This window comes from Maribacter arcticus, assembly GCF_900167935.1.
GTDB lineage: Bacteria > Bacteroidota > Bacteroidia > Flavobacteriales > Flavobacteriaceae > Maribacter > Maribacter arcticus.
Map to the genome: position 1 here is coordinate 115,344 of NZ_FUYL01000011.1, position 57,671 is coordinate 173,014.

61 protein-coding genes and 1 riboswitch (2 of these 62 cut by a window edge) are annotated in these 57,671 nt (G+C 34.1%); of the genes, 32 read left to right on the forward strand and 29 right to left on the reverse strand.

Annotated elements, in window-relative coordinates; translation table 11 throughout:
• On the reverse strand, positions 1–810 hold the 5' portion of the coding sequence (locus tag B5X55_RS16280; protein WP_079513829.1) for a FecCD family ABC transporter permease. The gene continues 222 nt to the left of window position 1, outside the view; 810 of the gene's 1,032 nt are visible here — the first part of the coding sequence; the start codon lies at positions 808–810; its stop codon lies beyond the left edge, outside the window.
• On the reverse strand, positions 811–1,959 hold the full coding sequence (locus tag B5X55_RS16285; RefSeq protein ID WP_079513831.1) for an ABC transporter substrate-binding protein: 1,149 nt from the start codon (positions 1,957–1,959) through the stop codon (positions 811–813).
• A gap of 70 nt (positions 1,960–2,029) precedes the next feature.
• Positions 2,030–2,285, forward strand: a riboswitch (cobalamin riboswitch).
• A gap of 70 nt (positions 2,286–2,355) precedes the next feature.
• On the opposite strand from B5X55_RS16285, the gene B5X55_RS16290 reads away from it, so the two are divergent.
• Positions 2,356–4,227: a TonB-dependent receptor plug domain-containing protein gene (locus B5X55_RS16290; RefSeq protein WP_079513833.1), complete on the forward strand. Its 1,872-nt coding sequence runs from the start codon at positions 2,356–2,358 to the stop codon at positions 4,225–4,227.
• Between the two features lie 49 nt (positions 4,228–4,276).
• On the opposite strand, the gene B5X55_RS16295 is transcribed toward B5X55_RS16290, so the two are convergent.
• Positions 4,277–5,746 carry a GFO_1087 family putative carboxy terminal peptidase gene (locus B5X55_RS16295; protein ID WP_079513835.1) on the reverse strand — a complete coding sequence of 490 codons (1,470 nt, stop codon included), beginning with the start codon at positions 5,744–5,746 and terminating at the stop codon, positions 4,277–4,279.
• Positions 5,747–5,773: 27 nt separating this feature from the next.
• The gene (locus tag B5X55_RS16300) at positions 5,774–7,297 is read right to left on the reverse strand and encodes a GFO_1087 family putative carboxy terminal peptidase (RefSeq protein WP_079513837.1); all 1,524 of its coding nucleotides are present in this window, start codon (positions 7,295–7,297) and stop codon (positions 5,774–5,776) included.
• 219 nt (positions 7,298–7,516) lie between these two features.
• Between B5X55_RS16300 and B5X55_RS16305 the strand changes: the two genes are divergently transcribed.
• The 6 genes from B5X55_RS16305 (at position 7,517) to B5X55_RS16330 (ending at position 11,262) form a co-directional block, all read left to right on the forward strand.
• Positions 7,517–8,026, forward strand: coding sequence for a GFO_1088 family ECF-type sigma factor (locus tag B5X55_RS16305; RefSeq protein WP_079513839.1), 510 nt, complete (start codon positions 7,517–7,519; stop codon positions 8,024–8,026).
• Positions 8,013–8,447 (forward strand): PG0215 family putative anti-sigma factor, encoded by a 435-nt coding sequence (locus B5X55_RS16310; protein ID WP_079513841.1) that lies wholly within the window; start codon positions 8,013–8,015, stop codon positions 8,445–8,447. Before B5X55_RS16305 ends, B5X55_RS16310 begins: the two co-directional genes overlap by 14 nt.
• 5 nt (positions 8,448–8,452) lie before the next feature.
• A complete protein-coding gene (locus B5X55_RS16315; protein WP_079513843.1) occupies positions 8,453–9,007 on the forward strand; it encodes a GFO_1090 family protein in 555 nt (184 codons plus the stop codon).
• Between the two features lie 117 nt (positions 9,008–9,124).
• On the forward strand, positions 9,125–9,667 hold the full coding sequence (locus tag B5X55_RS16320; protein WP_079513845.1) for a GFO_1090 family protein: 543 nt from the start codon (positions 9,125–9,127) through the stop codon (positions 9,665–9,667).
• A gap of 66 nt (positions 9,668–9,733) precedes the next feature.
• A complete protein-coding gene (locus B5X55_RS16325) occupies positions 9,734–10,273 on the forward strand; it encodes a GFO_1091 family lipoprotein (protein ID WP_079513847.1) in 540 nt (179 codons plus the stop codon).
• Positions 10,274–10,452: 179 nt separating this feature from the next.
• Positions 10,453–11,262 (forward strand): mechanosensitive ion channel family protein, encoded by an 810-nt coding sequence (locus B5X55_RS16330; protein WP_079513849.1) that lies wholly within the window; start codon positions 10,453–10,455, stop codon positions 11,260–11,262.
• Between the two features lie 81 nt (positions 11,263–11,343).
• On the opposite strand, the gene purB is transcribed toward B5X55_RS16330, so the two are convergent.
• Positions 11,344–12,687 (reverse strand): adenylosuccinate lyase, encoded by a 1,344-nt coding sequence (purB, locus tag B5X55_RS16335; protein WP_079513851.1) that lies wholly within the window; start codon positions 12,685–12,687, stop codon positions 11,344–11,346.
• Positions 12,688–12,815: 128 nt separating this feature from the next.
• Complete coding sequence (locus B5X55_RS16340; RefSeq protein WP_079513853.1) at positions 12,816–13,382, reverse strand: adenylosuccinate lyase; 567 nt, start codon at positions 13,380–13,382, stop codon at positions 12,816–12,818.
• Positions 13,383–13,416: 34 nt separating this feature from the next.
• On the opposite strand from B5X55_RS16340, the gene B5X55_RS16345 reads away from it, so the two are divergent.
• Entirely contained in the window at positions 13,417–13,890 is a 474-nt protein-coding gene (locus B5X55_RS16345) for a heme-binding domain-containing protein (RefSeq protein ID WP_079513855.1), read from the forward strand.
• On the opposite strand, the gene B5X55_RS16350 is transcribed toward B5X55_RS16345, so the two are convergent.
• Positions 13,859–14,545 carry an SIR2 family NAD-dependent protein deacylase gene (locus B5X55_RS16350; protein ID WP_079513857.1) on the reverse strand — a complete coding sequence of 229 codons (687 nt, stop codon included), beginning with the start codon at positions 14,543–14,545 and terminating at the stop codon, positions 13,859–13,861. The two genes, B5X55_RS16345 and B5X55_RS16350, sit on opposite strands and share 32 nt — an antisense overlap.
• Before the next feature lie 49 nt (positions 14,546–14,594).
• Between B5X55_RS16350 and B5X55_RS16355 the strand changes: the two genes are divergently transcribed.
• The 3 genes from B5X55_RS16355 to B5X55_RS16365 are packed head-to-tail and all read left to right on the forward strand — an operon-like array spanning position 14,595 to position 16,188.
• A complete protein-coding gene (locus B5X55_RS16355) occupies positions 14,595–15,251 on the forward strand; it encodes a TrmH family RNA methyltransferase (protein ID WP_079514001.1) in 657 nt (218 codons plus the stop codon).
• Positions 15,252–15,292: 41 nt separating this feature from the next.
• Positions 15,293–15,826 (forward strand): SRPBCC family protein, encoded by a 534-nt coding sequence (locus B5X55_RS16360; protein WP_079513859.1) that lies wholly within the window; start codon positions 15,293–15,295, stop codon positions 15,824–15,826.
• Positions 15,823–16,188 carry a VOC family protein gene (locus tag B5X55_RS16365; RefSeq protein WP_079513861.1) on the forward strand — a complete coding sequence of 122 codons (366 nt, stop codon included), beginning with the start codon at positions 15,823–15,825 and terminating at the stop codon, positions 16,186–16,188. Before B5X55_RS16360 ends, B5X55_RS16365 begins: the two co-directional genes overlap by 4 nt.
• A 12-nt stretch (positions 16,189–16,200) precedes the next feature.
• Here the strand turns inward: B5X55_RS16365 and B5X55_RS16370 are convergent, their stop codons facing one another.
• The 5 genes from B5X55_RS16370 to B5X55_RS16390 all read right to left on the reverse strand — a co-directional run bounded on the left by B5X55_RS16370 (position 16,201) and on the right by B5X55_RS16390 (position 22,021).
• A complete protein-coding gene (locus B5X55_RS16370; RefSeq protein ID WP_079513863.1) occupies positions 16,201–17,889 on the reverse strand; it encodes an alpha-amylase family glycosyl hydrolase in 1,689 nt (562 codons plus the stop codon).
• Between the two features lie 51 nt (positions 17,890–17,940).
• On the reverse strand, positions 17,941–18,711 hold the full coding sequence (locus tag B5X55_RS16375) for a carboxypeptidase-like regulatory domain-containing protein (protein ID WP_079513865.1): 771 nt from the start codon (positions 18,709–18,711) through the stop codon (positions 17,941–17,943).
• Between the two features lie 75 nt (positions 18,712–18,786).
• Positions 18,787–20,643, reverse strand: coding sequence for a DEAD/DEAH box helicase (locus B5X55_RS16380; RefSeq protein ID WP_079513867.1), 1,857 nt, complete (start codon positions 20,641–20,643; stop codon positions 18,787–18,789).
• Between the two features lie 159 nt (positions 20,644–20,802).
• On the reverse strand, positions 20,803–21,447 hold the full coding sequence (locus B5X55_RS16385; protein WP_079513868.1) for a DUF4337 domain-containing protein: 645 nt from the start codon (positions 21,445–21,447) through the stop codon (positions 20,803–20,805).
• The gene (locus B5X55_RS16390; protein ID WP_079513870.1) at positions 21,434–22,021 is read right to left on the reverse strand and encodes a non-canonical purine NTP diphosphatase; all 588 of its coding nucleotides are present in this window, start codon (positions 22,019–22,021) and stop codon (positions 21,434–21,436) included. Before B5X55_RS16390 ends, B5X55_RS16385 begins: the two co-directional genes overlap by 14 nt.
• A gap of 60 nt (positions 22,022–22,081) precedes the next feature.
• Between B5X55_RS16390 and B5X55_RS16395 the strand changes: the two genes are divergently transcribed.
• From B5X55_RS16395 to B5X55_RS16420, 6 genes are all read left to right on the forward strand, one after another.
• Positions 22,082–22,534, forward strand: a complete 453-nt coding sequence (locus B5X55_RS16395; protein WP_079513872.1) for a methyltransferase family protein — start codon at positions 22,082–22,084, stop codon at positions 22,532–22,534.
• 100 nt (positions 22,535–22,634) lie between these two features.
• Positions 22,635–23,240 carry a SatD family protein gene (locus tag B5X55_RS16400; RefSeq protein WP_079513874.1) on the forward strand — a complete coding sequence of 202 codons (606 nt, stop codon included), beginning with the start codon at positions 22,635–22,637 and terminating at the stop codon, positions 23,238–23,240.
• 7 nt (positions 23,241–23,247) lie between these two features.
• Positions 23,248–23,937: a DUF3307 domain-containing protein gene (locus tag B5X55_RS16405; protein WP_317042734.1), complete on the forward strand. Its 690-nt coding sequence runs from the start codon at positions 23,248–23,250 to the stop codon at positions 23,935–23,937.
• Positions 23,938–24,085: 148 nt separating this feature from the next.
• The gene (locus tag B5X55_RS16410) at positions 24,086–24,736 is read left to right on the forward strand and encodes an alpha/beta fold hydrolase (protein ID WP_234999769.1); all 651 of its coding nucleotides are present in this window, start codon (positions 24,086–24,088) and stop codon (positions 24,734–24,736) included.
• 141 nt (positions 24,737–24,877) lie between these two features.
• Complete coding sequence (serA, locus tag B5X55_RS16415; RefSeq protein ID WP_079513880.1) at positions 24,878–26,770, forward strand: phosphoglycerate dehydrogenase; 1,893 nt, start codon at positions 24,878–24,880, stop codon at positions 26,768–26,770.
• A 188-nt stretch (positions 26,771–26,958) separates the two neighbouring features.
• Positions 26,959–27,753 (forward strand): type IV pili methyl-accepting chemotaxis transducer N-terminal domain-containing protein, encoded by a 795-nt coding sequence (locus B5X55_RS16420; protein ID WP_159447560.1) that lies wholly within the window; start codon positions 26,959–26,961, stop codon positions 27,751–27,753.
• Positions 27,754–27,781: 28 nt separating this feature from the next.
• On the opposite strand, the gene rlmH is transcribed toward B5X55_RS16420, so the two are convergent.
• Entirely contained in the window at positions 27,782–28,255 is a 474-nt protein-coding gene (rlmH, locus tag B5X55_RS16425) for a 23S rRNA (pseudouridine(1915)-N(3))-methyltransferase RlmH (protein WP_079513884.1), read from the reverse strand.
• A gap of 66 nt (positions 28,256–28,321) precedes the next feature.
• Between rlmH and nadC the strand changes: the two genes are divergently transcribed.
• The 4 genes from nadC to priA are packed head-to-tail and all read left to right on the forward strand — an operon-like array spanning position 28,322 to position 33,044.
• Positions 28,322–29,179: a carboxylating nicotinate-nucleotide diphosphorylase gene (nadC, locus tag B5X55_RS16430; protein WP_079513893.1), complete on the forward strand. Its 858-nt coding sequence runs from the start codon at positions 28,322–28,324 to the stop codon at positions 29,177–29,179.
• A complete protein-coding gene (locus B5X55_RS16435; RefSeq protein WP_079513895.1) occupies positions 29,180–30,148 on the forward strand; it encodes a YihY/virulence factor BrkB family protein in 969 nt (322 codons plus the stop codon).
• Positions 30,145–30,585 carry a DUF2147 domain-containing protein gene (locus B5X55_RS16440; RefSeq protein WP_079513897.1) on the forward strand — a complete coding sequence of 147 codons (441 nt, stop codon included), beginning with the start codon at positions 30,145–30,147 and terminating at the stop codon, positions 30,583–30,585. Before B5X55_RS16435 ends, B5X55_RS16440 begins: the two co-directional genes overlap by 4 nt.
• Positions 30,586–30,587: 2 nt before the next feature.
• Positions 30,588–33,044: a replication restart helicase PriA gene (priA, locus tag B5X55_RS16445; protein ID WP_079513899.1), complete on the forward strand. Its 2,457-nt coding sequence runs from the start codon at positions 30,588–30,590 to the stop codon at positions 33,042–33,044.
• 53 nt (positions 33,045–33,097) lie between these two features.
• On the opposite strand, the gene B5X55_RS16450 is transcribed toward priA, so the two are convergent.
• Positions 33,098–33,790: a LytR/AlgR family response regulator transcription factor gene (locus B5X55_RS16450; protein ID WP_027067302.1), complete on the reverse strand. Its 693-nt coding sequence runs from the start codon at positions 33,788–33,790 to the stop codon at positions 33,098–33,100.
• A 228-nt stretch (positions 33,791–34,018) separates the two neighbouring features.
• On the opposite strand from B5X55_RS16450, the gene rpsF reads away from it, so the two are divergent.
• The 5 genes from rpsF to hisS all read left to right on the forward strand — a co-directional run bounded on the left by rpsF (position 34,019) and on the right by hisS (position 37,205).
• Positions 34,019–34,363, forward strand: coding sequence for a 30S ribosomal protein S6 (rpsF, locus tag B5X55_RS16455; protein WP_079513901.1), 345 nt, complete (start codon positions 34,019–34,021; stop codon positions 34,361–34,363).
• Positions 34,364–34,368: 5 nt separating this feature from the next.
• Complete coding sequence (rpsR, locus tag B5X55_RS16460) at positions 34,369–34,665, forward strand: 30S ribosomal protein S18 (RefSeq protein WP_027067300.1); 297 nt, start codon at positions 34,369–34,371, stop codon at positions 34,663–34,665.
• 13 nt (positions 34,666–34,678) lie between these two features.
• Positions 34,679–35,131, forward strand: coding sequence for a 50S ribosomal protein L9 (gene rplI / locus B5X55_RS16465; RefSeq protein WP_079513903.1), 453 nt, complete (start codon positions 34,679–34,681; stop codon positions 35,129–35,131).
• A gap of 136 nt (positions 35,132–35,267) precedes the next feature.
• Positions 35,268–35,744, forward strand: coding sequence for a DUF6495 family protein (locus tag B5X55_RS16470; RefSeq protein WP_079513905.1), 477 nt, complete (start codon positions 35,268–35,270; stop codon positions 35,742–35,744).
• An 81-nt stretch (positions 35,745–35,825) separates the two neighbouring features.
• Entirely contained in the window at positions 35,826–37,205 is a 1,380-nt protein-coding gene (gene hisS, locus B5X55_RS16475) for a histidine--tRNA ligase (protein ID WP_079513907.1), read from the forward strand.
• Here the strand turns inward: hisS and B5X55_RS16480 are convergent.
• Together B5X55_RS16480 and B5X55_RS16485 are read right to left on the reverse strand one after the other, a co-directional pair.
• Positions 37,197–37,745: an NUDIX hydrolase gene (locus B5X55_RS16480; protein WP_079513909.1), complete on the reverse strand. Its 549-nt coding sequence runs from the start codon at positions 37,743–37,745 to the stop codon at positions 37,197–37,199. The genes hisS and B5X55_RS16480 overlap by 9 nt on opposite strands.
• A 47-nt stretch (positions 37,746–37,792) precedes the next feature.
• The gene (locus tag B5X55_RS16485; RefSeq protein WP_079513911.1) at positions 37,793–38,884 is read right to left on the reverse strand and encodes a M42 family metallopeptidase; all 1,092 of its coding nucleotides are present in this window, start codon (positions 38,882–38,884) and stop codon (positions 37,793–37,795) included.
• Between the two features lie 104 nt (positions 38,885–38,988).
• On the opposite strand from B5X55_RS16485, the gene B5X55_RS16490 reads away from it, so the two are divergent.
• Positions 38,989–39,678 (forward strand): DUF4294 domain-containing protein, encoded by a 690-nt coding sequence (locus B5X55_RS16490; RefSeq protein WP_079513913.1) that lies wholly within the window; start codon positions 38,989–38,991, stop codon positions 39,676–39,678.
• On the opposite strand, the gene B5X55_RS16495 is transcribed toward B5X55_RS16490, so the two are convergent.
• The 10 genes from B5X55_RS16495 to B5X55_RS16540 all read right to left on the reverse strand — a co-directional run bounded on the left by B5X55_RS16495 (position 39,675) and on the right by B5X55_RS16540 (position 51,550).
• Complete coding sequence (locus tag B5X55_RS16495; RefSeq protein ID WP_079513915.1) at positions 39,675–39,914, reverse strand: DUF6095 family protein; 240 nt, start codon at positions 39,912–39,914, stop codon at positions 39,675–39,677. The genes B5X55_RS16490 and B5X55_RS16495 overlap by 4 nt on opposite strands.
• The gene (locus tag B5X55_RS16500) at positions 39,901–40,818 is read right to left on the reverse strand and encodes a DUF4249 domain-containing protein (RefSeq protein WP_079513917.1); all 918 of its coding nucleotides are present in this window, start codon (positions 40,816–40,818) and stop codon (positions 39,901–39,903) included. The genes B5X55_RS16495 and B5X55_RS16500 overlap by 14 nt, the downstream gene beginning before the upstream one ends.
• A 3-nt stretch (positions 40,819–40,821) precedes the next feature.
• Positions 40,822–43,221, reverse strand: a complete 2,400-nt coding sequence (locus B5X55_RS16505) for a TonB-dependent receptor (RefSeq protein ID WP_079513919.1) — start codon at positions 43,219–43,221, stop codon at positions 40,822–40,824.
• Positions 43,222–43,333: 112 nt separating this feature from the next.
• Positions 43,334–45,550 carry an NADP-dependent isocitrate dehydrogenase gene (locus tag B5X55_RS16510; RefSeq protein WP_079513921.1) on the reverse strand — a complete coding sequence of 739 codons (2,217 nt, stop codon included), beginning with the start codon at positions 45,548–45,550 and terminating at the stop codon, positions 43,334–43,336.
• Positions 45,551–46,171: 621 nt separating this feature from the next.
• Positions 46,172–46,522, reverse strand: coding sequence for a 50S ribosomal protein L19 (gene rplS, locus B5X55_RS16515; protein ID WP_079513923.1), 351 nt, complete (start codon positions 46,520–46,522; stop codon positions 46,172–46,174).
• Positions 46,523–46,657: 135 nt separating this feature from the next.
• The gene (trmD, locus tag B5X55_RS16520) at positions 46,658–47,332 is read right to left on the reverse strand and encodes a tRNA (guanosine(37)-N1)-methyltransferase TrmD (protein ID WP_079514003.1); all 675 of its coding nucleotides are present in this window, start codon (positions 47,330–47,332) and stop codon (positions 46,658–46,660) included.
• Positions 47,333–47,346: 14 nt separating this feature from the next.
• A complete protein-coding gene (locus tag B5X55_RS16525; protein ID WP_234999771.1) occupies positions 47,347–47,811 on the reverse strand; it encodes a GNAT family N-acetyltransferase in 465 nt (154 codons plus the stop codon).
• 14 nt (positions 47,812–47,825) lie between these two features.
• Positions 47,826–48,449 (reverse strand): tRNA (guanine-N1)-methyltransferase, encoded by a 624-nt coding sequence (locus B5X55_RS16530; RefSeq protein WP_079513927.1) that lies wholly within the window; start codon positions 48,447–48,449, stop codon positions 47,826–47,828.
• 145 nt (positions 48,450–48,594) lie between these two features.
• Positions 48,595–50,043, reverse strand: coding sequence for a glyceraldehyde-3-phosphate dehydrogenase (locus B5X55_RS16535; RefSeq protein WP_079513929.1), 1,449 nt, complete (start codon positions 50,041–50,043; stop codon positions 48,595–48,597).
• Between the two features lie 115 nt (positions 50,044–50,158).
• Positions 50,159–51,550 (reverse strand): S1C family serine protease, encoded by a 1,392-nt coding sequence (locus B5X55_RS16540; RefSeq protein ID WP_079513931.1) that lies wholly within the window; start codon positions 51,548–51,550, stop codon positions 50,159–50,161.
• Positions 51,551–51,677: 127 nt separating this feature from the next.
• On the opposite strand from B5X55_RS16540, the gene dapF reads away from it, so the two are divergent.
• The 4 genes from dapF to B5X55_RS16560 all read left to right on the forward strand — a co-directional run bounded on the left by dapF (position 51,678) and on the right by B5X55_RS16560 (position 54,793).
• On the forward strand, positions 51,678–52,454 hold the full coding sequence (dapF, locus tag B5X55_RS16545; protein ID WP_079513933.1) for a diaminopimelate epimerase: 777 nt from the start codon (positions 51,678–51,680) through the stop codon (positions 52,452–52,454).
• Positions 52,448–52,975, forward strand: a complete 528-nt coding sequence (locus B5X55_RS16550) for a GNAT family N-acetyltransferase (protein ID WP_079513935.1) — start codon at positions 52,448–52,450, stop codon at positions 52,973–52,975. The genes dapF and B5X55_RS16550 overlap by 7 nt, the downstream gene beginning before the upstream one ends.
• Positions 52,972–54,015, forward strand: coding sequence for an endolytic transglycosylase MltG (mltG, locus tag B5X55_RS16555; RefSeq protein ID WP_079513937.1), 1,044 nt, complete (start codon positions 52,972–52,974; stop codon positions 54,013–54,015). The genes B5X55_RS16550 and mltG overlap by 4 nt, the downstream gene beginning before the upstream one ends.
• Positions 54,016–54,199: 184 nt before the next feature.
• A complete protein-coding gene (locus B5X55_RS16560) occupies positions 54,200–54,793 on the forward strand; it encodes a hypothetical protein (RefSeq protein WP_234999773.1) in 594 nt (197 codons plus the stop codon).
• A gap of 55 nt (positions 54,794–54,848) precedes the next feature.
• Here the strand turns inward: B5X55_RS16560 and B5X55_RS16565 are convergent, their stop codons facing one another.
• From B5X55_RS16565 to dnaA, 3 genes are read right to left on the reverse strand one after another with little or no spacing between them, the layout of a single operon-like run.
• On the reverse strand, positions 54,849–55,571 hold the full coding sequence (locus B5X55_RS16565) for an SAM-dependent methyltransferase (RefSeq protein WP_079513941.1): 723 nt from the start codon (positions 55,569–55,571) through the stop codon (positions 54,849–54,851).
• Positions 55,572–56,024, reverse strand: a complete 453-nt coding sequence (locus B5X55_RS16570; protein WP_234999774.1) for a low molecular weight protein-tyrosine-phosphatase — start codon at positions 56,022–56,024, stop codon at positions 55,572–55,574.
• Positions 56,025–56,036: 12 nt separating this feature from the next.
• Positions 56,037–57,461 carry a chromosomal replication initiator protein DnaA gene (dnaA, locus tag B5X55_RS16575; protein ID WP_068484623.1) on the reverse strand — a complete coding sequence of 475 codons (1,425 nt, stop codon included), beginning with the start codon at positions 57,459–57,461 and terminating at the stop codon, positions 56,037–56,039.
• Positions 57,462–57,661: 200 nt separating this feature from the next.
• Between dnaA and B5X55_RS16580 the strand changes: the two genes are divergently transcribed.
• Positions 57,662–57,671, forward strand: partial view of an acyl-CoA thioesterase gene (locus B5X55_RS16580; RefSeq protein ID WP_079513943.1) — the 5' portion only. The gene runs 389 nt beyond the window's last position; only the first 10 of its 399 coding nucleotides appear in the window; its start codon is at positions 57,662–57,664; its stop codon lies off the right edge, out of view.

Genomic DNA, 57,671 nt, shown 5'->3' on the forward strand with positions numbered 1-57,671 from the left:
GCCTATAAAAGCTATGGGGCCTGCAAAAGCAGTAATACATCCTGCTAAAAGTCCAGTTGCTATGATAATAATATACCGTGATTTTTTTAAATGGATTCCTAAGCTCTTTGCGTAATTCTCACCCAGTAAAAAAGCATTAAGCGATTTAATAGAGCGTATACTTAATAGTATGCCAATACATGTACAAAGGCACAGAATTGACAATTGCATCCAGGTAAGATTACCTAAACTACCAAATTCCCAAAAGATAAATTGTTGCAATTTTTCGGCTTTGGTAAAATAGGAGAGTACACTTACAATAGCGCCCGTTATACTACCGAACATTAAACCAATAATAAGTAATGCCATGGTATCTTTTATTTTGACGGCGACTGTTAGAACTACTAAAAGCACAAGAAAACTACCCATACTTGAAGCGATAGCCAAAGCAATATCGTTAAAGGCTGAAAACGTTATAAACCCTGAAAATAGGGAAGAGCCCATAATTAATAAAGCAGCGCCTAAACTTGCCCCAGAACTTATACCCAATACATAAGGGCCTGCAAGCGGATTTCTGAACAAAGTTTGCATCAATAGACCACTTAAGGCTAAGCCACTGCCAACCAAAATAGCGGTTAAGGCTTTCGGTATACGATAATTCCATATGATATAGGAATTTGATGATTCACCAATATCAGAACTGAAAATAACTTTTATAGTGTCAATAACCGATATGCTCACAGAGCCAAGACTGATATTTAAACTTAGGCAAACAAGCAGCACTAGGAGTAGAGCCAGAAAATGAATAGTGTATGTAGGTTGTTTAGACAATTAATTTAAAGGTTTAAAGAAGAAAGGTTTATGTTTAGGTAAAAGACCTGGGTGTAAAATATGAATTAAATCTTTTAATACAAGATCCGGTCGTTGTGGTGCTAATTCATAATATAAATTGCCGCCAGTTTCGCCAACAGTATTGGCAAAGGTGTAAACTTTTTTGTTTTTAAATGCATTAAACTGCAGATAGTGCGCACTTGAAGATTCCATTTCTGTGTATGACTTGAATTGCGCAGGTCCGATCCAATATTCAGCATTTTTAGCAACTACTAAAACACTTTCCCAACTTAAAGAAAGACTACCGCTTTCAGGTGTTTCTTTCCATATATAATTGGCATTGGCATCTTTTAGAAAATTAGCGGCCCAACTTTTTCCGCCGGGTAAATACCAAACATCTTTATAAAGGGCTCCGCTAAGTACGGTTGGTACGGTATGTGCAGTTTCAGCTATTTTTTTAGCATCTACATAAGACTTTTCAATTTCAGCGAAAATAGTATTTGCTTCGGTTTCTTTTTTAAAGAATGGTGCGAAAAATTTAATCCATTCCGCTTTTCCCAGTGGCGTTTCTTCTACCCAGTCACCATTGTAAATAACAGGTATTTGAGAGCGTTGTAGAGTCTCATAAGCGCTGTTACTACCACTAACGCCAAAACCTACCACTAAGTCTGGCTGTAAGGCTAAAACGGCTTCTGTGTTTAAGCTTTCGTTTATCCCAAGTTCTTTAATTTGTCCGGTATCGATTCGTTTTCTAGCAGCTTTAGAAGATACGTATTTGGTGTCTGAAAATCCGATAAGTTTATCTAATTCACCTAAAGCTTCAAGTGCTGGTATATGGGTAGTTGAGGTTACAACTATGTTTTCTATTGGTACGGAGATTATGGCGTCATACTCATTTTTATCCAAAGTTATGAATGCTTGTTTTTCTCTAGGGATTAAAGCATAGGTAAAAGAAGCTTCTGCATTTGGCCAAGGCGTCAGTATTTTAAGAATAGTAATGCCTGAGGCTTTTTTTTCGATTGAAAACCCCTTTGCATAAGCAATATCTACATTTTTAGGGGTAGATTCTAATGGTAGTGATTCCTTCTTTAGTTGTTTGCAACCGCATAAAAAGAGTAAGTAACTTAGAAAGAGAAGTTGTTTAAGCATTTATATTTTACATCTATTTTTCAAAAGTAGTATTATAAAAGTTTACCTAGAAAGATTAAACAAAATGTTTATTTTCGCCGTGAATTTTGGTTTTCGCTGCTTATGGTAGTGAAATTAAAAGGGAATCCGGTGTAAATCCGTAACTGTTCCCGCAACTGTAAGTTTATGTCAACTATATCTATTGGCGAATAGATTTCAATTGGCACTTCTGTAAAGAAGATGTTATTTTCTTCATAGCCACTTTGATTTCTGAACAGGTTCAGTAACATGGGAAGGCGAAATAACATAAAACGAGTCAGGAGACCTGCCTTATTCAAACAACAATGTTAAACTTTCGGGATAAAGGTTTGCGTATGGGTACAGACATACTACGCTCCCGTTTATGAATTTAAACGAATGAAAAATTATTTTTTGTGGCCAACGGTCACAGTATTACTATGCGCAAAAGTAGGAGCGCAACAAGAACAAGACTCCATTAATACATTACAGTTAGACGAGGTTGTTGTCAGCGATTCACGGTTTCAACTAAAGCGTGAAAACTCTGGTAAGACAGTCGTTTCCATTTCTCAAAAAGAATTGGAACAAAACCAAGGTCGGTCTATTGCCGAAATTATCAATACTAAAAGCGGCATTGAAATAAACGGAACTAGAAGTTATGCTGGTCAAAACTTATCTACGTACGTTAGGGGAGGTAATAACCGCCAAGTTTTGGTGATTATTGATGGTATTCAGGTTTCAGACCCATCTGGTACCAGCGCAGAGTATGACCTACGTCTTTTAAATACATCGCAAATAGAAAGTATTGAAATTTTAAAAGGTGCTGCGAGTACACTTTATGGAAATTCTGCAGCAACAGCGGTTATAAATATTACAACCAAACAAGCAAAGAAAGAAGGACTTTCAATGGATGTGATTTCGAGTATGGGTACCAACCAATCTCAGGATGACCAGAATTATAATATTTCTGATTTTTCAAACACGGTGAACCTTAGTGCTAAAAATGGTAAGTTGACTTTTTTGGCTTCTGGAGGTCATCAATTCACGGACGAATTATCAGCAGCCATTGGCACTGAAGCGGATGCACTGTCACGAATAGATGGAAATGTGAAAATTGGTTATCAATTTTCTAGACGTTTCAATATTACGGCGTCTGCATTTTATAATAAATTGAATAGCGATTATGATAACGGGTTCCCAATTGAAGATGCCGATTTTTCATTTACCAGTGAACAATCTCGTTTTGGTTTAGCTTCAACTTATGGTTACGAAAAGGGTAGTGTGCATGTAAATGTGGCATATAATCAAATAGATAGGTCTTTTATTTCTAGTTTTCCGGCTGCTTACGATTCTCGTTCTATTGTAGTAGATGTTTTTAACAAGTATACATTTGCAGAAAAAATATATACTATAGTTGGTTTAAATTATATTGACAATCAGACATTGTTTTCAGAGGAGCAAAATTCGAACACAGTCGACCCATATGTGAACATGGTATATATTGGTGATGACGGTATTAACTTAAATGCAGGAGTACGCTTAAATAATCATAGTAACTATGGTTCTAATTTTATTTATAATATTAATCCGTCTTACAGAATTAATATAAACTCTGGGTATTTAAAATTCATGGGCTCATATGCTACCTCGTACATAGCACCAAATTTATCGCAATTATATGGTCCGTTTGGAGCCAATAAAGATTTGAATCCTGAAGAGGATACTACTTTAGAGGGCGGTTTAGAATTTAAATTGTCAGATAAGTTTACAATGAACGCGGTTTATTTTAATAGGTCTGAAGATGATAGAATCGAATACGTAACTATTGACCCAAATACATTTGAAAGTCAATATCGTAATTCAGCAAATACAGTTCATTTTAATGGAGTGGAGGTAGGCTTTAGTTCAAAACCTGTTAAAGACTTTACATTGGATGCGAACTATACGCTTACAAGTTCTAAAAAAGGCTTGGCATTAAGAGTACCAAAAAATAAAGCTAATGTAAGTTTAGGATACAGTATTGGAGTAAAAACCTATGTAGGACTTACGTATCAATACGTTTCTAACCGAACAGATACTGATTTTGCGACTTTTTCAGAAGTTACTTTAGGTAGTTTTAGTTTAGCTAACCTACAATTGAAACATGATTTCTCGAATAGATTTGGAGCCTTTATAGCCGTTGATAATATTTTGAATGAGGAATATACAGAGCTAGTGGATTATACGACTAAAGGAAGGAATTTACGACTAGGATTTAAAATGAGTTTATAATAAAAAGGACAGCTTTAAAGCTGTCCTTTTTTCTATCTTTTTTGTCGATTTAAAATTCTAAATTGTAAACTGTATCATCAATCATTTTATCATTGATAGGATTGCCAACTTTAGAACTTATAAAAACTTCTATCGGATTTAAAACAGTAAAATCACGTTTGCCAGTTTGTCCGGTAATGGCTTCTATAGCCCTAGCTAATAGAGGTTCGTTCTGTTCCCCTAAAATACCGAGGTTGCCATAATCTTCTTTCAAAAAAATATCTGGCTGTAAACCGCTTATAAAGTCTGAAAACCCTTCTGCATTCTCATTTCTACCAATTAAAGGTTGAATGGCCCATTGATTATTTGGGTTAATTTTATTTACTCTAGATGGTGTGTATAAGTAAGAGTTATCTCGATCATCGACCAATGTTGTTGAAAATTCATTTTTACCTCTCGTTACATCTCCAATTTGAATAACATCAATATACGGTTCTAAGCTATTGATAAGTAATTCGCTAGCTGACGCAGAACTAGAAGATGTTAGTACGTACAATTTAGAAAAGCCTAATGAATTGATTGTTTTTCCATTAACCTTATCAGCAAAATATACTTCTAATTGGCTATCGTTAAATTGGTTTTGAAGTTTATCATTGTATCTTTTTCTTAAAAATACCTCTGATGTATTTGTGCCATAAATCATACTTGCTAATAGACGTGTAGTATTTACCGAACCACCAGGATTATAACGCAAGTCCATTACCAAATTAGTTATACCAGCAGATTTTAAAGCTTCAACGGCGGCATAAAGTTCATCGTCATATTCATTGGTAAATTGGTTATACATGATATAACCAATATTTTCCCCTCCAATTTCGAAAGACTTGGAAATGTAAACAGGGTTTTCGGCAAGAGCTTCCGCTTTGGTAAGTGTTACCTCTTCTTCATTGGGAACAATATTACCGGTAACAAAATCTGCCATATTTAAAGTATATGAATCGCTACCTGTAAAAAGGAGCTCCTCGTAATTCGACAATGTTAAAGTTTGCCCATCAACACCAGTAAACAAATCTCCTCTTAGAATATCAGCAGTAGCGGCATTTGAATTTGGTATGATGTATCGAACGATACCAAATAATTCTTCACTATCCTGAAAACGAACGAGTCCGAATTCAAGACCATTACTTTTAGAGATACCTGCTAATGAATTAGTAAGTTCGCGATAATCTTCATTATAAAAACTAAAACGATCTTCAATATATTGCAATTTATTTTCAAAAAAAGCAGCAGGGTTTTCTTCTGAATCTAAGAAAGCAGTGTACTCAGCTCTACCTTCTTTGGTATTTACAAAACGCTCATCGCCCAAATCATCCACGTTGGCTTGCCAGAAATACCAAAAATTCATGGCTTTCCACATAAAATCTTGAACTTCTACGTCAGCAGAACCATCTGGATCAATGGTTTTGGTTAAGGTCAAATCCTCATCCTTGGAACAAGAAAAAATAACCGCTATAACAAGTAATACTAAAATCTTCTTCATAACTAGGGAAACTAAAATCTTTGAATTTTATTTCTTTTGAGTAAGTGAAAATTTTGAGGTAGGTACGCTGTTGTTTAATAATAATGTAGCATTTCTAGGATCGTGTAGTTTAGAGCTCGAAATAACACGCGCAGGTATTATGACATCAAAACTTCTTTTAGCTCCTATACCCGTAATTTCTTGAATTGCTCTTGCAAGAAGAGGTTCGTTAGCATCACCAAGAACACCTAAATTGGTAATATCTTCATCAAGTTCAATATCAGGTATTAATCCGTCTGCATAATCAGAAAAGCCTGCACTATTTTCCACTCTACTAATAATAGGTTGAAGACCCCATTGTACATTAGGATTTATATTATTTACTCTGGTTTCATCATAAACATTGCCCCCTTCTGGATCATCAACAAATAATAGGGAACCTTGGTTTTTACCAACTGTAGTTGAGCCGATATGAACAACATTTATATAAGGTTCTAAACCGACCATTACCAATTCACTTGCTGAAGCCGAACTTGAAGTAGCTATAATATATACTTGACTTAGGTTTAATGTATTTAAAGCAGCGTTCGAATTACCATCGAAAGCACCGGTGGTGCTTACAAAATAATTATCTGTTAAACTACTGTCGAATTCTGCTTGTAATTTTGCATTATAAATAGTTCTAAAAAGTAAATCTGAAGTACTAGTACCTTTTATTAAACTAGCTAAGATAGTAGCAGTAGAACCTCTACCACCTAAGTTGTATCGTAGATCTAAAACCAAATCGGTTACACCTTGAGATATAAAATCGGCAAAAACGGCATTCATGGCATCTTCTGAACCGGATACAAATTGGTTGTACATGAAATAACCAATTTTTTTATCTCCCGATGTAATAACTTCAGTGGCAAAAATAGGGTCTTCTCGCAATCCTTCTTGTTTAGTTAAAGTAACCTCCTTATTAATTGGGCTAATAGTATTGTTTACTATTTCAGCCATGTTTAAAGTATAGGTGTCATTATCACCAAACAGAAGATCTATATAATTTGTTCTATTTAAGTTTGTGCCATTTACGCCGGTAAAGACTTCGCCTCTTTTAATATCTTTATTAGATGCGTCAGAATTTTTAATAATATATTCCACATAACCGAAAACATCATCAGTGTCACCTATTAATGATAGTCCAAATTGCAGACCATTACTTTTAGATACACCTGCAGAGTTATTTACTAAATCTGTATAATCATCACTATAAAAAGTGAATCTATCTTCAGAAAAAAGTAGTTTGTTCTCTAAAAAATCAACGGGTTCTGGGTTGGCAGTAAGAAATTCTTCGTACCCTGCTTGAGTATCAAAACGATCATCTGCCAAATCTGGCACATCACCTTGCCAAAAATAATAGAGGTTTAAAGTTTGCCAAAAAAAGTTTTGAACTTCAATGTCAACAACAACTGGTACCTCTTCTTCAGGAACTTCAATTACTTCTTCTTCAAGTATGGGGTCATCATCATTTTTATTACAAGAAAGAACAACGAAGCCTAAGCATAGGAGGGACAAGAAAAATTTTTTCATAGTTTTTTTTAATTTTTATTTGTAACAATAAACGTTCCAATTTATAGAACACTCATAAGAATGCAATAATATACGTCTTTTTAAATACGGATATATTTGCTGTAAGGATGTTAAATTTAGTAACAAGCAATCAAATTAAAAATTAATTGTAACAAAAATCGTTCAACTTCGTCTTCTTTTTGTAAGCCTGTTAGCAAGCTTACAAACAGCCAAACCAAAATGAAGCAAACAGAGTTTTTAAATATTGTATTACCGTTTAAGGATAAATTGTTCCGCATGGCCAAAAGATTATTGGTATCAACGGAGGAAGCAGAAGATGCCACGCAAGAGATACTTATAAAGTTATGGGATAAGAAGAATAAAATAGAAACCTATAATAATGTTGAAGCTTTTGCGATGACCATGACAAAAAATTTCTGTCTGGACAGATTAAAATCTAAACAAGCAGGTAATTTAAAATTGGTGCATAGTAATTATACTGATTCTAGTACTTCACTACAAAGTGAGTTAGAAGCTAAAGACAGTATTAGTTGGGTTGAACGAATTATGGCCGAATTACCAGAGCAACAAAAAATGGTATTACAATTGCGAGATGTAGAGCAATACGAATACGAAGAAATAGAAAAATTACTGGATATGAAGCCTACAGCCATACGGGTAGCTTTATCCAGAGCACGAAAAACCGTACGGGAAAAATTAATTGAAAAGCACAATTATGGAATTGCATAACATAGAAAAATTAATAGAGAAATATTTTGAGGCTACCACCACGGTTGCTGAAGAAGAAACGCTAAGGGAGTATTTTTCAAAAGAGAGTGTTGCGCCTCATTTAGAGCAACATGCACCTTTGTTCAATTATTTCACCAAAGCTAAAGAAGAACGCTTTACAAAGCAGGTCCCGTTAAAACCTAGAATAAATTATTTGAAATGGGTTTCTGTTGCCGCGATAGCAGTCTTTATGGTCGGGTTGTATATGTATCAACCAACACCAGCCCCAGTTACTTTAGCAGACGAGTATACACAGGAAGAAATTGAGTCTGCACAAGAGGCTTTTGCCTTATTAGCAATGAATTTTAATAAAGGTACTGAGCAACTGTATCATTTAGAAGAATTCGAAAAAACAACAAATAAATTTTTAACCAAAAAATAATTAAAATGAAAAAGATAGTACTATTAACAATGTTGGTTTTGGCTCCGATTATTTCAAGAGCACAAGATATTTTCGATAAATACGAAGATAATGACAAAGTGACCTTTGTTGCCATGCAACCTAAGATGTTTCAAATGTTAGGTAAAATGAGTGTAAGCTCAGATGACCCAGAAGCAAAAGAGTTTTTTGAACTTGTAAATTCAATTACAAGCTTTAAAGTCATTACAACCGATGACGCAGCTATTTCTAAAGATGTAGATAGTTGGGTGACCAATCGCTTAAAAAGTTCATCATTTGAAGAATTAATGCGAGTAAGGGATGGTGGTTCTAATGTGAGATTTTATGTAAAGGAAGGTAAAGACAGTGACCATGTTAAAGAGTTATTAATGTTCGTAACCGGTATGAAAGATATGGATATAGACATTAATGGTAAAAAACTCGAAACGGTTTTACTATCCTTGACAGGAGATATCAATTTACGATCGGTGTCTAAATTGACCGATAAAATGGATTTACCAGGAGGCGACCAATTAGGGAAAGCATCTAAAAAGGGGAATTAAATAATAATCAATAAGCGTTAATCCCTAATTAAATTAACGCTTTTGATAAACAAGTATTCATCAATTCATCAATCACTTTTATCCTATAATAGGGTAGATGTACTAAAAACAACAATCATGAAAAAAGTAGCAGTAGTATTTTTAATGGCAATTTTACCCGCATTGGGTTTCTCACAGTCTGTATTCGATAAGTATGAGGATATGGATAACGTAGGTTCTGTAATCGTGAACAAAGGTATGATAGACTTAGTCTCTAAATTAGGAGGAATGAGTGATGATGCCGAAGCGAAGGAGTTTATGGACGTAGCTAGCGGACTTAAAAACATAAAAGTTTTTATGACCGAAGACGCATCTGTTTCGGCAGATATGTCTGCAACGGTAAAAAAGTATCTTAAGTCTTCGAAATTAGAAGAATTAATGCGTGTAAAGGACAAAGATGTAAATGTTAAATTCTATATTAGAGATGGTGCTAAAAAGGACCATGTGACAGAATTATTAATGTTTGTATCAGGATTGGATAATGTTGAAATAGGTGATCATGGTAGAAAACTGGAAACTGTTTTGGTCAGCCTAACTGGTGATATCGATTTAAATAAAATTGGGTCGATTACCAACAAAATGAATTTACCGCAAGATTTGAATAAAGCTTCTGGTAAGTAATTTATTTTAGGAAAGGATTTTTCGTAAAACCGGAGGGTTCTTTCCTTCAATTTTAAAAAATGCATTATGAAAAAAGTATATTGGGTTTTAGTTATGGTAATAGGTTTTACCATTTCATCTTGTTCTTCAGAACAAAGTCTACAGCAGTATTTTATTGCTAGTTCAGAGAATCCGAATTTCATGTCTTTCGATTTACCTTCTAGTCTTTTGAATTTAGAAAAGGCAGAATTGAGTGAAACTCAAAAAAAGACAGCAAGTTCTCTTAAGAAGCTAAACATTCTAGCATTTCAGAAAAAGGATAATAACACTGCCGATTATGAAGTACAAAAGGCAGCTATTAAGACGATTTTAAAAAGTTCAGATTTTAGCGAATTAATGAAGATGAATACATCTTTTGGAAAAGCTACAATTCAATTGAAAGGGGACGATGATACCATAGATGAAATTGTAATCTATGGAGATAATGACGAAAAAGGATTAATTCTGGTTCGTGTTTTGGGTGATGATATGAACCCAGCAAGTTTCGTGCAATTGATACAAGCTATGGAAAAATCTGATTTTGACGGTAAAGGCCTTGAACAACTCGGAAATTTGATAAAAGGCTAATTATTTAGCGTATTATTTTTAAAACAAAAAAACCTGTTACGAATAAGTGACAGGTTTTTTTGTTTTAAAATGAGGTTTAAACTTATTTTTAATGTGACCTTTTAAAAAAAAGTGTGTCATATTATTGAGGACGATTAAATAAGAACCTAAATAAGAACCTAAATAAAAAACTATTTAAAATGGAAGACGCACAAGTATGGATTGACAAAGGAATTGATTTTATAATGGTATTCGGACCAAAAATTATTGGTGCGATTTTAATTTATATTATTGGTTCTTGGGTTATAAAGAAATTGGTTGGTGTTGCCAGAAAAGGTATGACCAAACAAGAGTATGACGAATCACTCAAAAAGTTCTTATTAAGTTTAGTTAAATGGGCACTTACTATCTTTCTTATTATCACTGTTATTTCAACATTAGGGGTTGAAACTACAAGTTTTGCTGCTCTAATAGCCGCTGCTGGTTTAGCTATTGGCTTAGCTTTACAAGGATCATTATCAAATTTCGCAGGTGGTGTTTTACTTATTATTTTTAAACCTTATAAAATTGGAGATTTAATTGAAGCACAAGGTGTTTTAGGTAATGTAAAAGAAATTGAAATCTTTACAACTAAGTTAATTACCCCTCAAAATAAATTGGCTATCATTCCTAATGGTGCGATGGCAAATGGAAACATCATCAACTATACTGCAGAAGGTAAAATGAGAGTTGATACCACAGTTGGTGTGAGTTATGATTCTGATTTTCAAAAAACTAAAGATGCTTTATTAGCTATGTTAGTGGCAAACCCTAAAGTGTTAAAGGATCCAGCCCCATCGGTTAACGTATCTGAATTAGCAGATAGTTCTGTGAACCTAGCAGTACGCCCTTTTTGTAAGCCAGAAGATTATTGGGATGTATATTTTGCAACTATAGAAGGAACTAAGAAAGCATTGGATAGTGCAGGTATTGAAATTCCTTATCCACACGAAGTTCAAATTAATAAGTAATAATAATAATAGGAAGAAAAAAGACCACCGGAAGGTGGTCTTTTTATTTAAGCAAATTTTGAAATTAGTATCCTACTATTATTAAATTCCGGTATAATTACTTGGAGATATTTGCTTGAGCTCTTTTTTGATAGCATCGGAAACTTCTAAGGTGTCAATAAAATTAGCAATAGAATTTTTATTGATTTTTTCATTTGTACGCGTAAGTCCTTTCAAAGCCTCATATGGATTTGGATAACTTTCACGCCTTAAAATAGTTTGAATTGCTTCGGCAACAACCGCCCAATTATTCTCTAAATCTTGTTCGAACTTATCTCTGTTTAATAATAACTTATTTAATCCTTTTAAGGTAGATTGAAAAGCAATCATGGTATGGGCAAATGGTACACCTACATTACGGAGTACAGTACTATCTGTTAAATCGCGTTGTAATCTTGAAACTGGTAATTTTGCAGATAAATGTTCAAAAATAGCGTTAGCAATACCTAAGTTACCTTCTGAATTTTCGAAATCGATAGGGTTTACTTTATGAGGCATTGCAGACGAACCAACTTCACCAGCCTTAATTTTCTGTTTAAAATAATCCATGGATACATACGTCCAAAAATCACGGTCTAAATCTAATACGATAGTATTAATACGTTTAAGAGTATCGAAAAGTGCGGCCATATGGTCGTAATGTTCAATTTGTGTTGTTGGAAAAGAATGTTGAAGGCCTAATTTTTCTTGAACGAAATTTTGACCGAATTCTCTCCAATCTATAGAAGGGTATGCGACCAAATGTGCATTAAAATTACCAGTTGCACCGCCAAATTTAGCAGCACTAGGTATATCGTTCAATAAATTAAATTGTTCTTTTAATCGAACTACATACACCATTATTTCTTTTCCTAATCGTGTAGGAGATGCAGGTTGACCATGCGTTCTTGCTAGCATTGGTATATCTGCCCATTCTAATGTTAGAACATCTAGTTTTTCTAGCAATTCGAAATATTGTGGAACATAAACTTCATTCATCGCTTCTTTAATAGAAAGAGGAATGGCAGTGTTATTAATGTCTTGTGATGTTAATCCGAAGTGAATAAACTCTTTAAATTTAGAAAGGCCCAAAGAGTCAAAAGCCTTTTTTATAAAATACTCAACCGCTTTAACATCGTGGTTGGTTACTTTTTCTATCTCTTTAATTTCTAGTGCATCTGCTGTAGTAAACTCCGTATATATTTTACGTAATTCTTTGAACTTAGAAGAATCAAAAGTAGATAACTGTTTTAAAGGAATCTCACAAAGAGCAATAAAATATTCTATTTCTACTCTTACTCTATACTTTATCAAAGCTTCTTCAGAAAAATAAGAAGACAATGATTTGGTTTTTGAACTATAGCGGCCGTCGATTGGAGAAATGGCATTTAATGCGTTAAGAGACATAATTAATGGTTGAATTAATAAGCGGCAAATATACCTATTCATAGCATAGATTAAAACACTATTCGATTTAAGTTACAGTCAAAAAGTGATTTTCAAATAAAAGAAAATGTAGTTCTAATTTGATTTGGTTAACTTTTTTTAAGTGCTTTTAAAGTCATTCTTGCGCGTGCTTTATAAGCAGCACTGCCATTTTCATAATTCTGTTTTAAAATAACTTGTAATTCTGGATGAATCCAAGTTATGTTTTTGCCAAGCAATAAAAGAGTTGTCATTGAATATGCTTTAGGGGCAACTTTATGGTTGCCAATGAGCCAATCGAATGCTGCTTCAGCAATAATATTTAAATGTTCTTTGGTAAGCACTTTTTTTGAAAGTGATGTTTTATTTGAATAATGATTTTCAACTAGAAGCGAGCATATTTTTGAGGCTGGCCGAATTGATGATTCTAAGGTTAAGTTAGAAAGCGCAAATGTAAATGCATCTATATGTGGAAAAATAAATTCTAACTTTTTCTTTACAAGAGATTCTAATACCCAACTTGCTTTGCATGATATGGGGTCTATATTATCTTTAGAAATAGCTATTAAAACAGGAATTAGTGGGAGATTTTCTTCAATTTTATTTGCCATCTTACTACGATTTTCTCGTGTTGCATTAACATAATTCAATGCTTGGCAAAGTTCTTCATTGGTCATAAAATTGTATCTTTATTCGATATTTCCCCCAAATATGAAATTACTAAAAAAAATTAGCCTAGGTGTGGTTTTAGTTTTGATAGCCATGCAATTTTACAGTCCTACAAAGAATATTTCCCCTGGTAATCATACCCAAATTTTTATTAAAGAGACCAATCCTTCTCCTCAGTTGAAGGCTTTATTTGAAACCTCTTGTTATGATTGCCATAGTAATAATACTGCTTACCCATGGTATAATAATATTGCTCCAATTTCATATTGGATTGGCAGTCATGTAAAAGAAGGAAAGAAGCACTTAAATTTTTCTGAATGGCAAACCTATTCGATAGATAAGAAAGACCATCTTTTAGAAGAGATTGAAGAAATGGTTGTTCAAGAAGATATGCCATTAACCGAGTACACATATCTGCACAGCAATTCTAAGCTAACTGATGAGGAAGTGGGTGAAATTGTAGCGTGGGTAAAGCAAACAAGAATTATTTACCAATTAGGGAAGCAACCAAAGTAGGAACCCCTTTGACTGCGTTTTCTGAGATAACAGTCAAATTACCATTCAAAGCACCTTTAATTACTGGTTTTGGATCTATGAAGAATATAGGTGTATTTGCCTTCGCAAAATCTATAAGGCTTGCCGCCGGATAAACTTTCATTGAGGTACCTATGATTATGAGATAATCGGCCTTTTCTGTAATAGTTATGGCATCTTCTAATAAGGGAACAGCCTCACCGAACCAAACAATATAGGGTCTAATCTGATACCCTTTTTTGCATTTATCTCCTAAGAGTATATCCTTTTTCCAGGCAAATACATCGTCTGTTGAAGCAATACTTCGGGCTTTTAATAATTCGCCGTGTAAATGAAGCACGTGAGAACTACCGGCTCGTTCGTGTAAATCATCTACGTTCTGTGTTATAATATGTACATTATAGTGCTTCTCCAGTTCAACCAAAGCTAGGTGAGCTTGATTCGGATACACGCTTAATAATTGTCTTCTACGTTGGTTGTAAAATTCTAAGACCAATTGTGGGTTGTTATGAAAACCTTGAGGAGAGGCAACTTCCATAACGTCATGACCTTCCCATAACCCATTAGCATCTCTAAACGTTTTTAATCCGCTTTCGGCCGATATTCCTGCTCCGGTTAATACAACAATATTTTTCATGGGTTCTTTCAAATTCAGCTTAAAAATATACTTTTCTTATCTTGGATGCATGATAGATGAGAAGCTTTTGGCGTATTTAGAAGAATTTATTTCAGAAAAAAGAATGAGGCGGTTTAATGATATATTAAGCCATAGAACTAATTATATAACGGTTGCAGTAGAAGATGTTTATCAAATGCATAATACTAGTGCGGTAATACGTAGCTGTGAGTCATTTGGCATACAGCAAGCACATTTAATTGAGGGTAAATATGGCCAACGCTTAGATGAGGAAATTGCTATGGGTGCTCAAAAATGGGTAGATGTTAAAAGATATAAAAATTCGAAAGAGGTCGTTGATGTACTTAGAAATAAAGGGTATAAAATTGTTGCTACCAGCCCACATGCCGATAGCTCATTATTGCAAGATTATGAATTAGATGGTAAAATGGCCCTATTCTTTGGTACTGAAAATAAGGGTTTAAGCGACTACGTATTAGAAAATTCTGATGCTTTTTTAAAAATACCAATGGTCGGTTTTACCGAAAGTTTGAATATTTCAGTTTCAGCAGCAATTATTCTACAACACTTAACTGCTAAATTAAAGTCTTCCAATTTTGACTGGAAGCTGACCCCTTCAGAAATGATGGAGAAACGTTTAGACTGGACCAAAAAATCTATAAAAAGTATCGATGATATCTTGATTAGATATCATGCTGATAATTAAATTTTACTTAACTTATTATCTAATAACTAATTGATAAACAGATGTATTACATATTAATAGTGTTAGCAGTTTTATTGGCAATATTAATTATTCTATCCTTGTTAGCTCCTAAAAGTTACCATGTATATAGGTCAGTAGAAATAGACCATCCTACGGAAAAAGTTTGGGGACAACTTAAATATTTAAAGAAGCAACAAGAGTGGTCGCCATGGGCAAGAAAAGACCCTAATATGGACCAAAAATTTACTGGTATAGATGGTGAAGTTGGTGCAGTAAGTTATTGGAATGGCAATAAAGAAGTTGGTGAGGGAGAGCAAGAAATAACTAAAATAATTGACGGTAAGCGAATTGAACAAGATTTAAGATTTTTAAAACCGTTTAAATCTCAGTCTGATTGTTATATGGATTTGGAGGAACTGGATAATAATAGGAGTAAATTGACTTGGGGGTTTACAGGAACTAATAAATTTCCTATGAGCATTATGATGTTGTTTATGAGTATGGATAAAATGGTAGGTAAAGATTTTGAACAAGGATTACAGAATCTTAAACATAATTTAAGCAGTGAAATATGATAGCATGGTTTGAAATTCCGGTTGCAGATATGCAACGAGCTCAAAAGTTTTACGAAACTATTTTAGACATTACAATAACTGTCAAAAATTTTGGCCAATTTGTAATGGGACTGTTTCCCGATAAGCCGAGTAAAGGTCAGGCAAATGGTGCCTTGGTGCAGCATGAGCAATATATACCAAGTTTAACCGAAGGGGCATTGGTATACTTTGCCTGTGAAGATACAGCCACTGTACTGGACAAAGTGGAGAAAGCAGGCGGACAAATATTACAGCAAAAAACCGAAATAGGTGACGGTCATGGTTTTATGGGTCTACTGAAAGATACTGAGGGAAATAGGATTGCCCTCCATTCTAATGCCTAGTATTCACTTTCACTATTGCTTTGGTTCTAACAAAACGATATCAAAATCATTTTCAAGAACAACTTTACCATTGGCTACAGTACTTTCGGTTTCAGAATATCTGTCATAAAGTTTTGTGCCATCTCCAAATACACCTTTTACCGAGATTGATTTTTTCCCTTTTGGTAAGTCAAGAGCAATAACAACTTTATCAAAAAACTCATCTTTATTCAAATACCTGCTGAAAACATAGGGCTCTTTAGTGATTATTTTATGAATACCAGCTCCGATGGCCGGGTGGTCATTTCTAAATGAACCAATTTGCTGCCAATAATTTAAAATTTCTTTTGTCTGTGCTAAACTATCAAGCTCATTCCAATTCATAAAAGATCTTAATGTGGCATCACCCTCAGTATTTTCAATCGTTAAGTCTCTTGCCGTTTCATCGCCATAATAGATCTGTGAAGCACCAGGGGTTAATAGAAGAACATTTGCAGCTCTTTTTGGGTTTGTACGTTCTTTGTCGAAAGGCTGACCATCATCGTGCGATGTAAGGTAGTTTAAAACACTTTTGTCTTTTAAAGTAGTATGTAGCAGTTTGCTATATTTAGAAAAAATGTATTCGTAGTCCTTTTCAGCGTCTGTCTTTAATTCAAAGTTTATAAGACTTTTGAAACCGTTAGCAAAATAATCTACTTTTTTATCCCCAAAATCATATTCTCGACCACCGGAAATTCCGTAATTATATACTTCACCAACCATATAGAAAGGGTTGTTGTCTAAAACCTTATCAGCATTTTTCTTTTTCCAAAGCTCAAATGCCGCCGACGATTCTTTATAGAGTTCTGCCCATGCATTTTCATTGGCATGTTTTACGGTATCAACCCTAAAACCATCAACCCCATATTTATTTATGTAATCGGTAAGCCACTTCATGATATAAAATCGAGGAGCCCTAGGGTGTCCAGTTCTATCAAAAAATAAATCAAGTTCATCTAATTCCTCACTTAATCTGCCTTCGGTTTTCCATTTGGCAAGTAGTGCGTCAGGTAAATTTATTGCCGTATCAGATTCTGTTAATATGTCGGGCAAATTTGCTACTAAGGTGCAGTTTGTGGTATTTTCATATGTAGTGAATTCGCAAGTAGGAGAGGTGCGTACCCATTCTTCTGGCCATACAGGATCTTTTTCGGTAACTGGGCCTGTGTGGTTCAAAACTACATCTAATAGAACGCGAATACCATTTTCATGAGCTGTTTTAACCAGAGTTTCCAAATCTTTTTCCGTTCCAAAATTAGGGTCTAATGCTGTCCAGTCTTTTGCCCAATACCCATGGTAAGCATATGTATTGCCAGTGCCTTCATCGGTGGCACCATGAACTTGTTCTATTACAGGGGTAAACCATATAGCGTTTACGCCAAGCTTAGTAAAATAACCATCTTTAATTTTTTGAGTTATACCTTGAATATCGCCACCCATAAAGCCTCTTAGCTTTCCGGTTGCCTCATCTCTTTCGAAGTTTAAATCGTTTTCTGGATTGCCATTATTAAAACGGTCTGTAAGTAGAAAATATACTGTAGCTGCTTCCCACTGAAAATTAGGATTCTTTTTTGCTGTGACAACGGTGTCGGTTACAGAAGATGTGGTTTTAGTATCTTTTGCGTTCGGTTGGCAAGATGCCAGTACGATGGCAATGAGTGCTAAAAAGTATAAATTTTTCATTTCCTAAATATTTCCTCTAAAGCTATAACAAGGATATGAATCAAAAAAATATTATTTTTTTCTATTAAGAACTTTATACTCTTCATAGCAACTACTAATGGCATCTAAAATTTGAAGGTCATTAGCTGTTGTAATAAAAGATTTTGAGTAATTACAGTTGTTTAAAATATCTTGAATATCTACTTTTTCTAACTGAAGAAATTCTGTTAGCGTTTCACGATCAAACTTAGAAGCCAATAAATTACGAATTTCATCGTCTTCTCTCATTTGCCTAAGTTTACGCATTTGTGCAGGTTTCTTGCCAAAGAGGTTTCGTAGTAAATCCGCTGGGTTAAGAATAGCGCCCAGTACCTTTGTAACAGCACTAGGGTTTTTGTTACCTCCCTCATAACTTACACCTAGACCCGATATGCTATATTGATAAGCATTGTTGATAGGAAGGTTTTTCACATCAATTTCTAAATAACCGGTAAGCTGATATGGTCTTACAATAACCTCCTCTAAAGCATACGCTAGTTCAGTTAAAGCTATTTCAGTATTCTCAAATTTAAACATGTCGTTGGTAACCCTTATTTTTTGAGACTTGAACCCAAGAAAAGAAAAGTAAAGAGTATCATTTACAGCTGCAGCGATGGAAAATTCGCCTTTTTCATTAGTAATGGTGCCAAATACTTGGTTAAGGTTGACGACATGAACGCTTTCAAGAGGTTCTTCAGTTTGTGCATTTATAACAACTGCACTTAAGCGTTGACTTTCTTCTGTTTCTTGTGAAAAACCAATAAGTGAAATGAAAGTAAATAATACTAATAAAAAATATTTCATGTTGCTATCGCCACGTTTAAGGATACAAACAAAATAAAAAAAATACGCCGAAGCGTATTTTTAATATACAATTAACTAAAAGAAATCACCCTTTCTTTTAGTGCTACGTCTTTTTCCAGAGTTAGGGCTGCTAGATTCACTTCGACCTCGGCTTCTTCCTTTAGATTCACGATCGCCATCTTTTCTTCCTTTACCACCGCGATCATCATCTCTTCTGCCGCTTCTTTTTCCTCTAAAGCTACTGCCGCCTCCATCGCTGCTTCTGCGATTACCGCCTCCGCCACCACCAGGGTTTTTGGAAACTTCTACATTTACAAATCGTCCGTCAACTTTAAACTCGGTGAACTTGTCAAGAATTTGTTGGGTAGATTCTGATTCAGTATTAAAAAACGAAAAGCTTTCTTTTACATCAACTTTAAAAACATCTTCTTGCCCTAGGCCAACCGTATCTCTAATGAAATCTTTAAGAGACATCCAGTCATAACCATCCTTTTCACCAACGTTTATGAAATAACGTACAGCACCACTAGTCGGTGTTTCGCCACCTCTTCTGCCATCACTTCTATCTCTATCGCCATCTCTATCTCTATCTCTATCTCTACCGTTATCAGAAGAATTTAAATCTTTAGACTTGTTGTAATAGTTAGAGAATCTAGTAAATTCTACCGATACAATTTTTTTAATCAGTTCTTCACGGTCAATTCCTTGAAGAACATCATTGATTGCGGGTAAATAATTTTCTACGTCTGCATTGATTTTTGTATCCTTTATTTTGTTTGCCAAGTGATACAATTGAATCTCACAGATTTCCATTCCCGTAGGAATTTGTTTAGCTATAAACTTCTGATTGATTTTGTTTTCTATAGCTTTAATCTTACGTTGTTCGCTACGTGTAATAATTACCATAGAGATACCTGACTTACCAGCTCTACCTGTTCTACCACTACGGTGCGTATACGTTTCGATTTCATCAGGTAATTGATAATTGATTACGTGAGTAATATCATCAACATCAATACCACGCGCAGCAACATCAGTTGCTACAAGCATTTGAATTTGTCTTTTACGAAAAGAATTCATTACCAAATCTCTTTGGTTCTGACTCAAATCGCCATGTAAGGCTCCTGCGTTGTAACCATCTTCAATTAAATTTTCAGCAACTTTTTGGGTATCCCTTTTAGTTCTACAGAAAATAACTGAAAATATATCCGGGTTGGTATCTGCCAATCTTTTTAAAGCAGGATAACGATCTCTACCACCAACAACATAATACTCATGTTGTACGGTCGATGCTCCTGAGTTTTTTGCTCCCACGGTAATCTCTTGTGGAGAGTGCATGAATTTCTTTGCAATTACCGCTACCTCTTTAGGCATAGTAGCAGAAAACAACCAAGTAGATTTATCACTAGGGGTGCCAGAAAGAATATCTTTAATATCTTCCATGAAGCCCATATTCAACATTTCATCCGCTTCATCAAGAATACAGTAATCAATCTTGGAGATATCTACAAGACGTCTACTGATCATGTCTTTCATTCTACCAGGTGTAGCTACAATAATTTGAGCACCTCGCTTTATTTGTCTTGCTTGGTCTGTAATACTAGCACCGCCATAAATGGCAACTACATTAATATTGCGTTCGTATTTTGAATACGCTTGCATTTCTTTGGTAATCTGCAAGCAAAGCTCACGAGTAGGAGATAGTATTAAACCTTGTGTGGTTCTACTGTTACTATCAATTTTTTGAATTAATGGAAAACCGAATGCGGCAGTTTTACCTGTTCCGGTTTGCGCTAAGGCAACCAAATCGGTTTCACTTTCCAATAAAATAGGGATTGCTTTTTCCTGTACTTCTGAAGGGGTTTCAAAACCCAAATCAGCAACAGCATCTAATAAGGACTTTTGCAGTCCTAGTGCTTCAAACTTTGTCATAAATATGTTATACTAAATCGCAAATATGAATGTTGCATAGAGCGATTATCGTATATAACCTATTTAGACTCAGGGCAACACATGCTATACTAGCGGCGTTAATTAATTTGCAAAGGTACTGCGAATAATTGGACTGGTATAATAAATAGGTAAGTAATATTATGGGGCTAATATATAGCCGTAAATAGATAGGAAAGTGCCTGTGATACCAAAGATAATCATCAGTACAATAAGGCTTTTTTGTAAAATTGGGTTATCGTATATTATAATGCAAACAGCACCTAGTACGATGCAAATTTGGAAAAAAAGCATACCATAATCGAATTTTTTGGTTGCATAATCATACGTTGCGGCTAATTGCTGCCATTCTTTGACACCGATAATTACACCTATTTCTCCTTCGATGTCTTGTGTCCAATTTTCTTTTCCGACAAATGCCGAACCATTTAGAATCTCGGTTTTTTCTGCATTATACTTATCAATATTTTTTTGAACCGAAGCTATTTTATCTTCAATAACCTGAACCTTTTCATCAGTTACTATTCCACTACTTATTAGTGCGGTTAAATAATCAAGTTCACTTTCTTTTAAGCTTTCTTTGATGCTTTTTGATTGATACCAGTTAGAGTAACTGACAACATTATTATGAGCAATCATCATTTCTTCCTCTAGCTCGCCATTCACCATTTGTGATATTGCCATGAGTGCAGCAAATAGTGCTATTAATACACCGCCAATAGCTTCAGCTCTTTCTGATGCGACAGATACTTCAACGGTTTCTCTATTGTTTTTATTCTGTAACATTAATATTGTTTAAATATGCTATCAATTTTTGAACTGCTTGACCACGATGACTTATGCTGTTTTTTACAGATAAAGGTAATTCAGCAAATGTTTCTACATAACCATTAGGCTTGAATATAGGGTCATAACCAAAACCATGTTGACCTTTTTGGCTGATTGTTATTTCTCCGTTTACTTTACCTTCAAATATATGTGTTTCTCCTTTTATATTTAAAGCGATTACAGTTTTGAAATGTGCTGTTCTATCTTCTTTATTTTCTAAGTTGTTTAATAATTTAGATATATTGGCTTGTGAATCGTTTTGTTCACCAGCATAGCGCGCAGAATATACGCCGGGTTCGCCGTTGAGTGAGTTTACTAATAGTCCTGTATCATCGGCAAAACATGGTAGCTGGTACTTTTTAGTGACAAAATCTGCTTTTATCTTAGCATTACCTTCTAAAGTATTTGCTGTCTCTGGTATCTCGTCTGTGCATCCTATAGTATTTAAACTGACCAGTTCAATGAATGCGGGTAGTAGTTGTTGAATTTCTTTTAATTTATTAGAATTGTGTGTAGCGAATACAAGTTTCATGTTCTTAATTTGGGAACTGGTTTATGGAATTTTAAATCTCAAAAGTAGTAATTTTATAAAATGGAATTAAAGTTACCGCCTGCTTTACTGTTATTACTCTTCGGATTTGCTATGTATATTTTAGCTACATTTTTGCCTTTTGGTTTTTTTGATTTTTTTGGTCGTTTATTACTTTTTAAAATAATGTTGAGTTTTGGGGGCTTAGTTGGGCTTTTGTCTCTTTTTCAATTTTATAGAGCAAAGACTACTGTAGATCCTACGAAGCCTAGTAAAGCTTCTAATTTAGTTGTTAACGGAATATTTAAATTTTCTCGCAATCCAATGTATTTGGCTATGCTACTTGTTTTACTGGCATTGGGATTGGTTTTAGGAAATGCTTTTAATACCTTAATAGCCGCCGCTTTTGTAGGGTATATGAATCGTTTTCAGATTATACCTGAAGAGCGTATTCTTTTAAATAAATTTGGACGTACTTACAAAGAGTATTGTACGTTGACTAGACGCTGGTTTTAAGGAATTAAGTTTAAATCTATATATTAGCACTAAAGCTAATATATTTAAATATTATGTAATTAGCTTATAATTTGATATATTAGCTTTTTAATTAATAATCATGATAGCGATAATTACCGGAGATATTATAAATTCTGAAAATCATCCAAGTTCTCAATGGTTAGATTTATTGAAGCAATACTTCAACCAGTTTGGTCCTTCACCAATGAATTGGGAAATTTACCGTGGTGATGAGTTTCAATTAAAAGTCACGGAGAAAAATGCTTTGTTTACGGCAATCCGAATTAAAGCAATGTTAAAAACTATAAAAGGGTTAGACGTAAGAATGGGTATAGGTATAGGTTTAGAAACCTATATAGGTACAGGAGTTACTGAATCTAATGGGCCAGCATACCAACGTTCAGGGCGAAATTTCGAATCTTTAAAAGAAAGCAAAGTAAATATTAGTATCGCAACGGGGCGCGAGCAGAAAGACCGAACACTTAATTTGATATTACAATTGGCGTTAGATTTTATGGATGATTGGAGTGTAGTATCTGCTGAAATAGTGACCCTAGTTTTAGACCATCCTACGTATTCACAAAAAGAAATTGCACAAAAGTTAGGAATTAAACAGTCTGCTGTAAGTCAACGATTAAAAAGAGCAAGATTGGACCTCGTTTTAGATGTTTTATCCTATTATGAAGAGGTCATAACAGATAATTAATATGTTGATGTTCATAAAATTAATTTTAGGTCATTTAATTGGTGATTTTATTCTACAGCCAACAAAATGGGTGATTCACAAAGAATCGAATAAGATTACGTCAAAATACTTATACGTACATGTATTGCTGCATTTTGCACTGTATATGCTTCTTTTATGGGATTTGTCTTTATGGAAAATAGCACTAGTAATTGCCATGGGTCATTTTATTATCGACTTATTAAAATTGTATTCCAATTCATTTTTCAAGAACAAGAGTATTCCTTTTTTTATTGATCAAGGGCTACATGTTGTACTTATCTATTGCTGTGCTTTTTATACTAATTTATATGAGCATACGCTAACACTCTTTCAAAATTTAGATTGGTCTTTAATAACTGCCATTGTTTTTGTTACCTATCCATCGGCAATTATAATGGGTAAGATTCTTGAAAGTATGTCGAATCAAATAGAAACGGATCATAAATCATTACCAAATGCTGGTAAATATATTGGCATAATAGAACGGCTGTTCGTGTTAATCTTTATAGTAATTGGTAGGTGGGAAGTGATTGGTCTATTAATAGCTGCAAAATCGGTTTTTAGGTTTAATGACTTGAAAGAACGAAATAATAGAAAGCTTACTGAATATATTCTGATAGGTACATTAGTCAGTTTCGGATTGGCGATTTTGGCCGGACTTCTATATATTTCTTAAGGAATATAATTATGAAAAAAACCACCAATTAGTCATCATTTTTCTATTCTTCTTTACTTATGCATCCTTCTCACAGACTAAAGAATTTAAGACTTTCGATGGTATAAATATTGTTTATAATGATGCAGGAACGGGTGAACCGGTATTATTGATTCACGGTTTTATAAATTCAAGAAAATCATGGGATAACACACAATTGAAAAAAGATTTACTTGATAGAGGATATCGAGTTATTGTGCCTGATTTACGAGGTAATGGTGATTCAGGCAAGCCACAAGAAGAAAAAGCATATAAAAATGATGCAGAAGTCAAAGATTTAAAGTTACTAATGGGTCATTTAAATATTAAAAGTTATAAGGCTGTTGGGTATTCTAGAGGTAGTATTGTTTTAGCAAAACTATTGACTACAGATAAGCGAATAGAAAAAGCGGTTTTAGGTGGCATGGGTATAGACTTTACGAATCCGCAGTGGGATAGGAGAATTTTATTTGCAAAAGCCTTTGATGGTGACATAAATGATGAGACTAAAGGAGCTGTAGCATATGCTAAATCGATATATGCAGATTTGCGTTCGCTGCATCTACAGCAAAAATATCAACCTGTAACTTCAAAAAAGAATTTAGGAAAAACTAAGATTGATGTCATGGTAATTTGTGGGTATGAAGATACGGATAATGGAGATGCAAAACAGTTAAGTGATACTTTTGCAAACGGAATACTAGTTAGAGTGCCAGGAGATCATAATGCTACTTATAAAACAGCACCTTTTTCTGACGAGGTACTCCGGTTTTTAAACTAATTCTAATGGCATTTGATTGTTTTACATCATAACCAATCATTTTTGTTTTATTTACGAGATAACATTTATCAGGATAAATTAAATTTTTACTTTTGCTCCTTATTTTAATCGCAAGAACACTAAATAAAACAAAAGGTAGAAATGGTCGAAGTGAGTAGGAAATACGTTTTTGATTTTGATAGTACGTTAACTAGGGTAGAGGCCTTAGATGTGCTTGCGGAAATGACCTTAAAAGGAAAGTCAGACAAAGATGAAATTATAAAGGAAATTCAAAAAATCACTAATCTAGGTATAGATGGGGATATTTCTTTTACCGAATCTTTAGAACGCAGAATTAAACTTTTACATGCCAAGAAAGATGATTTAGAAGGCCTTGTAAAAGAACTTCGAAGTAAAATATCGAAGTCTATAGAATCTAATAAAGAATTCTTTGAGAAATACGCTGATGATATTTATGTAATATCTTGTGGTTTTAAAGAATTTATAGATCCAATAGTTAAAGAATATAATATTCCATCGGATCGCGTGTATGCAAATACATTTAAGTTCGACCAAGAAGGAAATATCATCGGTTTCGATGAGAATAATGTATTATCTCAGCATAATGGCAAGATTGATTGTCTTAGGCAAATGGACTTGGATGGAGAGGTTCAAGTAATAGGAGATGGTTACAGTGATTATGTAATGCGCGAAGCAGGTATAGCACATAAGTTTTTTGCTTATACTGAAAACGTGCATAGAGAAAAAGCCGCAAATAATGCGGATTATGTTACACCAAGTTTAGATGAATTTTTATTTGTGAACAAGTTGCCAAGAAATATCTCGTACCCGAAAAATAGGATTAAGGTCCTACTATTAGAAAACGTGCACACCGCTGCATTTGAAAATCTTTCTGAAGATGGGTTTTCCGTTGAATTAATAAAGAACAGTTTGTCTGAAGATGAGCTAATTGAAAAAATAAAAGGCGTACACGTTTTAGGTATACGTTCAAAAACACAAGTAACACAAAAGGTTTTGGACGCTGCCGACAAACTTTTAGTAGTAGGTGCATTCTGTATTGGAACAACTCAGATTGATTTGGAGAATGCTAAGAAAAAAGGCGTTGTAGTTTTTAATGCGCCTTACAGCAATACAAGATCAGTTGTAGAATTGGCGATAGGTGAGATTATTATGCTTATGCGTAGTGTATTTGACCGTAGCAGGGAGATTCACGAAGGTCAATGGCAAAAAACAGCTGCAGGATCACGTGAGGTGCGTGGTAAAAATTTAGGTATAGTTGGTTATGGTAATATTGGTAAGCAATTATCTGTATTGGCTGAAGCTATGGGTATGCGAGTATATTATTATGATGTCGATGATAAATTGGCACTAGGTAATGCGGTAAAATGTGGCACACTAGAAGATTTATTGAACGTTTCAGATGTAGTTACTTTACACATCGATGATAATAAAGCAAATAAGAACTTTATTGGTAATCGTGAAATAAATCAAATGAAAAAGGGTGCTATGCTAATTAACCTTTCAAGAGGTTTTGTGGTTGATATAGAAGCACTTGCTGAAGGTTTAAAAAGCGGACATATTGGTGGCGCAGCAATTGATGTATATCCTGATGAGCCTGCAAGTAATGGAGAGTTTCATACTAAATTACAAGGGTTCGCTAATGTGATTTTGACACCACACGTCGGTGGTAGTACAGAAGAAGCACAACGTGATATCGCAGACTTTGTTCCGAATAAGATTATGGACTATATCAACACTGGTAATACTGTTGATGCTGTGAACTTCCCGAATATTCGTTTGCCGAAGCAGAATAAAGCCCACCGTTTTCTTCATATTCATAAAAACGTTCCTGGTATTATGGCTAAAATCAATAAGGTTTTGGCAGAGTACGAGTTAAATATATCAAGTCAATATCTTTCTACTGATAATGAAGTTGGTTATGTAATTACGGACTTGGATAAAGAGTATAATAAAGATGTTTTAAAAGCTTTGAAAAAGGTAGAAAACACTATTAAGTTTAGAGTATTGTACTAGTAGTGTTTTTTTAGAAAATCTCGATTCAAAAATTAGGTCTTAAATACTTTAGAGTTTGCAACTAGACTAGTGTTATTTGTGCGTACGCAATGGTTTAAGTTGTAATCACAACATTAGTCTTTTTGCTTCTAATTATAATTGTATTTTCGATATTGTAGGAAATGTCTTTAATAATGTTAGAAGCTTTTTTGAAAAAAATTAAGGGTTTTAATAACTATTACTTGTTAGTTATTACGGTTATAGTGTTGACCATTGCAATACAATCTATCATTCAATTTTCTTTAGCCCAACAAAGGCACGATGCTCTAAGAATTAATATTGCCGGTAGACAGCGAATGTTTTCTCAAATGATTGTCAAATATATATATCAATGTAGATATTCAACATGTGACTATGGTAAAATGCGATTGGTGCTTAATAAGTTAGCTTCAACAAATGATGCATTACAAGAAGGCAATGAAGTAATGGGTTTAGAGCCTTTAGATGATGAAATTATTCAGCGAAATTTCATCAAATTACAACCACATTTAAATTATATTCTGTCAAGTTTAGACAATTTCAATACCTTAGATAAGGTCTCTATAGAGAATTTGACTACCGAGGCTGATGAGTATCTATTGATTATGGATGTTATTGTAAATCAGTTTCAAAAAGCATCTGAGGAGAACATCAAAGCATTAATGATTATTGAATTAGAACTTGCTGTATTTTCTTTAGTAATACTTATTCTAGAAATATTCTTCTTTATAAATCCTTCCATAAAAAAAATAACAAGTCAGAATAAAAAGTTAAAAGAGATTTCTTGGCATCAAACCCACGCATTCAATTCTCATATGGCTAATATTAAAAACTTTCATCGTGTGTTAGGAATAGAGAAAAATGTTGAACATAAAGAAGAGATGATAACCTTTTTGATGGAAGAGCTCAATGAATTAGAGCAAGTTTCGAACAATATGGTTAAATCTTTAGAAAAGGAACAATAATAGTAATTAGGCCTATTCTAAAATAATTTTAATTGTGATGGTATGGCTCGTTTTTTAGTATGGTGTACCCTCTATAAATCTGTTCTGTTATAAATAATCGTACCATTTGATGTGAAAAAGTCATTTTAGAAAGACTTATTTTTCCTGAAGCCTTATTGTATACTTCATTACTAAAACCATAAGGTCCGCCAATTAAGAAAACTAATTGTTTAATTCCAGAATTCATTTTCTTTTGAAGATATTGCGAGAATTCTATTGAAGTATACTGTTTTCCCTTTTCATCAAAAAGAATTAAAGCATCTGTTGGTGATAATTTTTTAAGGATTAGTTCACCTTCCTTATTTTTTTGCTGTTCCTCAGATAGATTTTTGGTTTTCCTTAAATCAGGAATTATCTCAATTTCAAAATTAATATAATGTTGCAATCGTTTTTGATAAACGTCAATAAGCTCTTGTAGTTCAGAACTATCTGTTTTGCCAATGGCTAAAAGTTTTATAGTCATATTTCAAAAGTAAATCAATTTCGCAAATGTCTTTGTAATTTAGCAATACAATAGATTCTATAGAATATGATTTCAGAAGAACAGTTTAAAGAAGAGATTACATTAATCATAGCAAATGCCGTTCGTGAAGATGTTGGTGATGGTGACCACAGCTCCTTGGCATGTATACCAGATACTGCCGTCGGTAAAGCAAAATTGTTGGTAAAAGATGAAGGTATTATTGCTGGGGTAGATTTTGCTGAATTAGTATTTTATTTTGTAGATCCCAACTTAAAAATTGATGTTCTTATAAAAGATGGTTCTCCAGTAAATCATGGTGATATAGTTTTTTATGTAGAAGGTAGTTCTCAAAGTATTTTAAAAGCAGAACGTTTAGTTTTAAATGCTATGCAGCGCATGAGTGCAATAGCTGCAAAAACAAATATGTTTGTGAATTTGCTAGAAGGCACCGGTACAAAAATTTTAGACACTCGTAAAACAACACCAGGTATTAGAGCTTTAGAAAAATGGGCAGTGAAAATTGGAGGAGGTGAAAATCATAGATTCGCTCTCTATGATATGATTATGCTAAAGGATAATCATATTGATTTTGCAGGCGGAATAACAAAAGCAATTGATAAGACTAAAGATTACTTGAAAGAAACCGGAAGGGATTTAAAGATTATTGTTGAGGCAAGAAATTTAGAGGAGATAAAAGAAATTTTAAAATCTGATGGAGTTTACCGTATTTTAATTGATAACTTCGATTATAATGATACGAAGGAAGCTGTTAGGTTAATAGGGGATACCTGCCTCACAGAATCATCAGGTGGTATTAATGAAAAGACAATAAGGGAATATGCAAATTGCGGGGTGAACTATATATCATCTGGTGCATTAACACATTCTGTTTACAATATGGATTTGAGTTTAAAAGCAGTGTAGATGTCATTAGAGGTTGAGGAAAAGCTAGAAAAAATCCCCATAATAAATTGGGGTGTCAGGCTTTTGAAAAAGGTCAAATTACCTGGTCTTGAGGGACTTTCGGTATATGATCTGTTAGAGATGTATGTGTTTGGTATTTTAAGAGGTACATTATCCACGCGAGCTAGTGCCATTGCTTTTAGCTTGTTTATGGCGTTATTTCCGCTATTAATATTCATGGTTACGTTGGTGCCTTTTTTGGTATCTTATATTAGTATTGAGCATGGTGATTTTGATGTTCAGTTTCGCTTGTTCTTAGAATCTTTTTTACCCAGTGCAACTGGTGATTATTTCGGTGAGGTATTTCAGCAAATAAAAGACCAAAAAAGTGGGGGATTACTATCATCGGCCTTTATACTTTCCATTTTTTTAATGGCTAATGGCGTACATTCTATTTTTGGGGGGTTTGAGACGTCTTATCATATTGAATTGACTCGCAATTTTTTTAAGCAATATTTATACGCTTTAATGGTAGGCCTCATTTTGGCGATTTTAATTATTTTAGGATTTGTAGCTTTTATATATTTTCAGTTTTATGTTCTAGGTTATCTTTCGGAGTTTGCAGCCAAACAGGGCGGATATGTGTTGGAGGAGGAAGAAGTGGTAGGAGTTCAAATTGCCAAAGTACTTTTTTTTATAATTCTTTCTTACTTTACGACTGCAATTTTGTATTATTCAGGAACAAGGGAAGGAAAGCAAGCCAGTTTCTTTTCTATAGGGGCATTGATGACCACTATTTTATTTTTGATAACATCTTATCTTTTTGGGATTTATGTTGAAAAATTTGCTCGGTATAATGAATTATACGGTGCTCTTGGAGGATTATTGATATTAATGGTTTACATCTGGTTAAATTCTAATATATTGCTACTTGGGTTCGAGTTAAATGCATCCTTAAATACCTTAAGAAAAATCACTAAAAAAGAATGATAAATCAAACCGTTCAATTAAGTATTCTACTTTTTCTTTTGCTGTCTATGAATGTTTCTGCACAATCCGTTTTTGGAAAGTGGAAAACCATTGACGACCGCACTGGTTTGCCAAAAGGCGTCATTGAAATTTATAAGAAAGATGGCTTAATGTATGGTAAGGTGGTTAAAATTTTAGAAGAAGGAATGGATGGTGTAACCTGTGCAAAATGTGATGGAGAATTAAAGGATAAGCCTGTTGAAGGCATGGAGATAATTACTGCAGGTAGAAAACACGAAGATGGTGAATGGAAAGGGAAAAGATTGTTTGACCCACAACAAGCGATGACGTTTAGATTCAAAATATGGTTGAACCCAGATAATCAAAATGAATTAAAAGTAAGAGGATATTTAGCATTCATCTTCAGAACCCAGACTTGGTTGCGAGTGGAAGGATAGTTATGGCAAATTTTATTAATGTAATATTACCAATTCCTCTAGAGCGAAGTTTTACTTACAGTATAACAGAGGAGGAAGCAACACTGTTGCAGCCAGGCATGCGCGTTGCGGTACCTTTTGGCAAATCAAAAATATATACAGGCATTGTTCATGGTGTTCATCAAAACCCTCCTGAAGCCTATGAGGCAAAAGAAATTCATCAGCTATTAGATGACTATCCGATTATAAATCCAATACAGCTCAAACACTGGGAATGGATTGCTTCTTATTATATGTGCACATTAGGTGAAGTAGTACGTAGTGCATTACCAAGTGCTTTTTTGTTGGAGAGCGAAACACTAGTTTTACGAAATACAGAATACGAGGTTGATGAAAATGAACTTTTAGATGACGAGTTTTTGGTGTTTGAAGCCCTTCAGCATCAATCAATATTAAAGGTTCAAGAGGTATCGGCAATTATAGAGCGTAAAAACGTTCTACCTATTCTTCAAAGATTATTGGAGAAAAAAATCATAGTTCTTAAAGAAGAGGTTTACGAGCAGTATAGGCCTAAATTAGTTAGGTATGTTAAGTTAGGTGAAGAATACGGTGCAGATGATAAATTAGAAGAACTTCTAAAATCATTGACAAGAGCTCCTAAGCAAAGTCAAGTTGTGCTTACACTTTTTCAATTGCAGGGTAGAAGTCAAAAACCTATAAAAATTTCAGAATTAGAGAAGGCAAGTAATACATCTAAAGCAGTAATAAAGTCATTGGTCGATAAAGGAATCTTAGAAGAATATTTTATCAAAACTGACCGCATCAATTATGATGGAAGTTCTGATGAATCTGAAACCAAAGATTTAAATGAATATCAGAAATCTGCTTTGATAGATATTAAAGCTGCTTTTAAGGAAAAGAAGGTAACGCTATTAAAAGGAGTTACATCGTCTGGGAAGACCGAAGTATATGTAAAGTTGATTGAAGAATGCTTAGAAAAGGGCTTACAAGCACTTTATTTACTTCCTGAAATTGCATTGACCACACAATTAATCAGTCGGTTGCAAGAATATTTTGGTGAGAAAATAGCAGTTTATCATTCTAAGTATAATGTTCAAGAACGTGTAGAGGTTTGGCAAAATGTTTTGCAATCTAAACAAAAGGCACAGTTGGTAATTGGTGCGCGTTCAGCAATGTACTTACCCTTTGGTAAATTGGGTTTAGTTATTGTTGATGAGGAACACGAAAGCTCTTTCAAGCAATTTGATCCAGCACCTAGATATCATGCAAGAGATGCTGCTATTGTTTTAGGTAATTTACATAATGCCAATGTGTTATTAGGCTCAGCAACACCAAGTGTTGAGACGTATAATAATGCTAAAACCGGTAAATACGGTTATACGGAAATTACTAGACGATACGGTAATGTTTTGATGCCAGAGATTGAGTTGGTTGATATAAAAGAGGCTACACGTAAAAAAAGAATGAAAGGGCATTTTTCCGAAAGGCTTTTATTGGAGATGCAAGAAACACTTATAGAAGGCAATCAAATAATACTGTTTCAGAATAGAAGAGGATTTGCACCTTTATTAGAATGTTTAACCTGTGGGCATACGCCTCAATGTCCAAATTGCGATGTCAGCCTTACCTATCATCAATTTAAAAATCAATTACGTTGTCATTATTGTGGTCACCATACTGCATTGCCCGAAAGTTGTTTTGCCTGTGGTAGTCCTGATTTAGACACAAAAGGATTTGGTACTGAACAAATAGAGAAAGAAGTAAAAGGATTGTTCCCAGATGCAAAAGTGGGTCGGATGGATTTGGATACAACACGCGGTAAGCATGGTTATGAAAAGATAATTACTGCATTTGAGCAACAAGAACTTGATATTTTAGTAGGAACACAAATGTTGACCAAAGGCCTAGACTTTAGAAATGTGAATTTAGTAGGGGTAATGAACGCAGACTCACTGTTGAATTTTCCAGATTATCGAGCTCACGAAAGAACATATCAGTTATTGACCCAAGTATCGGGAAGGGCAGGGCGTACTAAAAAAAGAGGGAAAGTTATTATACAGACTTATAATCCATATCATCAAATTTTAAAACAGGTAACTACAAGTGATTATGAGGGTATGTATACAGAACAGTTATATGAACGAGAGCAATTTAAGTATCCGCCTGTAAACAGAATTATCAAGGTTACCTTCAAACATAAAAATTATAATGTTCTAAATGAAGCGGCAGATTGGTTTGCAGGGGCATTACGTTCTAATTTCGGAGGCACTGTATTAGGTCCGGAATATCCACCGGTAGCTCGAATTCGAAATCAGTATTTGAAGCATCTCGTGGTTAAGGTTCAAAAAGTGCAATCTTTAGCTCAAACTAAAGCCAACATTCGACGTATAGAGAAATCATTTAAAGCGGTAGCAATGTATAGAAGTGTTAGAGTTATTTATAACGTAGACCATATATAATAAAAAAGACCGCTAATTAGCGGTCTTTTTTGAAAGTAAAATTATATCATATATTATACGTTACTAAGCGCTTCGGCAAGTTCTGTCTTTTTATTTCTACTTAATGGTATAGATCTACCACTAACTTCAACATTTTTACTGTTGAATTTCTCAACCTTCTCAAGGTTAATGATGTAAGATTTATGTATTCTTAAAAACTTATCTTCTGGCAATTGCTTTTCAAAAGATTTCATTGTTGATAAGATTACGATATTAGCTTCATCAGTTACTAGTTTTATATAGTCACCAAGTGCTTCAATCCACTTAATATCATTTAATATAACCTTTCTTTTCTTAAGGTTACTCTTTACGAAAATATGCTCCTCATCTTCATTTACTCGGTGCAATTGTTCGTAATTAGCAACAGCTCTTTTAACAGATGCGTCAAAACGTGCCATAGTAATCGGTTTATGTAAATAATCCGTTACATCATAGTCAAATGCTTTGAGTGCATAATCTGGTTTCCCGGTAATCAAAATTACCTGAGGACTGTTTTCTAATGATTCGAGTAGGTCGAATCCTGTGATAATTGGCATTTCAACATCAAGAAATATAAGATCTATCTCATGGTTCTTGATTCCATTTTTAGCTTCAATAGCGTTACTGTATTCTGCTACCATAGTTAAATTAGGATGATTGTTTACCAACTTTGCAACGGCCATCCTTTGCATGGATGAATCGTCAACGATGATACTTCTTAACTTCATAAGGGCTGATTTGTGGGGTTAAATCATCGACAAATAACCGAAAAAACATGCTGAACTGCAACAAAAGATGTGAACAATGCACTGTTGATCGTGTATTTGGTAATGATTATATGATTAAGATTTGGTCTATTTTTCATGTTGTTACCATCTAATAACGAAGAATATTCGTATTTCTTATAATTATTTTAAAATAATCTCTATTTTTGCACTCCTTAAAACAAATATAATATGAACCATTACGAAACTGTTTTCATTTTGAATCCCGTTCTATCAGATGTACAGATAGAGGAAACAGTTAAGAAATTCGAGGATTTCTTAATTAACAATGGCGCCAAAATGGTAGCTAAAGAGAATTGGGGGCTAAAGAAATTGGCCTATCCAATCCAAAACAAGAAGAGTGGGTTTTACCACTTGTTCGAATTCACTAACACTGGTGAGGTAGTTACACCTTACGAACAGGAGTTTAGAAGAGATGAACGTGTTATGCGTTTCTTGACCGTTAAATTGGACAAGCACGCTATCTCATGGGCAGAAAGAAGAAGAACAAGAAACAAAAAAACCGCTAAAGCTTAAGTATTATGGCAACATTACAACAACAGGCAAAAGGAAAGAAAGATGGAGAGATCAGGTATCTAACTCCATTGAACATTGAGACCAACACTAAAAAGAAGTATTGTCGTTTTAAAAAGTCCGGTATTAAATACGTAGACTATAAGGATGCAGATTTTTTATTGAAGTTGGTAAACGAGCAAGGTAAATTGTTACCACGACGACTTACAGGAACTTCATTGAAGTATCAAAGAAAAGTAGCCCAAGCGGTAAAAAGAGCTCGTCATTTGGCATTAATGCCATATGTTGCTGATTTATTAAAATAATAAGAAAAGAATCATGGAGCTTATATTAAAAGAAGACGTACAAAATTTAGGTTTTAAAGACGATGTGGTTAATGTTAAGAACGGATACGGAAGAAACTTCCTTATTCCTCAAGGCTTAGCTGCAATGGCTACAATATCTGCTAAAAAAGTTTTAGCTGAAAACTTAAAGCAAAGAGCACATAAAGAGAAAAAAGTTGTTGATGCCGCTAAGAAAACTGAAGAGGGATTAAAAGCTTTAGAATTAAAAATCACTGCTAAGACAGGTGCTGGCGATAAATTATTCGGTTCAGTTACTAACGGTGATTTGGCAGAGGCTTTAGCTAAAGATGGTCATGCAATCGATAAAAAATTCATTAGCATTTTAGGTGGTGCTGTTAAAAGAACTGGCCCTTACAATGCACAAATCAGATTACACCGTGAGGTTATCGTTGATTTTGGATTTGAAGTTATTGCAGAGCAAAAATAATTTTTCAAATTATTAAATATATTAGCCTTTCAGTTTACTGGAGGGCTTTTTTTTGATTTGTCATGAAATGGATCATTACATTACCAATATTAAATTGGCATCTTGCATTTGATCATTATTAAAAGAATATCAACCGATGAAATACACAAGGCTAACAAAAGAACAATTAGAAGAACTACATCAAGAGTTTATTAATTTTTTGGCTACCCAATCTATTACAGGTGATGAATGGGAGTCTGTAAAAAGAGATAAGCCAAAAGTAGCGGAAGAAGAATTAGATGTTTTTAGCGATTTGGTTTGGGAAGGCGTTCTGAATAAGGTTTCTTATTTAGAGAATATTTCAAGTAGTCAAATGCATATGTTTCATTTAACTGAAAAAGAAATGAAGCTTATTTCTGTAAAAGTGATGAACCCAGATTTAGACTTAACAACCAAGGTCGGGTTCGAGTGGTTTAAAAAGAATTGGCAATCAGACTTTGTAGAATACTTGACAGCTTCAAAAGCTTATACCGATGATAAAAATGTCGACAAATTTTTGCTACTTAAACAAGGCGCAGTTATTACTAAAGGAGAATTATACCAGTGGTTCGAAAAGGTAATCGAAACCTCATAGATCAATTCGTTGTTCATATTCTTAATTCCTAATTGTAGTCTTACCTTTTGAAGGCTATATTTGTAGTACAATAAAAAATTAATGGCACAGAAACCATCTATTCCTAAAGGAACACGCGATTTTACACCATCAGAAATTGCAAAGCGTAATTACATTTTTGATACCATCAAGAAAAATTTTCAAACGTATGGTTTCCAACCTATTGAAACTCCTTCATTTGAGAATTCAGAAACGTTGTTGGGTAAATATGGTGAAGAAGGTGACCGTTTGATTTTTAAAATTCTCAATTCAGGAGATTTTATCAGTAAGGTTGATGATGTAACCTATAGTTCTAAAAATTCTACTAGTATAGCCCCTAAAATTACAGAGAAAGCGTTGCGTTATGATTTAACTGTGCCCTTCGCTCGTTATGTGGTAATGCATCAGAACGAGCTAGATTTCCCATTTAAAAGATATCAGATTCAACCCGTATGGCGTGCAGATAGACCTCAAAAGGGTCGTTTTAGAGAGTTTTTTCAATGTGATGCAGATGTAGTAGGTTCAGATTCATTGTTGCAAGAGGTCGAATTGATTCAATTATATGATGGAGTATTTTCTGATTTAAAATTAGAAGGTGCTACCATTAAAATGAATAATAGGAAAATTTTAGCAGGTATAGCTGAAGTTATTGGTGCAAAACATTTGTTAATCGATTTCACGGTAGCCCTAGATAAGTTAGATAAAATAGGCGAGGATGGTGTTAAAAAGGAAATGTTGGCAAAAGGTATTTCTGAAGAAGCTATCGAAAAAGCAGCGCCTTTATTTGAACCTCAAGGCAGTAATGTAGATCAGTTAAATCGTTTAGATAACTTATTAAAAGATTCTGAAGAAGGGCAAAAAGGTTTGGAAGAGCTTCGTTTTATTATGGAGACTATTTCAACATTAGGTTTGCAATCTGCTAAATTGGCTATAGATGTTACCTTAGCTCGTGGACTTAACTACTATACAGGCGCAATTTTTGAAGTTTCAGCTCCAGAAGGAGTAGCTATGGGGTCTATTGGCGGCGGCGGTCGTTACGATGATCTTACTGGTATCTTCGGATTAAAAGACGTAAGTGGAGTAGGAATTTCTTTTGGGTTGGATAGAATCTATCTAGTGCTGGAAGAGTTAAATTTATTTCCTGAGGCTGTCGATAAGTCTTTAGATGTGCTTTGCCTTAACTTTGGGGCTAAAGAAGCGCTAGTGTCTTTAAAACTGGTAACTGAACTTCGTAAGAGAGGTGTAATGTCAGATTTATATCCTTCTGATGTAAAAATCCAGAAACAATTTAAATATGCTAATAATAGAAAGGTGCCTTATGTAATATTGTTAGGTGCTGAAGAATTAGAAAATAACAGTTTTGTGGTGAAATATATGGAGAGTGGTGATCAAATAACTTATGCACTCTCTGAAGTAGACAAATTTGTTGCAACCTTAGCGTAATTGTCTGATTTCATTTAAAATTTTAGTGTAATATTCTATTGAATGTGGCACGTATTGTTTGGCTAACACCTTATCATTTAATTCTTGTTCAAATTGATTGTTCGAAATTAATTTAAGGTCATCTATTTCACTTTTTTGTCTGATAAGTTTTTCCATGGGTATCTTTAGTCTAGACAAAAACGTATGATGAAACTCACAATCAATGAGTTCTTCAGAATGTTTTTGAATGGATTTAAATACACCAATTTTCTTCAGTTCTATACCCGTAATAGCTAAACCAATTTCTTCTTGTACTTCCCTAATTGCCGAATCTATAATTGATTCTCCAGAACCAATATGGCCAGCAACAGAGACATCCCACAAACCAGGATGAGTATCTTTATTAGTAGTTCGTTTTTGTATAAGTAGTTTTCCGTCTTCTGTATAAAACCATATATGAACCGTTGCATGAAAGAGTCCCTTTTTATGGGCTTTAGATTTCATTGCAGTTTTTCCTAACGGTACTCCATCAGCATTTAAAATATCAATAAGCTCGTCCATAGCACTAAAAAATAATCCCTCCGAAAAATTGGAGGGACTGTTATAATTTAATCGAAATAACTGAAGGTTTCCCCTTCTTTAATCGTTAGGAGTGTCTCATATATTAATCGAATAACATTCTCAACATCATCTTTATGAACCATTTCAACAGTAGTATGCATATAACGCAAAGGCAAAGAAATCAATGCCGAAGCAACTCCGCCATTACTATACGCGAAAGCATCGGTATCTGTACCGGTAGCTCTTGATGCCGCCATACGTTGAAAAGGAATTTTATTCTCTTCAGCTGTTTCTAATATACGTTCACGTAATTTGTTTTGTACAGCAGGGGCATAAGAAATTACAGGTCCAGCCCCAATTTCAGTATGTCCTTGTGTTTTTTTCTCAATCATTGGTGTCGTCGTATCATGACAAACATCAGTAATGATAGCAACATTTGGCTTAATGGTTTGGGTAATCATTTCAGCACCACGAAGACCAATTTCCTCTTGAACAGAATTGGTAATATAAAGTCCGAAAGGTAATTTTATTTTATTCTCATGTAATAAACGCGCAACCTCAGCAATCATGAATCCACCGGCACGGTTGTCTATAGCTCTACAAACGAATTTATCTTTATTTAAAACCTGAAATGTATCTGGGTAGGTGATAACACAGCCAACATGAACCCCCATCTTTTCAACTTCAGCTTTATCCTTAGCACCTATATCGATAGTAATATTATCTAGTTTAGGGGCTAATTCTTCTTTTTCTCCTTTACGAGTATGGATTGCTGGCCAGCCAAATACTCCTTTTACAATTCCTTTTTTCGTGTGGATATTTACCCACTTAGAAGGCGCTATTTGATGGTCGCTACCACCATTACGTATCACATAAATCAATCCATTGTCTGTTATATAGTTAACATACCATGAAATTTCATCAGAATGCCCTTCAATAACAACTTTATATTTTGCATCAGGATTTATTACACCAACTGCAGTACCATAAGTATCTGTAATAAAAGTGTCTACATATGGTTTTAGGTAGTCCATCCACAATTTTTGTCCTTCCAATTCATAACCGGTAGGAGCAGCATTATTCAAGTATTTTTCTAAAAAGTCTAGAGACTTTTTAGTAATAATTTTTTTATCAGCCATCAATGTAATTTTAAGATACAAACTTAACAATATTAGCGTTGTATTAATAATAACCTTTTATAATTATCGTTAATTTTGGCAAGACATTTGCTTAACCTATATTAATGAAATATAACTATTTACTCATTTTTTTATTCTTGACTAGTTATTCTATTTGTGCTCAGATAGAAGAACAGGAATTGGATTCTGTATCGGAGAAAATGATAATTATTTCTGGTGATTCTTTACTACAGAATTCTATTGCATTAGAAGAAGCTTATGTTTTTGGAAAGCTAAAGTTTTCATCTTATGATGATAAATTAAGGTACTACATATTACGTAGAAAGACAGAAAAAGTATATCCGTACGCAAAATTGGCCGCAGAAAGGTTGGTAGAACTTAATGATAGTCTTGCCGACATTACGAACAATAGGAAAAGAAAGAAGTATACAAAAAAGATACACAAGTATATTGAAGAAGAATTTTCAGAAGAATTAAAAAAACTTACACGTACAGAAGGTCAAATATTGGTAAAACTAATTTACCGACAAACAGGTACTACTGCATTTGATTTGGTAAAGGACCTTCGTAATGGTTGGCGTGCCTTTTGGTATAATACAACAGCCAAATTCTTTAAGATTAGTATTAAGGAAGAATTTCACCCAGATGTGATTGAAGAAGATTATTTAATTGAAGATATTCTTCAACGTGCATTTTCAAATGGTAAATTAGACCGACAGGCGACGGTATTAGACTATGACTATGATAAATTGTATAATAAGTGGAAGAAAACTACAAAAATACCTAAAAACTAATTCGATTTAGTTTTAACCCCGAACACAGAATTTACAATAGTTTTTATTCCCTTGAATCCCATGAAAATGGCATATGAGGCTAATATAATTCCGAGAATGCATACTGGCCAAAATAGAAAATGCTCTTGATTTTTAAATGCTTGCCATAGTACTAATGGAGCTGTAAACATTAAAACTACAGTAATTCCCAAACGTTTTAGCCCAGTTACGAGCATATCTTTATCAGTTCTTCTCATTATCTATGACTATACTTTTTTTATATTCTTGAACTATGGCAAAATAACCTAGGGCAAAATTAGCGTTACGTGAAACATTGTCTGATACTTCGGAATTATCAATACCAGTAATATTGGTGATATTTCCTCTAACGGTGGCAGCGGGAGTTTGAAAAGGCCCTTGGTCTCCACCGGATTGCACTATTATTTGATTCATATAATTGTAGAACGATTCATCTGCACCAAAAAGGCCTATGTTAATGGTTCTGTCTGTATCCAATTTCAAATCTGAATCATAAAAATAAGAAAACACAAAAGTTTGACCTTGGTAGAATTCATCTTCAGTAACCAAATACTCGTTAAAATCAAAATCTAAAATATAAAAATCGTCACGCTCGCCATTATCCGTAAATGTGACGATAACTTCAGTTTCATCACCAGAAAATAAAGTTTGGTCTCCTTGTTCTAAGGATTCTATAGGAACTGATTTTACATAGGTAGTTGTGGCGAAATAGCGTTCTTCACTTGTTGTAAGAAGTAATTGAAAAACATCACCTTCATTTATATTACTTACCCTAATTCTTTGGTCACTATCAAATGTTGGGTCTGGCACCCATTTACCGCTCCCAGGTTCAAGTTCTGCTAAATTGGAAATACCGCCACCTTCTAAGATTTCTGGAGCATCAGGGTTAGGTGTACCGTAATAGATAACAGCACTTTCTAAAGAAACAATGCTGTTGCTTTCAAAAAAAGAACTACTTTCTGACACCACAATTTCAATAGGTAAATACTCTTGAGTTTCATCTACCCGTATGACGCCATTGACAATAAGCCTAGAATCGTCATTAGGCAGTTCCAAATCAATTACATCTTCACAGGAAACAGTAAAAAATAGGGTTGATAATATTAATATAAAACGTGTCATCGATTAAAGTTTAAAATTATAGGTTACCGCAGGTACAATACCAAAAATAGAAGTTCTAACCGCTTCATTTGCACCAGTATCATCATTACGTCGAAAACTAATTGAGGCAGCATTTCGCCTGTTATATACATTGTATAAGCTAAATACCCATTCACCTTTAATTTTTCTATTGGTATTCTTTCTTGGAGTTAGCGTAGCAGATAGATCAAGTCGATTATAAGCAGGTAGTCTTTGCGTATTGCGTAGTCCGTAATACGGGACTGTTAAACCCTGAAATTCAAATTGACCGATTGGGTAATTGGTAGGTTGACCAGTTTGATAGGTGAAATTACTACTGAAACTCCATTTGTCATTTAAATCATAACTTAAGAACATAGAAATGTCGTGAGTTTTATCATACGGAGTGTTGTACCAGTTTCCGAAATTAATTCCAGATTCGATATTGTTACGACCATTATCTGAAAATGGAGCTCTACCAGGTGTGCGTTGCTCTGATTTAGATAGGGTATATGCAAGCCAGCCTTGAAGTTTACCTTCATTCTTTCGCAGTAAAAATTCTAATCCGTATGCTCGAGCTTCGCCATTTAGAATTACTTGCTCAATAGCATTATTTGCAATTAAGTTGGCCCCATCTATGTAATCAATTCTATTTTGAACATTTTTATAGAAAACCTCACTCTCTACAGAATAATCACCGTCTTTAATATTTTTAAAATATCCGAAGGCGTATTGATCTAGCAGTTGTGGTTTTGTAAACGGCCCACTCGGTGTCCAAACATCTAATGGAGTAGGGGAACTAGTGTTAGATAAGAGATGAAGGTATTGAGCTAGTCTTGTATAGCTTGCTTTAATTGAACTAGATTCGTTTAAGGTATAGGATAATGACGCTCTAGGTTCAAAATTGCTGAAAGTTGATAAAGTGGTTCCTCTACCAGGGTTTATAACATCAATTGGTTCTGCTTCCTGATAAATGAGTAGTAAAGGATCGAATTCAACAGGATTATTATTTGCGTAAACATTAAGTTCATCTTGACCTAAACGCATGAAGTGACTGAAACGTAAACCGTAACCAAGACTTAAATTTTCTGTTACTCTATGTTCTACATCTACATATGCAGCAAATTCATTAGCGTATTTTTGAATTAGCTGTTCTTCGACAATTCCCGATTCAGCATTACTAGGTTCAATTTTACCAGGATTGAATTGATAATAAACATTATTTAGGCCGTAATTTATTTGTAGCTTATCATTCATATAATGTTTAAGATCATATTTTACATTGAAATTACGAATACCTGAATTCCAATTAAAACCAACAAAATCAAGCTTTAAGCCATAATAGTAATCTGAATAAATAAGCGATAGATTGGAGAATAATTTATCTGAGAATAAATGGTTCCATCTAAAATTACCCACTGCATTTCCGTAAGTGTTTACAAAACTATCATTTATGCCAAATACATCTCTACCGAAGTAACCAGATAGAAATATGTTGTTCTTGTCGTCTAATCTATAATTAAGTTTGGTATTTAAATCGTAGAAATAGGCGGTGTTGTCAAGATCGAATAAGGGTAAGAAAAGATGTGCATAAGATGCTCTACCACCAATCAAAAAAGCTGCTTTATCTTTTTTAATAGGGCCTTCAATTAAAAGCCTGCTGGCAACTGCACCAATACCACCATTCATTTTAAACTTCTTACTATTTCCTTCTTTTTGAAAAATATCTAGAACAGAGGAAACTCTACCACCATATCGAGCAGGAATGCCACCTTTATATAGTTTGATATCTTTAATTGCATCAGGATTGAATACCGAAAAGAAGCCGAATAAGTGAGATGAGTTGAAAATTATTGCTTCATCTAAAAGGATAAGGTTTTGGTCTACGGCACCCCCTCGAACATTAAAACCTGAAGCACCTTCACCAGCATTTGTTACGCCGGGTAAAAGTAAGATGGACTTAATTATGTCGGCCTCTCCAAGAATTACAGGTATTTTTTTGATGGTACCTATAGAGAGGGTGTTTACACTCATTTGTGGTTTTCGAATATCCATCTTTTCCACATTTTCTGTAACTACTACCTCTTCTAGCTGTTCAGCTTCTTCTTCAAGTAAATAATCTATTCGTCTATTTTCGTTTAGTTTTATTTCTTGCAGAACATCTTTGAAGCCTATGTAGCTAATTAAAACTGAATAAGTACCTTCTGGTAAGGTGATGGAATAAAAACCATACTCATTAGTTGTTACACCAGTTTTTAATTCTGGTATTGCAATTGTTACACCAATAAGTGTCTCATTACTACTATTCTCAGATATGGTACCACTTAAAGTGAATTTTTCTTGACCTAATGAAATTGAGGAATAGCAAAGTAGGGTGACAAGAATAAGTTGTAGGTATCCTTTCATCAATTTTTTTAGTAAAAATAGTCAGAAATCGGCAACCCTCCTAAAAGTTAATGTTGTTCCAAAAAAAATACCCTCAATTAGTATTGAGGGTATTTTAATTTAAACGTTGTAATTAAATTGCGTTTAAAATTTCATTAAGTGTAGTGCTCGGTCTCATTGCTTTTTCTACCAAAATAGCATCAGGCTTATAGTACCCGCCTATATCTTGTTTCGAACCTTGAGCATTAATTAATTCAGTAAGAATCTGAGGTTCTTTTTCGTTAATTTGAGTACTTACCTTTGAAAATATTGCTTTTAATTCTGCATTATTATCTTGATGAGCTAGTGCTTCTGCCCAATATTTTGCTAGGAAGAAATGACTTCCTCTAGTGTCGATTTCTTTTACTTTTCTAGAAGGAGACTTGTCGTTTAATAGAAACTTTTCTGTAGCGCTGTCTAAAGTGTCACCAAGAACTTTAGCCATTGCATTCCCGTTCTTCTCTCCGTAGAACTCTAAGGAAACTCCCAATGCTAAAAATTCACCTAAAGAATCCCATCTTAAATGTCCTTCTTCTAAAAATTGCTCTACGTGTTTTGGGGCAGAACCACCTGCGCCTGTTTCAAATAGACCACCACCATTCATTAAAGGAACTATAGAAAGCATTTTAGCACTCGTACCGACTTCAAGTATTGGAAAAAGGTCAGTTAAGTAATCACGTAAAACATTACCAGAAACAGAAATAGTATCCTTGCCGGCTTTCATTCTTTTTAAAGTAAATTCTGTAGCCGCAGTAGGGGACATGATTTGAATGTCCAATCCATGAGTATCCTCTTTAGCTAAGTAGGTTTTTACTTTTTTAATAAGTTCTGCATCATGAGCTCTTTTCTCATCTAACCAGAATATTGTTGGATCTTTAGTTGCCTTTGCTCTAGATACAGCTAATTTAACCCAGTCTTGAATAGGAGCATCCTTCACTTGACACATACGCCAAATATCTCCCTTACTAACCTTATGCTCAATTAAAACAGTACCGGTTTCTAAATCTAAAACTTGCACTGAACCATTTTCCTTAATTTCAAAAGTTTTGTCATGAGAGCCATACTCTTCTGCTTTTTGGGCCATAAGACCAACATTTGGAACAGTACCCATTGTTGTCGGATCAAATGCTCCGTGTTTCTTGCAGAAATCGATAGTAGCGGTATAAATACCGGCATAACTACTATCTGGTATAACCGCCTTAGTATCTTGAGCCTTACCTTGAGCGTTCCACATTTTACCTGAATTTCTAATCATTGCAGGCATTGATGCATCAATAATTATGTCGCTTGGTACGTGTAGGTTTGTTACACCTTTATCTGAATTTACCATGGCCAAATCTGGTCCGCTGGCCAAAGCAGCATCTAAATCTTTTTTAATTGCATCTTTCTCAGCTAGCGGTAGCTTTTCAATTTTTTGATATAAACTGGCTAAGCCATCATTTGGGCTAACACCCAACGTATCAAATGTGTCGGTATATTTTACAAATACAGGCTTTAAGAATGTTTCCACAACGTGACCGAAAATAATTGGATCGGAAACTTTCATCATGGTCGCTTTTAGATGAACCGAGAATAGAACACCTTTTTCTTTGGCATCTTTAATTTCCTTTTCTAAGAATTCAAGTAATGCTTTTTTACTTAATACAGTAGCATCAATAATTTCGCCAGCTAATAGGTCTAATTTATCTTTTAGAATAGTTTCTGAAGAATCGGATACCAATTTAATCTGTATCGATGTATCCTTACTAAGAGTTATGGATTTTTCATTTGCTTGAAAATCACCTTCAGCCATAGTAGCAACATGTGTCTTGGAGTCTGAACTCCAAGCACCCATACTGTGAGGATTCTGTTTTGCATAATTTTTTACTGCGCGTGGAGCTCTACGATCAGAGTTACCTTCACGTAATACAGGGTTAACGGCACTGCCTTTTATTTTATCGTATTTAACCTTAATTTCTTTTTCTTCCTCATTCTTAGGCTCATCTGGATAACTAGGTAATTTATAGCCTTTAGACTGTAACTCTTGAATAGCCTCTTTCAATTGAGGAATAGAAGCGCTAATATTTGGTAATTTGATGATGTTTGCTTCCGGCTGTTTTGCCAAATTGCCCAATTCCTCCAAATCATTGGAAACCTGTTGTTCTTTGGTTAAAAATTCGGGAAAGGTAGCTGCAATTCTACCTGCGAGAGAGATATCTCTGGTTTCTATTTTAATTCCTGAAGATTTGGTAAAAGCTTTTACAATAGGTAAAAAAGACACCGTAGCCAATGCTGGGGCTTCGTCTGTTTTGGTATAAAAAATTTTGGACATTTGCGGTTTGTTTTAATTTAAGCGGAACAAAGATACAATTTTCTATAGGCTAAAAAGACAGGAATTGCCCTAATATTTCAGGCTGGCGTGAAGATTTGTTAAATAACAAAAGCCATATCAATGTACGCATACAATGATATGGCTTTTTAGAAAAAGTTTACGGACAGTTTGTTTTAATTTTTCATTAAAACGGCAACCCTTGATTGCACCCGCTTCACTAATTCAACGTTTAAAATGTTTTTGAAATTTAAACATGGGGTCTAAACTTTAATCAACATTTCTTTTTCGTTATTTTAATTAATCACTAAAAACTAAAATATAGAATTTAGATACTTAATAAATCATTAAATATAAAAGCGACAGCCTTTATCTAAAATATTCACCCCTAAAAGGTTCAATAACAATACAAAGAACGCAAACTTCGTAATGACTCTAAATTGGATGCCTTGTCGTTTCCAAATTGTTAATCACACTTAAATTTACAAAAAAAAATCTATTGAACGAATATTTTTATAAATATTTATTAATCAACAGGTTATGAACATCGGTTATTCACTTTTGTTCATAAAAAAAGCACCGTCTCAAATTGAAACGGTGCTTTATATATTTGTTGAGGGAAATTTATCCTCTTATTTCCTTAATTCTAGCTTTCTTGCCAGTTAATTCACGGAAATAGTAAATTCTAGATCTACGTACTTTACCTCTTTTATTTACTTCAATTTTTTGAAGTGCAGGTAAATTAATTGGGAAGATACGTTCTACACCAACTGTTCCAGACATTTTACGAATAGTAAAAGTTTCTGTTGAACCAGTACCTCTACGTTGTATAACAACACCTTTGAAAAACTGAGTTCTTGTTTTTTCGCCTTCTCTAATTTCGTAGTACACAGTAATTGTGTCACCAGATGAAAACTTTGGGAATTCTTTTTTAGTTACGAATTCGTCTTGTACAAATTTTATTAATGATTCCATTGTATAGTTAATTGGAATTAAATTAGAGTAACATTCACGATTATCGTCAGAGGTTATTCTAACAAGCTGCGAAATTAATACTTAAATTAAAACCTACAAGTATTTTAGTTGATTTTTCGCTCGAAATACATGAGTTTATTGTAATAAATCAGGTCTAAGCTTCTCTGTGCGCTCATATGCCTTGCTTTCTCGCCATTCTTCAATTTTACCGAAATTACCGCTTAGCAATATATCTGGCACATTCATTCCTTTATATTCAGCAGGTCTTGTGTACACTGGCGGAGCTAACAACCCATCTTGAAAAGTATCTGTCAGGGCAGAAGTTTCATCGTTTAAAACGCCAGGAATCAATCTAATGATAGAATCGCATAGTACTGCCGCACCCAATTCACCACCTGATAGTACATAATCGCCTATAGAAATTTCTTTTGTTATAAAAGCATCTCTAACACGTTGATCGACACCTTTATAATGACCACAAAGAATAATCATATTGTCAATCATTGATAGTTGATTAGACATTTTCTGATTTAGAGTTTCCCCGTCAGGCGTCATATATATGATTTCATCGTAATTACGTTGAGATTTCAGATTAGTGATACATTTGTCTATAGGTTCAATCATCAAAACCATACCAGCGCCACCACCAAACTGATAGTCGTCAACATTTCGATATTTGGTATCGGTATAATCTCTAAGATTATGAAAATGTACTTCAACCAAACCTTTATCTATAGCTCTCTTTAAAATAGAAGCTTCAAACGGACTTGTAAGTAATTCGGGTAATACGGTAATAATATCTATTCGCATCTTTTGATTTTGCTTCATCGTTTAACCTGCCAAAAGTAATGAAAACAGTGGTAATCTTTTTCCCAACCTAATTTCTCATAAAGCTTTTGCGCAGGGTTATCGATAGCTGTTTCTAAGGCAAGACCTTTAAACCCTTGTTGAGTGCAAAATTGTTGAGCTTTTTCTAATAATTGTTGCCCGACCGATTGTTTGCGATATTTTGAATCTACGTAAAGATCATTTAGAATTAATGACTTTTCTAAACTTACAGAAGAGAAGGTGTAGTATAATTGTACAAAACCTATCGTATTTTCACCTTCATAGGCGGCGAATATGACTGATTCTTCATTTGATATTCTATCATTAAGAAATGCCTTGGCGGCATCAAAGTCTGACTCCATTTTATAAAATACTCGGTAGCTATCGAAAAGAGGTACAATATCTTCTATCTGTGAACGAGTAATTCTTCTTAAATTTTTCATATCAAAAAAAAGCTCCAAAACGGAGCTTTTAATTATTTAGTTTTCTTCTGTTTGTTGATTTCATCTTGTAGCTGCCTACTAATCTTCTGCTCACGTTCTAGTGCTCTTCTCCTATGGTCTTCATATTCAACCTCTAGTTCAGAAAGATTTTGCTTCGCTTCTTGGGTTAGTATATTACTGTTTCTAAACCTATAAATAAACAAGCCTAATAAAAGAAATAAACCTCCAATAATTGTCCAAAGAATAAAATTATAAGTTCCTTTAGAAACCGGAATGCCAATGAATGACATGCTATCTTTTTCTTCAGTAACTGTGCTAAGATTAGTAGTTGTCTCTTCTAATTTTTTATTCAAAGAAGTTATAGTGGTCTCATGTTCAGCTATGGTAGACTTTAACTCACCAGTCTTTTTATTCATTGCAGCAATTGAGTCCAATACATTTTTACGTATCTTAAAAAGGTTGGTTTCTTTTACCACCTCATATCTAACACCATCAGCCCTATAATTACCAGAACGCTTTGCGATATAGTCAAACTGATTGCTGATAGGTCCTTCATCTAAAGACAACTTATCGTCTTCTTCCCCATCGTCTTGTGCAAATTGTTGGTTAGCGACGAAAAGAAACGCCACTAGTAGTAGTATTCTATAGAATTTCATGAAATAGATTCTTAGGTTAAAATAAATGATTTAGAGATGACTAAAGTACTTCATTAAAGTCAAATTATAAAAAAAAATGAATAAACGTTATCACTGGTTATTTAACTACGTACGCTATCATGAAATAGACGTTTTCTTTTTAAAATTAGTAATATGTATAACGGCGAACCTTTGCAATATACTTTGCTAATCTAATGACCTGGTGTGAATAACCATATTCATTGTCATACCATATATAAAGAATAATATTTTTACCTGTACTAGAAACTATGGTAGCCATACTATCGTAAATTGATGGTGCAGAAGTACCTATAATATCTGAAGAAACAAGTTCTTTATCTAGGGAATATTTTATTTGTTCTACCAAATCCCCTTCAAGTGCGTATTTCTTAATCATGGTGTTTACGCCATCTAATGAAGTTTTTTGATTTATTTCTAGATTTAGAATTGCCAATGAACCGTTCGGAACAGGCACTCTAATAGCATTGGATGTCAACTTTCCTTTTAATGAAGGTAACGCTTTAGCAACTGCTTGGCCAGCACCTGTTTCGGTTATGACCATGTTTAAGGCAGCAGCCCGACCTCTTCTATATTTCCCATGCATATTATCGACTAGGTTTTGGTCGTTAGTATATGCATGAATGGTTTCTAAGTGACCTTTCACTATGCCAAAGGTCTCTTCGACAGCTTTTAAAATTGGTGTTATAGCATTTGTTGTGCAAGATGCGGCAGAAAATAATTCAGTATTATCTGGATCATACTCTAAATGATTTACACCATGTACGATGTTAGCAATATTCTTACCAGGTGCTGTTAAAAGTACTTTTGAGGCACCATTCGCTTTAAGATGTCTTTCTAATTGTTCCTTATCTCGAAAAGCACCGGTATTGTCAATAATCAAAGCATTTTTTATTCCATATTCTGTGTAATCAATTTCTTCGGGCATATTAGCATAGATAACGTGTACCGTAGTGCCATTTATAATAAGTTTTTGGTTTTCATGATCAACCTTTACCGTACCGTTAAAAATACCGTGAACAGAATCAGTTCTTAAAAGGCTTGCTCTTTTTTCTAGGTTTTCACTTGTTGGCTTACCGCGAACAACAATTGCTCTAAGTCTTAATTGATTTCCTTTACCGGTTTTAGTCATTAATTCTCTAGCTACCAATCGGCCAATTCTTCCAAAACCGTAAAGAACTACATCTTTAGGTTCTATGCTTTTAAAGTCTTGAGCAGTTTTAAGTCTATCTATTACAAATGCTTTTACATTGCTTAAAAGATTATTATCTGAATGATATTCATAAGTTAATTTACCAATGTCTAGTTTAGAAGGTGGCAAAGGAATATCGGCTATTGAACGTAATATTTCTACCGAATCGAAGATAGAAATTGGCTTTTGTACAAATTCACCTGCGTACTCATGTAAATGTATAATATCACTTACGTTTTTATCAATAACCTGGTTTTTGAAAAGTACAATTTCAATAGATTTATCGTACCAAAGATCACTAACAATTTTTATGAATTCAGTAGTTGCTTTTCTTCGGTCTGCTTGAAAGGCCAGCTCTTTTTCAAATGTAGTTTGTGGAGCCATAATAATTGATTGATTTTTAGAATTCGCACAAAACTAGAAAATTTAAGCGCCTTATTTAAATAATTTTCAACAAAAAGCCTTCGTTTTTACGAAGGCTGTATTTTTTAGCGTTTTCTTATTGAAAGATAAGCCGGTCTCGTTCTCCGTTAGGTCCTAACATTGTAATAACCGTTTTATCATATTTTGAGATTCCTCCAAAGGCATTATAAGCATCATCAATGTTGCCAATTTCAATATCATCTATTTTTACTATTACTTTTTCAGATAATCCGTATCCTCTATATCTTTCAGGTACTCCTATTATCTTGACGCCAGTTTTAGTTTTGTAAACCTTTTTGTCATGTGCAGTAAGGTTCTTTACTTCTAAGCCCATTTCTGGAACTACTAATGTTTGTCTTTCCTTTAATGTTAGAGGTATATGCAATATCTCATTTTTTCTATCAATCACAAAGGCTAAGGTGTCGCCAGGTCTTTTAGTTGAAAGGTATCCTGTTAGGTCTGGGTATTTGTGTACTGCTATTTCATCAACCTTTTTAATAATATCTCCAATTTCAATACCTGCTTCTTGTGCAGCAGATTCCTCTTCAATTAATTCAATATAAACTCCATCAATATTGTTGATTCCTTTTTCAATGGCATCTCTTGTATTTGTAGGGGCAGGTCTAATACCCATAAAGCCTTTTTGAACATTACCATATTCTAGAATATCTTGAATTACCTTTTTTGCAATATTACTAGGTACAGCAAATGAATAACCTACATAAGATCCTGTTTGAGAAGTGATAGCAGTATTAATACCTACTAAATCTCCGTTTGTATTTACTAAAGCTCCCCCTGAATTTCCTGGGTTAACAGCAGCATCAGTTTGTATAAAAGATTGATTTTTTCCAAGATTACGTGCTTTTGCACTAATAATACCTGCGGTTACGGTAGAGGTTAGGTTGAATGGATTGCCTACAGCTAAAACCCATTCTCCAATTTTTGTTTGGTCAGAATCACCAAATGCTAAATAAGGTAACTTTTCATCGGTATCTATTTTAATTAAAGCAATATCTGAATTTGGATCAGCACCTATTAATTCAGCGTTGTATGTTTTGTTGTTATTTAATGTTACCTGTAGTTGATTTGCTCTACTTATAACATGGTTATTGGTAACTATATATCCGTCAGAAGAAATTATTACTCCAGAGCCGGTTCCTACTTGAGGTACAGGACTACCGCTCGACCCATAGAAAAAATCTAATATGCTGGTAGGGCCATTGCTTAAAGTGATATTCATAACATGAACAACCGCATTAACTGTATTTTCTGCAGCTATGGTAAAATCTACTTCATTAATTCCAGAACCACTTGCAGAAGTTGGGGTATAGTTGGTGTTAAAAACACCATTGCCATTTTCTTGTGAAATAATGGTAAAATTATCTTTTTCGAAAAAGAATTTATAAGCGCCCAACGTAATTGCGCCTGCAAATACAGATACAAGTAGCAGACTTGCTAATCTTTTCATAATCTTTAGTGTTTTAACGTATTCGACACAAAATTACTTGTTTTTATGCTCTTTGATACGCGTTTAACTACTTTTTAACTACTATTAAAAACTTAATTATATCCTATCTTTGTGTCTATAAGCTAACATGAAATATACTTTTTATAAATATCAAGGAACCGGTAATGATTTTGTGATGTTTGATAATCGCAAAAACGAATTTCCGAAAGACGATGTGAGTTTGGTTGCAAGTATCTGTGATCGTAAATTTGGTGTAGGGTCTGATGGATTGATTTTATTAGAAGATGATGAAAAAACAGATTTTAAAATGGTGTATTTTAATTCTGATGGTAGAGAAGGAAGTATGTGTGGGAATGGTGGAAGATGTATTGTCGCATTTGCATATTTTCTTGGCATAATTAGGAATAAAACGGTTTTTATAGCTGTGGATGGATTACATGAAGCTAGTATTGAAGGAGATGTTGTGAGTTTGAAAATGACGGATGTGCAAGAAATAAGTAAAAAGCAAAATGCTCTTTACCTAAATACAGGGTCTCCGCATCATGTGCAATTGGTTAAAGAATTGAAATCATTTAATGTGTTTAAGGAAGGTGCACGTTTACGGTATGGGGTTTATGGTGAAAAGGGTAGTAATATCAATTTTGTAGAACAAAACGAATCAGGAGGATTCGATATACGTACCTACGAACGAGGTGTTGAAGATGAAACATTATCTTGTGGTACAGGTGTAACTGCTGTTGCCTTAAGTATGTATCATATGGGGAAAACAAAGAAAAAGATTGTTCCAATTAAAGCAGTAGGAGGCAATCTAGAAGTTTCTTTTGATGAACAAAACGGTTTGTATAGTAATATCTATTTAAAAGGAGAGGCGAAACAAGTTTTTAAAGGTGAGCTAACGTGGTAAAATTAATAGGAAAGCAGATTTATCTAAGGGCCTTAGAACAAGAGGACCTAGATTTTTTATATGAACTTGAAAATAATACCGATGTTTGGGAGGTTAGCGGTACAATTGCACCGTACTCCAAAAGTGTGTTACAACTCTATTTAGATAATGCTCATCGAGATATTTATGATGTGAAGCAATTACGTCTGGTAATTAGCGATTTACAGGATAAAGCAATTGGATTGATAGATATTTTTGATTTTGAACCAAATCATAAACGAGCAGGCATAGGTATAATTATTCTAGATACAGAACGAAGAAATAAAGGAATTGGGGCTGAGTCTATTACCTTATTAAATAATTATGTTTTTGATGTACTAGGGTTAAGACAGATATATGCCAATATTTTAGAAGAGAATTTAGCAAGCATGCATCTGTTTAAAAAATTAGGTTTCGTAGAAGTAGGTATTAAAAAAGATTGGGTTCGTGTAAAGAATACCTTTAAGAACGAGGTTTTACTGCAAAAAATAAATAAAAAATGAGTTTCAAGCGTATTTTACTAGGTGTAGTTCTAGTAGGTCTAATTGGTGGCGGCATTTTAGCTTACATTGCTTATGGTACATTTTTCACACCTAATACTAGTTTCAATGATGATGAAGAATTTGTTTTTATACCAACCGATGTTTCTGAGAATGATTTAGAAAAAGTGTTATCACCATTACTTAAGGACTTTGATGCCTTCAAATCTGCTGCGAATAGAAAGGGCTACTTAAACAATATAAAAGCAGGTAGATATAAGATTGCCAAGGGTATGAATAATAACGAGATTGTTAATTCATTACGAAGTGGTAATATACCTGTAAAAGTTTCTTTTAATAATCAAGAGAGTGTAAATGATTTGGCAGGTAGGATTGCAAGTCAGATAGAGGCAGATAGTAGTTCATTGGTTGCTGCTTTTAAGGACACGGAGTTTTTAAATTCTAACGGATTTAATGTGGATAATTTGATTTCGCCTTATATCCCCAATAGTTATGAGTTTTTCTGGAACACATCTGCAATAGCCTTTAGGGATAGAATGTTAAAAGAATATAATCGATTTTGGAACGATGTTAGAATTGAAAAAGCGAAAGTATTGGGTTTACAACCTAACGAAGTAATTGCATTAGCGTCAATAGTACATAAAGAAACTGCAAAGGTTGATGAGCGGCCAACAGTAGCTGGAGTGTATTTAAATAGGTTAAAAAAAGGAATGTTACTGCAGGCAGATCCAACGGTTATTTATGCTATAAAAAAGGAGACAGGTAATTTTGACACCATAATTAAGCGAGTATTGTATAAAGATTTAGAAATGGATTCTCCCTATAATACATATAAGTATGCAGGTATACCTCCAGGACCGATTACCATGCCCGATATTACGGCTATTGATGCGGTATTGAACCCTAAAAAACATAATTACTATTATTTTGTGGCAAATGTAGAAAAATTCGGATATCACATGTTTGCAGAGAACTTAACGCAACACAACCGAAATAAAGAGCAATACATCCGATGGATAAATGCACAAAAAATCAAGAGATAGGTTTATTGTCCGAATTTTAGCACTTGTTAACTAAAACTGTATTCTTTTAACAGAACCTTCTTAAACTACTATAATTTCCCTGATACCTTTGTAAAAGAAATTTAAGCAGGCAAATAGTGTTCGCCATTAGTCTTAAGAAATAACAAGTATGAGAAGATGGATATTAATTTGTTGTCCTCTAATTATGATGTTTATTTTATCTGGTTTCGGTTTCAAACCCTTTAAGGTTGAAGTGCCGGAGTTGCTTAAAGTAAAAGAACCTACTTTAGTTTCGTTTCCTCAAGACGAATCTTTTTTATCGAATTATCAAATTGCTCCCCCTTTTCTTGGTAGTCAGTATATAGGCTTTAAAGAGGCATTGGCCTTTAAAGAGTCTCAAGGAAATTATTTTGCTATAAATAGCTATGGTTATTTAGGAAAATATCAATTTGGGCTAGGTACACTAGAATTAGTTGGTGTTTACGACGGAAATCATTTTTTAAATGATCCAATTCTTCAAGAGAAAGTTTTCAATGTAAATATCTCTAGAAACAAATGGATTTTAAGAAAGGATATTAAACGATATGTTGGGGTGCACATGCGCGGAATAGAAATTACCGAATCAGGTATATTGGCAGCAGCACATCTTGCAGGCCCAGGCAACGTTAAATTATATTTACGCTCGCAAGGTCGTATGGAAATTATGGATGGTTATGGTACTAGTATATCCCACTATATGAAAAAGTTCTCGGGATATGATATTTCTATGATTTTGCCGAAACGCAATCCAAGAATTTAAAAGTTTAAGTAGATATGAAAATAGGAAACCTTGGCAGTTTATTGCCAGGGTTTTTTTATGCATGAATAATAAAAATAGCCGGCCTTTTATGAAGGTCGACATTTTCATTTTTCCAATTGATTGCAGTTTTGGTTTTAATATATTCCGTCGGTAGGGTAATATCTGCTGCAACACAAATTCGCGTACTCGGTGCTAAAGATTTTATAAGTTCCTCAAGCATTTTATTATTACGGTACGGAGTTTCAATGAATATTTGGGACTGATTGTCTTCCTTTGATTTTCGTTCTAAATTTTTGATATATTTTTTACGCTCAGTACTATCAATTGGTAGGTAGCCATTAAAGGCAAAATTTTGACCGTTCATTCCGCTAGCCATTAAAGCTAATAAAATAGAGGAGGGGCCAACCAAAGGTATTACCTGAATATTCTTTTCATGAGCTATTTTAACAACGGCAGCACCAGGGTCAGCAATACCAGGACAACCAGCTTCTGAAAGTATGCCAACATCAAAACCTTCGAAGCATGGATTAAGAAAAGTTGGAATTTCTTGTGCCTCGGTAAACTTATTTAATACAGAAAGCTTTAATGAGGGTTGAGATTTCCTCGGACTTATTTTTTTGATAAAATGACGAGCTGTTTTTTCATTTTCAACTATATAGTAATCTAATTGCTCAATAGTTTGCTTAATTGAAATAGGTAATACCTCTAATGGTTCCATATCACCTAATGTAGATGGTATTAAATATACATTTCCTGTTTTCCCGTTTTTTGTGCTCATTTATTTATTTTCTATTCTTGCTGCTATAAGCGTGCAAGCTTTGTCAATCATTATATAAACTTTTTTAAAACCATCATCAGAATCATGATAAGGATCGGGGACCTCCTCGTTATTTGAATTAATTTCACTTAAAATTAGTTTAACCTTTTCTGCGTCCGATTTATTTCTTGCTAATCTTGTAATGTCGGCATAATTACTTTTATCCATGACGTAAATTAAATCAAAAGAATCAAAATCTGAAATGGTGAACCTCCTACAGCGTTGGTTGCTTATGTTGATACCGTAATCATGCGCGACCTTTATTGACCTCGGATCAGGAGGGTTGCCTACATGATAGCCGGCAGTGCCTGCTGAGTCTACAAATGTTTGTGTTGAATTTACTTTTGATTTAAGAATACCTTCTGCCAATGGAGACCTACAGATATTACCTAGGCAAACCATCAACACATTCATGGGGTAGTGGTATTAAGAGAATTTCTTTGTTAAGTCATCAATATACTTACGAAATTGCTTATCGGTTTCTGCTAAGTTATCTACAGTCTTACACGCATGTAAAACAGTGGCGTGATCTCTTTTACCTATTTGAGAGCCTATACTCGCTAAAGAAGCTTTAGTGAATTTCTTAGCAAAGAACATGGCTAACTGTCTTGCCTGTACAATATGTCTCTTTCTTGTTTTAGATTGCAAAGTAGCTACATCCATTTCAAAGTAATCAGAAACTACCTTTTGTATATAGTCGATAGATACTTCTCTTTTCGTATTCTTGACAAATTTCTCTACAACTTGTTGAGCAAGTTCTATTGTGACTTCTCTTTTGTTTAAGGTAGACTGAGCAATTAAAGAAATAATGGCTCCTTCAAGTTCCCTAATGTTAGTTTTTATATGCTTTGCAACATATTCTATGATGTCTTCAGGAATTTCAACACCATCTCTATATAACTTGTTCTTTAATATAGAGATTCTTGTTTCGTAATCAGGACTTTGCAATTCTGCGGATAGTCCCCATTTAAAACGAGATAAAAGACGTTGTTCAATATCCTGCATGTCAACAGGAGCTTTATCTGAAGTAAGTATTACTTGCTTACCATTTTGATGTAAATGGTTGAAAATATGGAAGAATACGTCTTGTGTACCAGATTTTCCAGATAAAAACTGTACATCATCAATGATAAGTACATCTATTAATTGATAGAAATGAATGAAATCATTTCTAGTGTTCTTCTTTACAGATTCAATATACTGTTGTGTGAATTTCTCAGCAGATATATAAAGTACGGTTCGCTCAGGATATTTATCCTTTATTTCAACACCAATGGCATGCGCTAAATGTGTTTTTCCTAAACCTACACCACCAAATACTAATAAAGGATTAAAAGAAGTTCCTCCTGGTTTATTAGCGACTGCCATACCAGCAGAACGCGCCAAACGGTTAGAATCTCCTTCTAAGAAATTATCAAAATTATAATTCGGATTTAGCTGTGATTCTATCTTTATATTTCTAATTCCTGGTATAACAAACGGATTTCTTAATTCAGGATTTTTAGATTTGATAGGAACATCCATTTCTTGAGCCGCCATCGCACCTCTATTAGAGCTAGGAATTTTTTCTGTAAAAGGCTCTTTATTTCCGTAGGTATTTTCCATACGAATGATATAGACCAGTTTTGCAGTTTCTCCTAATTCCTTTGTTAAGGCAACTTTTAAAAGTTTTACATAGTGTTCTTCTAGCCATTCGTAGAAAAACTTACTTGGCACTTGTATACTTAAAGCGTTCTCAGATAATTTAACTGGCTTAATAGGTTCAAACCAGGTTTTGAATGCCTGCGGTTGGATATTATCCTTAATAAACACCAAACAGTTTTTCCAGACGGAATTTGCAGTAACACTCATAATTTATTCTAAACTTTTAATGGTTAGCGTTTAGTTATAGCTAATTGAAAATTTCAATTAGGTCTCTTATTCAACTTGGGCAAATATGTGAACAAATAATTTAAAAAAAAAATCGATTAGCATTGAATTTGACCTTTTTTTTTCTCATGTTCGCTTGCTAGTAGCGGAGATTTTAAATATATACTTTTTACTTTAAATAAATGCGTACAA

Coding starts and splice junctions, on each gene's coding strand:
- dapF (WP_079513933.1), top strand. CDS start 51,678: ATGAAATATACTTTTTATAAATATCAAGGAACCGGTAATGATTTTGTG.
- rlmH (WP_079513884.1), bottom strand. CDS start 28,255: ATGACTATAAAACTTTTAGCCATTGGCAAAACAGATAGTTCTGAACTA.
- B5X55_RS16540 (WP_079513931.1), bottom strand. CDS start 51,550: ATGAAAAGATTAGCAAGTCTGCTACTTGTATCTGTATTTGCAGGCGCA.
- dnaA (WP_068484623.1), bottom strand. CDS start 57,461: ATGAGTGTTACTGCAAATTCCGTCTGGAAAAACTGTTTGGTGTTTATT.
- B5X55_RS16485 (WP_079513911.1), bottom strand. CDS start 38,884: ATGGCTGATAAAAAAATTATTACTAAAAAGTCTCTAGACTTTTTAGAA.
- B5X55_RS16355 (WP_079514001.1), top strand. CDS start 14,595: ATGATAGATGAGAAGCTTTTGGCGTATTTAGAAGAATTTATTTCAGAA.
- B5X55_RS16450 (WP_027067302.1), bottom strand. CDS start 33,790: ATGAAGTTAAGAAGTATCATCGTTGACGATTCATCCATGCAAAGGATG.
- B5X55_RS16390 (WP_079513870.1), bottom strand. CDS start 22,021: ATGAAACTTGTATTCGCTACACACAATTCTAATAAATTAAAAGAAATT.
- B5X55_RS16440 (WP_079513897.1), top strand. CDS start 30,145: ATGATAAATCAAACCGTTCAATTAAGTATTCTACTTTTTCTTTTGCTG.
- mltG (WP_079513937.1), top strand. CDS start 52,972: ATGAGTTTCAAGCGTATTTTACTAGGTGTAGTTCTAGTAGGTCTAATT.
- B5X55_RS16305 (WP_079513839.1), top strand. CDS start 7,517: ATGAAGCAAACAGAGTTTTTAAATATTGTATTACCGTTTAAGGATAAA.
- B5X55_RS16295 (WP_079513835.1), bottom strand. CDS start 5,746: ATGAAGAAGATTTTAGTATTACTTGTTATAGCGGTTATTTTTTCTTGT.
- nadC (WP_079513893.1), top strand. CDS start 28,322: ATGATTTCAGAAGAACAGTTTAAAGAAGAGATTACATTAATCATAGCA.
- B5X55_RS16500 (WP_079513917.1), bottom strand. CDS start 40,818: ATGACACGTTTTATATTAATATTATCAACCCTATTTTTTACTGTTTCC.
- B5X55_RS16365 (WP_079513861.1), top strand. CDS start 15,823: ATGATAGCATGGTTTGAAATTCCGGTTGCAGATATGCAACGAGCTCAA.
- B5X55_RS16285 (WP_079513831.1), bottom strand. CDS start 1,959: ATGCTTAAACAACTTCTCTTTCTAAGTTACTTACTCTTTTTATGCGGT.
- B5X55_RS16535 (WP_079513929.1), bottom strand. CDS start 50,043: ATGGCTCCACAAACTACATTTGAAAAAGAGCTGGCCTTTCAAGCAGAC.
- B5X55_RS16310 (WP_079513841.1), top strand. CDS start 8,013: ATGGAATTGCATAACATAGAAAAATTAATAGAGAAATATTTTGAGGCT.
- B5X55_RS16570 (WP_234999774.1), bottom strand. CDS start 56,024: ATGAATGTGTTGATGGTTTGCCTAGGTAATATCTGTAGGTCTCCATTG.
- B5X55_RS16385 (WP_079513868.1), bottom strand. CDS start 21,447: ATGTTACAGAATAAAAACAATAGAGAAACCGTTGAAGTATCTGTCGCA.
- rplI (WP_079513903.1), top strand. CDS start 34,679: ATGGAGCTTATATTAAAAGAAGACGTACAAAATTTAGGTTTTAAAGAC.
- trmD (WP_079514003.1), bottom strand. CDS start 47,332: ATGCGAATAGATATTATTACCGTATTACCCGAATTACTTACAAGTCCG.
- B5X55_RS16510 (WP_079513921.1), bottom strand. CDS start 45,550: ATGTCCAAAATTTTTTATACCAAAACAGACGAAGCCCCAGCATTGGCT.
- B5X55_RS16340 (WP_079513853.1), bottom strand. CDS start 13,382: ATGACCAATGAAGAACTTTGCCAAGCATTGAATTATGTTAATGCAACA.
- B5X55_RS16320 (WP_079513845.1), top strand. CDS start 9,125: ATGAAAAAAGTAGCAGTAGTATTTTTAATGGCAATTTTACCCGCATTG.
- rpsF (WP_079513901.1), top strand. CDS start 34,019: ATGAACCATTACGAAACTGTTTTCATTTTGAATCCCGTTCTATCAGAT.
- hisS (WP_079513907.1), top strand. CDS start 35,826: ATGGCACAGAAACCATCTATTCCTAAAGGAACACGCGATTTTACACCA.
- B5X55_RS16325 (WP_079513847.1), top strand. CDS start 9,734: ATGAAAAAAGTATATTGGGTTTTAGTTATGGTAATAGGTTTTACCATT.
- B5X55_RS16400 (WP_079513874.1), top strand. CDS start 22,635: ATGATAGCGATAATTACCGGAGATATTATAAATTCTGAAAATCATCCA.
- B5X55_RS16560 (WP_234999773.1), top strand. CDS start 54,200: ATGATGTTTATTTTATCTGGTTTCGGTTTCAAACCCTTTAAGGTTGAA.
- B5X55_RS16405 (WP_317042734.1), top strand. CDS start 23,248: ATGTTCATAAAATTAATTTTAGGTCATTTAATTGGTGATTTTATTCTA.
- B5X55_RS16360 (WP_079513859.1), top strand. CDS start 15,293: ATGTATTACATATTAATAGTGTTAGCAGTTTTATTGGCAATATTAATT.
- B5X55_RS16345 (WP_079513855.1), top strand. CDS start 13,417: ATGAAATTACTAAAAAAAATTAGCCTAGGTGTGGTTTTAGTTTTGATA.
- rplS (WP_079513923.1), bottom strand. CDS start 46,522: ATGGAATCATTAATAAAATTTGTACAAGACGAATTCGTAACTAAAAAA.
- B5X55_RS16505 (WP_079513919.1), bottom strand. CDS start 43,221: ATGAAAGGATACCTACAACTTATTCTTGTCACCCTACTTTGCTATTCC.
- serA (WP_079513880.1), top strand. CDS start 24,878: ATGGTCGAAGTGAGTAGGAAATACGTTTTTGATTTTGATAGTACGTTA.
- B5X55_RS16330 (WP_079513849.1), top strand. CDS start 10,453: ATGGAAGACGCACAAGTATGGATTGACAAAGGAATTGATTTTATAATG.
- B5X55_RS16435 (WP_079513895.1), top strand. CDS start 29,180: ATGTCATTAGAGGTTGAGGAAAAGCTAGAAAAAATCCCCATAATAAAT.
- B5X55_RS16565 (WP_079513941.1), bottom strand. CDS start 55,571: ATGAGCACAAAAAACGGGAAAACAGGAAATGTATATTTAATACCATCT.
- B5X55_RS16290 (WP_079513833.1), top strand. CDS start 2,356: ATGAAAAATTATTTTTTGTGGCCAACGGTCACAGTATTACTATGCGCA.
- B5X55_RS16395 (WP_079513872.1), top strand. CDS start 22,082: ATGGAATTAAAGTTACCGCCTGCTTTACTGTTATTACTCTTCGGATTT.
- B5X55_RS16315 (WP_079513843.1), top strand. CDS start 8,453: ATGAAAAAGATAGTACTATTAACAATGTTGGTTTTGGCTCCGATTATT.
- priA (WP_079513899.1), top strand. CDS start 30,588: ATGGCAAATTTTATTAATGTAATATTACCAATTCCTCTAGAGCGAAGT.
- B5X55_RS16380 (WP_079513867.1), bottom strand. CDS start 20,643: ATGACAAAGTTTGAAGCACTAGGACTGCAAAAGTCCTTATTAGATGCT.
- B5X55_RS16350 (WP_079513857.1), bottom strand. CDS start 14,545: ATGAAAAATATTGTTGTATTAACCGGAGCAGGAATATCGGCCGAAAGC.
- B5X55_RS16490 (WP_079513913.1), top strand. CDS start 38,989: ATGAAATATAACTATTTACTCATTTTTTTATTCTTGACTAGTTATTCT.
- B5X55_RS16470 (WP_079513905.1), top strand. CDS start 35,268: ATGAAATACACAAGGCTAACAAAAGAACAATTAGAAGAACTACATCAA.
- B5X55_RS16370 (WP_079513863.1), bottom strand. CDS start 17,889: ATGAAAAATTTATACTTTTTAGCACTCATTGCCATCGTACTGGCATCT.
- B5X55_RS16375 (WP_079513865.1), bottom strand. CDS start 18,711: ATGAAATATTTTTTATTAGTATTATTTACTTTCATTTCACTTATTGGT.
- B5X55_RS16495 (WP_079513915.1), bottom strand. CDS start 39,914: ATGAGAAGAACTGATAAAGATATGCTCGTAACTGGGCTAAAACGTTTG.
- B5X55_RS16300 (WP_079513837.1), bottom strand. CDS start 7,297: ATGAAAAAATTTTTCTTGTCCCTCCTATGCTTAGGCTTCGTTGTTCTT.
- purB (WP_079513851.1), bottom strand. CDS start 12,687: ATGTCTCTTAACGCATTAAATGCCATTTCTCCAATCGACGGCCGCTAT.
- B5X55_RS16480 (WP_079513909.1), bottom strand. CDS start 37,745: ATGGACGAGCTTATTGATATTTTAAATGCTGATGGAGTACCGTTAGGA.
- rpsR (WP_027067300.1), top strand. CDS start 34,369: ATGGCAACATTACAACAACAGGCAAAAGGAAAGAAAGATGGAGAGATC.
- B5X55_RS16530 (WP_079513927.1), bottom strand. CDS start 48,449: ATGAAATTCTATAGAATACTACTACTAGTGGCGTTTCTTTTCGTCGCT.